Origin of the sequence: Pseudomonas sp. CFII68 (assembly GCF_000416195.1) — a bacterium.
GTDB lineage: Bacteria > Pseudomonadota > Gammaproteobacteria > Pseudomonadales > Pseudomonadaceae > Aquipseudomonas > Aquipseudomonas kilonensis.
The window spans coordinates 1-57,671 of the sequence record NZ_ATLN01000094.1 but is presented as its reverse complement, the minus strand read 5'-3'; the positions used below and the strand labels follow the sequence as shown (position 1 = coordinate 57,671).

Genomic DNA, 57,671 nt, shown 5'->3' with positions numbered 1-57,671 from the left:
GGACATGAAAATGAACGCCCTCAACGGTCATGAAAGTGTCGGCATTATGCCCCAAGCCGCAACGGCTGGGGCCGTGCCTGAGCCCTTCGGCTGCTATTTTTTACCGACGGTAGGTCGATACGCCCGATCAGTCGGGCAATCGCCGCACCAAACTGGTAAAGTGCCGGCCGTTATTACTTATGAGGATTGTTCCAATGGCGACTAACCGTTCCCAGCGTCTGCGCAAAAAACTGTGCGTGGATGAATTTCAAGAGCTGGGTTTCGAACTGAACCTGGATTTCAAAGAAGATCTGGCCGATGAGGCTATTGACGCTTTCCTCGACGCTTTCCTGAAAGAAGCCATGGAAGCCAATGGCCTGGGCTACGTCGGCGGCGACGACTACGGTCTGGTTTGCCTGCAGAAGCGTGGCTCGGTTTCCGAAGAGCAGCGCGCTGCCGTTGAAGCCTGGCTCAAGGCACGTCCTGAGCTGACCAGCGTTGAAGTCAGCCCGCTGATGGACGTCTGGTACCCGGAAAAGCCGATCAATCCGGTCGCTTGATGGTGTAAAAAAACCGGCGACCTCCCCAGGTGCCGGTTTTTTTGTGCCTGTCATTTATGTGGTGCTTGCCAGGCCGCCTTCGCGAGCAAGCCCGCTCCCACAGTGGATATGTGTCGCTCACATCACCTCTGTGGGAGCGGGCTTGCTCGCGAAGCTTTTAAGCTCTCAGGCGCTACGCCAGTTCAGGATCAGCAAGGTCAACACCCCCGCCACAATCCCCCAGAACGCCGAACCGATGGAGAACAGCGTCAGTCCCGACGCCGTGACCATGAAGGTGATCAGTGCCGCTTCCCGCTCCTTCACTTCGCTCATGGCGATGCTCAAGCCGTTGATGATCGACCCGAACAGCGCCAAGGCCGCGATGGACAGCACCAGCTCCTTGGGCAGCGCCGCGAACAACGCCGCCAGCGTCGCGCCGAACACCCCGGCAATCCCGTAGAAAATTCCGCACCAGACCGCCGCCGTGTAACGCTTGTTGCGATCTTCGTGGGCGTGGGGGCCGGTGCAGATCGCCGCGCTGATGGCCGCCAGGTTGATGCCGTGGGAACCGAACGGCGCCAGCAGCAGCGAGGCGATGCCGGTGCTGGTGATCAATGGTGAGGCAGGCACGTGGTAACCATCGGCCCGCAGCACGGCGATGCCGGGCATGTTCTGCGAGGTCATCGCCACCACGAACAACGGAATGCCGATGCTGATGGTGGCCGCCAGGGAAAAGTGTGGCGTGGTCCAGACCGGTGTCGCGACTTCCAGGGCAAAGCCGCTGAAGTCCAACAGCCCCATCAGGCCCGACAGCGCCGTACCGATCAACAGTGCCGCCAGTACCGCGTAGCGGGGCGACAGGCGCTTGACGATCAGATAGGTGAAAAACATCCCCAGCACCAGGCCGGTGCGATGCTGGGTGGCGATAAAAATCTCGCTGCCGATCTTGAACAGGATCCCCGCCAGCAGCGCCGCCGCCAGTGAGGCTGGAATACGCTTGACCAGGCGCTCGAAACTGCCGGTCAGGCCACAGATCGTCACCAATACTGCACAGGTGATATAGGCGCCGATGGCCTCGCCATAACTCACGCCGCCCAGGCTGGTGATCAGCAGCGCTGCGCCGGGTGTCGACCAGGCGATGGTGATCGGTGTGCGATAGCGCAGCGACAGGCCGATGGAACACACCGCCATGCCGATGGAGATCGCCCAGATCCACGAGGAAATCTGCCCGCTGGTCAGCCCGGCTGCCTGGCCGGCCTGGAACATCAGCACCAGGGAACTGGTGTAGCCGGTCATCATCGCGATGAACCCGGCGACGATGGCTGAAGGTGAGGTATCGGCCAATGGACGAAGTGGCGTGGTCGTGACTTCGGTCATGGTGGGCGGTGGTCCTTGTTGTAGATTGGCTGGGCTTGATCGCGCCACAGATTTTGGGTTTGCAGCCTAAACTCAACGCAGTAGCCGATTGCAATACAGCCATGCCCGCAAACAGCCGTACAGTCGTGTTGCCATCAGAGGTTGTGTACAATCGAGCTGTTTTTTACGCGATACTTGCCAGCGACCCGCTGTGCCGTATTACAGTCACGGTCAATTCGCCGCAGTTCTCCCGACTCGAGTGCCCATGAACGAACAGTTGCAACCCCTCAAGAAACAACCGCGAGCCGGTAAAGCCGGCCGCAGCGGAACCCAGGACGATATTGTCTATGCGCATATCTTCGAGGCCATCCTCGAACAACGCCTGGCGCCCGGTACCAAGTTGAGCGAAGAGGCACTGGGGGAGATTTTCGGGGTCAGCCGCACGATCATTCGCCGGGCGCTGTCACGCCTGGCCCACGAAGGCGTGGTGTTGCTGCGGCCCAACCGCGGTGCCGTGGTGGCGAGCCCGAGTGTCGAAGAGGCTCGCCAGGTGTTCATGGCCCGGCGCCTGGTGGAAAGGGCGATCACCGAATTGGCGGTGCAGCATGCCACGGCCGAACAATTGGCTGAGCTGCGGCAGATGGTCAGCGACGAGCGCGACAGTTTCTCCCGTGGCGACCGCGGCGCCGGCATCCGTTTGTCGGGCGAGTTTCACCTCAAGCTGGCCGAAGCGGCGAAGAATGCCCCGCTGATCAGTTTCCAGCGCAGCCTGGTGTCCCAGACGTCGCTGATCATCGCCCAGTACGAAAGCGGCAACCGTTCCCACTGTTCCTATGACGAACACACCCAGTTGATCGACGCCATCGAGGCGCGCGATGCCACGCTGGCAGTGGACCTGATGATGCATCACATGGACCACATCGACAGCAAGCTCAACCTCGACGAGGAAAGCGCGTCGGATGACTTGCATGCGGTGTTCTCGCACCTGCTGCAGAGCAAGAAGCCTGGGCGGTCGACGGCTAAGCTCTGATTGAGTTGAGTCAGCGGCACCGAGTCGCCCCCTTCGCGAGCAAGCCCGCTCCCACATTCGACCGTGTTGTCATGACATACGCGGATCAAATGTGGGAGCGGGCTTGCTCGCGAAAGCGGTGTGACAGGCGAATGAAATCTACCGCTGATGCACCAACTTACCGGCCGCATACGTCTGCGCCACCGTCCGGTCATCCCCCAGCGTCATCAACACGAACAACCGCTCGGCAATGTCCTTGGCCTGCTTGAGGCGATAGCCCAGCAGCGGCGTGGCGTTGTAGTCCAGCACCAGGAAGTCCGCATCGGAACCCGGTTGCAACGTCCCGATTTTGTCCTCCAGGCGCAGGGCTCGGGCGCCGCCCAGGGTGGCCAGGTACAGCGACTTGAACGGGCTCAGCCGCGCGCCCTGTAACTGCATCACTTTGTAGGCTTCGTTCAGGGTTTGCAGCAGCGAAAAACTGGTGCCGCCACCCACGTCGGTGCCTAATCCCACGTGCACTTTATGCCTCTCAGCCATCGGCAGGTTGAACAGGCCGCTGCCGAGGAAGAAGTTCGAGGTCGGGCAGAAGGCGATGGCCGAACCGGTCTCGGCCAGGCGTGCACATTCGTCGTCGCACAAATGCACGCCATGGGCGAACACTGAGCGCTCGCCGAGCAACTGGTAGTGATCGTAGACGTCCAGATAACCCTTGCGCTCCGGGAACAGCTCCTTGACCCACTGCACCTCCTGCAGGTTCTCGCTGATGTGGGTCTGCATGTACAAGTCTGGGTATTCCCCCAGCAACTGACCGGCCAGGGCCAGTTGTTCCGGGGTGCTGGTAGGGGCGAAGCGCGGGGTCACCGCGTAGTGCAGGCGGCCCTTGCCGTGCCAGCGCTCGATCAGCGCCTTGCTCTCGGTGTAGCTGGATTCGGCAGTGTCGATCAGGTAGTCCGGGGCATTGCGGTCCATCATCACTTTGCCGGCGATCATCCGCAGATCGAGCTTCTGGGCCACTTCAAAAAACGAATTCACCGATTGCGGGTGCACGCTGCCGAACACCAGCGCGGTGGTGGTGCCGTTGCGCAGCAATTCCTTGACGAAAATATCGGCCACGGTATCGGCGTGGGCCTTGTCGGCGAACTGGCTTTCGCAGGGGAAGGTGTAGGTGTTGAGCCAGTCCAGCAATTGCTCGCCATAGGCGCCGACCATGCCGGTCTGTGGCAGGTGGATGTGAGTGTCGATCAACCCGGGGGTGATCAGCGCGTCCGGGTAATGAGTGACTTCGATGTCCGCTGCGAGGGTTGGCAGCAGGTCATGGGCGTGGCCGATGGCGCTGATCTGGCCGTTTTCCACCACCAGCAAGCCGTCTTCGAAATATTCATAGGACGCCTCGATACCGACTTCGGCCGGGTCGGCGAGGCTGTGGAGCAGGGCGGCGCGGTAGGCTTTGCGTGTCAGGGGCATGGGCATTCTCAACGAGTGTTCAACGGTTTGCCTGGCTACGGCGCGAGGCCGGCAGCAGCTTGGCAATCGGTTCGGCGCGGGCGGTGTGCTGGCCGAAATCGGCGTTATAGGTGGCGATGATTTCGCCGGCGATGGAGATGGCGATTTCCACAGGCAACTTGCCTTTGACTTCGCCGATGCCCATCGGGCAACGCATGCGCTGCAAGGTGCTGCTGTCAACACCACGATCACGCAGGCGATGCTCGAACTTGACCCGTTTGGTCTTCGAACCGATCAGGCCGAAGTAGGCAAAGTCGTTGCGCTTGAGGATCGCGGCGCTCAGTTCCAGGTCGAGCTGATGGTTGTGGGTCATGACGATGCAGTAGCTGCCGACGGGTAATTCGTCGACTTCATCCAGTGGCTCTTCGGTGACGATCTTGCGCACGCCATGGGGCAGCTGTTCGGGGAATTCCGCCTCCCGCGAGTCGATCCAGCGCACCTTGCAGGGCAGGCTCGCCAGCAGCGGCACCAGGGCGCGGCCGACGTGGCCGGCGCCGAACACGGCGATCTGCGCCTGGACCTGGCCCATGGGTTCGAACAGCAGCACGGTGACGCCGCCGCAGCACTGGCCCAGGCTCGCACCGAGACTGAAACGCTCCAGATGGGTGTTCTGCTGGCCGCTGGCGAGCATGTTGCGGGCGATTTCCATGGCCTTGTATTCCAGGTGCCCGCCACCGATGGTGTCGAACGTCTGGCTGGCGCTGATGACCATCTTCGAACCGGCGTTGCGCGGGGTGGAGCCGAGCTCTTCGATGATCGTCACCAGCACGCAGGGTTCACCGCGGGTTTGCAGGTCGGCGAGGGCGCTGATCCAGTTGTACATATTTCACCTCAACTGCTCGTTCCCACGCTCTGCGTGGGAATGCATCTTTGGACGCTCTGCGTCCGCTCTTCAAACTTCGACGCAGAGCGTCGGGGGCTGCATTCCCACGCAGAGCGTGGGAACGATCATCAGACGATTTCGGCTTCAATTTTCTCAGCACTAACCGCCTTCAACCCACGCATCTGCTCACACCCCCACAACACCCGCTCCGGCGTTGCCGGCGCGTCGATGTTCGGCTGGTGCTGGTAATCCCCCAGGCTCGCCACGGCGTCCTTGATGGCGCACCACGCGGCGATGCCGAGCATGAACGGCGGCTCGCCCACGGCCTTGGAGTGAAACACCGTGTCTTCGGGGTTCTTGCGGTTTTCCACCAGCTTGACCCGCAGGTCCAGCGGCATGTCGGCCACGGCGGGGATCTTGTAGCTGGCCGGGCCGCAGGTCTCTAGCTTGCCCTTGTCGTTCCACACCAGTTCTTCCATGGTCAGCCAGCCCATGCCCTGGATGAAACCACCCTCGACCTGGCCGATGTCGATGGCCGGGTTCAGCGAGGCGCCGACGTCGTGGAGGATGTCAGTGCGCAGCATCTTGTACTCGCCGGTGAGGGTGTCGACGATCACCTCGGCACAGGCCGCGCCATAGGCGTAGTAGTAGAACGGCCGGCCACGGGCCTGGCTGCGGTCGTAGTAGATTTTCGGGGTCTTGTAGAAGCCGGTGCTCGACAGCGAGACCTGGGCGAAATAGGCCTGCTGCACCAGCGCCTCGAAGCTCAGGATGTGATCGCGCACCCGCACATGGCCGTTGTGGAACTCGACGTCTTCTTCGCTGACCTTGTACTGCCGCGCGGCGAACTCCACCAGGCGCCGCTTGATGGTTTCGGCGGCGTTCTGCGCGGCCTTGCCGTTCAGATCGGCACCGCTGGAGGCGGCGGTGGGCGAAGTGTTCGGCACCTTGTCGGTGTTGGTCGCAGTGATCTGCACGCGGTCCATTTCCACCTGGAACACCTCGGCCACCACTTGGGCGACCTTGGTGTTCAAGCCTTGGCCCATTTCGGTGCCGCCATGGTTCAGGTGGATGCTGCCGTCGGTGTAGACGTGGATCAAGGCGCCGGCCTGGTTGAGGAAACTGGCGGTAAAGGAAATGCCGAATTTCACCGGGGTCAGTGCCAGGCCTTTTTTCAGGATCGGGCTATTGGCGTTGTAGCGACGGATCGCTTCTCGGCGCTCGGCGTACTGGCTGCTGTCTTCAAGTTCGGCGGTCATTTCCTCGAGCATGTTGTGCTCGACGGTCTGGTAGTAGTGGGTGACGTTGCGTTCGGTCTTGCCGTAATAGTTGGCCTTGCGCACCGCCAGCGGATCGAGCCCCAGGTGCCGGGCGATGGCATCCATCACCTCTTCGATGGCGACCATGCCTTGGGGGCCGCCGAAACCACGGTAGGCGGTGTTCGACGCGGTGTTGGTCTTGCAGCGGTGGCCATTGATGGTCGCATCGCCCAGGTAGTAGGCGTTGTCGGCATGGAACATCGCCCGGTCGACGATCGAGGCCGACAGGTCCGGCGAGCAACCGCAGTTGCCGGCCAGTTCCAGGGCGATGCCGTGCAGGCGCCCGGTGCTGTCGAAGCCGACGTCGTATTCGATGTAGAAGGGGTGGCGCTTGCCGGTCATCAGCATGTCTTCGACACGGGGCAGGCGCATCTTGGTCGGCTGGCCGGTGAGGTGCGCGATGACGGCGCACAGGCACGCCGGGCTGGCGGCCTGGGTTTCCTTGCCGCCAAAGCCGCCGCCCATGCGGCGCATGTCCACCACGACTTTGTTCATCGACACGCCCAGCACTTCGGCCACCAGTTTCTGCACTTCGGTGGGGTTCTGGGTCGAGCAGTAGACGAGCATGCCGCCGTCTTCGGTAGGCATCACCGAGGAGATCTGGGTTTCCAGGTAAAAGTGTTCCTGGCCGCCGATGTGCAGCGAGCCCTGGATGCGATGCTCGGCGCTCGCCAGTGCCGCGGCCGAATCACCGCGCTGGTGGGTGTGGCTGTCGAGCACGAAGTGCCGCTTGCGCAGGGCCTCGACCACGTCCAGCACCGGTTCCAGGTCTTCGTATTCGACGATGGCCGCCATCGCCGCCTTGCGCGCGGTGTCCAGGTCCTTGGCGGCGACGGCCAGCACCGGTTGGCCGACGAACTGCACATCATCGATGGCCAGCAGCGGATCACCCGGCAGCAACGGGCCGATGTCCTTCAGGCCAGGAATGTCTGCATGGGTAATGGTGATGCGCACGCCTTCGAAGGCGTAGCAGGGCGTGGTATCGATGCGGATGATCCGGGCGTGGGCGCGGTCCGACAGCCGGGCATAGACGTGCAACTGGTTGGGGAATTCCAGGCGGTCATCGATGTACTGCGCCTCGCCGGACACATGCTTGGCGGCGCTGTCGTGCTTGACGCTGCGGCCCACGCCGGTGGTCAGGTCGCGGGCGAACAGCTCGGCGAGTTCGGCTTGGGTCTTCTCTACGGTGTGATGGTTAGACATAAGCGGTCACCCGAGTCTCGATGTGCGGCGTTTGCAGTTCGATGAAGTATTTGCGCAGCAAGTTGCGGGCGCTGAGCAGGCGGTATTCCTTGCTGGCGCGGAAGTCCGACAGCGGCGTGAAATCCTCGGCCAGGGCAGCGCAGGCGCGTTCAATGGTGCTGTCGGTCCACGGCGCACCGATCAATACCGCCTCACAATGCTTGGCGCGTTTTGGGGTCGCGGCCATGCCGCCGAAGGCGACGCGGGCGTCGCGGACCACGCCGTTGTCGATGCGCAGGTTGAACGCCGCGCATACGGCGGAAATGTCATCGTCCAGGCGCTTGGACACCTTGTAGGCGCGGAACGCCTGTTCGGCGCTGGCTCGCGGCACGATGATCTTTTCGATGAATTCGCTTTCCTGGCGGGCGGTGACCCGGTAGTCGATGAAATAGTCTTCCAGGGCCAGGGTACGGCGGGTCTGGCCCTTGCACAGCACGATCTGCGCGCCGAGGGCGATCAGCAGGGGCGGCGAGTCGCCAATCGGTGAGGCGTTGCCGATGTTGCCGCCGAGGGTGCCCTGGTTGCGGATCTGCAGCGAGGCGAAGCGCTGCAGCAATTCGCCAAAGTCCGGGTATTCGGCTTTCAGGGCCTCGTAGCAATCGGAGAGGGCGGTGGCAGCGCCGATCTCCAGGCGATCGTCGAAGCGTTCGATACGCTTGAGTTCGGCGACGTTGCCCACGTAGATCATCACCGGCAGGGTGCGATGAAACTGCGTGACTTCCAGGGCCAGGTCCGTGCCGCCGGCCAGCAGACGCGCCTGGGGATAAGCATCGTAAAGATCGGCCAGGTCCGCGACAGTCAGTGGCACCAGGCAGCGTTTGTCGCCACTGTTGAGCTCACCGGTCTCGGTCGGGGCGATGGCTTTGAGGCGGGCAATAGTCTCGGCCTCGCGGGCATCGAACTGGTCTGGCTGCTTGCCACAGCAGGCCTGCTCGGCGGCGGCCAGGATCGGCCGGTAACCGGTGCAACGGCAGAGGTTGCCGGCCAGGGCTTCGTGGGCTTTATGGGCGTCGGGTTGTTCGCTGTTCTTTTGCAGGGCGAACAGCGACATGACGAAGCCCGGTGTGCAGAAGCCGCATTGCGAGCCGTGGCAATCGACCATCGCCTGCTGGACGCTGTGCAATTGGCCCTGGTGCTTGAGGTCTTCGACGCTGATCAGTTGCTTGCCGTGCAGGGACGAGACGAAGGTCAGGCAGGCATTGAGGCTGCGATAGCGAATGCGTTCGTGGCCATCGGCGTCCGTTTCCAATTCGCCTACCACCACCGTGCACGCGCCACAGTCGCCACTGGCGCAGCCTTCTTTGGTGCCTGGTTTGCCAACGTGTTCGCGCAAATAGTTGAGCACGGTCAGGTTCGGGTCCAGGGCGTGCTCGCTACGGAGTTCCTGGTTGAGTAAAAACTGGATCACGGAAGGCCTCGCAGACTCATTATTGTTGTATCGACGTGGGCCTGAATTTATCAGGTCTGACTTTTCGGTCAACGATTTTCTGACTTAAAGGTCAAGAAAAGCTATTTGGTCGATGAACAACGATCGATGGACACTGTAGAACCCTGTGGGAGCCGAGCTTGCTCGCGATGACGGCGGTATATTCAGTATGGATGCAAGATGACAGACCGCTATCGCGAGCAAGCTCGCTCCCACAGGTTCTTCCACAGGTTCTGTTTCAGCAGGAAAGCTCAAACTTTTTTGCTTGAATCGTGCCAAAAACCCGGTACAGGCCCTGCGCCATGACGTATCGAGTGCGCTACACTGCGCCGCTTGTGCAAATCGAAGAGTTTGAAGGACAACCATGACGTTCAAGGCCCCGGACAGCCTCGCCGAGCAAATCGCCCATCACCTCGCCGAACGCATCATTCGCGGCGAAATGAAACCGGGAGAGCGCATCCAGGAGCAGAAGGTCACGCTGGCGCTCAACGTCAGCCGCGGTTCGGTCCGCGAGGCCTTGCTGATCCTGGAACGACGCCATTTGATCGCGATCCTGCCGCGCCGTGGCGCCCACGTCACCGAACTCACCGAACACAAGGTGCGCAGCCTCTGCACGCTGATGAGCGAGCTGTACATCCTGTTGGGCAACGCCGTGGCCCATGGCTGGAAAGAGCAGGCCGACATGGCGCCGTTCGTGGCGATCCAGCAGCGTCTAAACGAGGCCTACGCGCGCCAGGACATCCGCACCTTCGTCGATGAAAGCTTCAGTGTGATGCGCGCTGCCTATCCCTTTGCCGACAACCCGTACTTGCAGGAAACCGTCGAGAATCTGCAACCGGCCATGAGCCGTGCCTATTTCCTGGCCCTGGACCAGCGCAAGGCGGAAATGAGCGAGTTCCTCGACCTGTTCCAGCGCCTGCTCGCCGCCGTGCTGGCCCGTGATTTGCCGCAGATCCGCATCGTGCTCACGGCCTACGCCCAGCGCAGTTGCGATCTGGTGGTCTCTGCACTGACGAAGGCCTGAACGTGCGGCTCAAGTGCATCAAGCTGGCGGGGTTCAAATCCTTCGTCGACCCGACCACGGTGAACTTCCCCAGTAACATGGCGGCGGTGGTCGGGCCCAATGGTTGCGGCAAGTCGAACATCATCGACGCCGTGCGCTGGGTGATGGGCGAAAGTTCGGCCAAGAACTTGCGCGGCGAGTCGATGACCGACGTCATCTTCAACGGCTCCACCAGTCGCAAGCCGGTGAGCCAGGCCAGTATCGAGCTGGTGTTCGATAACTCCGACGGCACCCTGGTGGGTGAATACGCGGCCTATGCGGAAATCTCCATTCGTCGCAAAGTGACCCGCGACAGCCAGAACAGCTATTTCCTCAACGGCACCAAGTGCCGGCGTCGCGACATCACCGATATCTTCCTCGGCACCGGCCTGGGCCCGCGCAGCTACTCGATCATCGAGCAGGGCATGATCTCCAAGCTGATCGAGGCCAAGCCCGAAGACCTGCGTAATTTCATCGAAGAAGCCGCCGGTATTTCCAAATACAAGGAACGGCGGCGCGAGACCGAAAACCGCATTCGTCGCACCCACGAGAACCTCGCGCGCCTGACCGACCTGCGCGAAGAACTCGAACGCCAACTCGAGCGTTTGCACCGTCAGGCCGAGGCCGCGAAGAAGTACCAGGAATACAAGGGCGAGGAGCGCCAGCTCAAGGCCCAGCTTTCGGCCCTGCGTTGGCAGGCGTTGAACGAGCAGGTCGGCCAGCGTGAGGCGATCATCGGTAACCAGGAAGTCAGCTTCGAAGCCCTGGTGGCCGAGCAACGCAACGCCGACGCTGCTATCGAACGCCTGCGTGATGGGCACCATGACCTGTCCGAGCGCTTCAATCTGGTGCAGGGGCGCTTCTATTCCGTGGGGGGCGACATCGCCCGGGTCGAGCAGAGCATCCAGCATGGTCAGCAACGGCTGCGGCAGTTGCAGGATGACTTGAAGGAAGCTGAGCGGGCGCGCCTGGAAACCGAGTCGCACCTGGGCCACGACCGCACGTTGCTGCTGACCCTTGGCGAAGAACTGGACAGGCTCACGCCAGAGCAGGAAATCACCAGTGCCGCCGCCGAAGAGGCCGCCGCGGCCCTGGAAGAAGCCGAGCTGACCATGCACGGCTGGCAAGAGCAGTGGGACAGTTTCAACCTGACCTCGGCCGAGCCGCGGCGCCAGGCAGAAGTCCAGCAGTCGCGCATCCAGCAGTTGGAAACCAGCATGGAGCGACTGGCCGAACGTCAGCGCCGTCTGTCCGAAGAGCGCACCTTGCTCGCGGCGGATCCGGAAGACGCGGCGATTCTGGACCTGAGCGAGCAATTGGCGGCCAGCGAAGCCACCCTCGAAGACTTGCAGGCCAGCGAAGACGCCCAGGTCGAACGGCTTGAGCAACTGCGCCAGGCTTTGCAACTGGCCTTGCAGAACCAGCAGCAGGGCCAGGGCGAATTGCAGCGGCTCAATGGGCGCCTGGCCTCGCTGGAAGCCTTGCAGCAAGCCGCGTTGGATCCCGGCACCGGCACCGCCGAATGGCTGCGCGACCAGCATCTGGCCGAGCGTCCGCGACTGGCCGAGGGCCTGAAGGTCGATGCCGGTTGGGAGCTGGCGGTGGAAACCGTGCTGGGTGCCGACCTGCAAGCAGTACTGGTGGATGACTTCGGCGGCTTCGACCTGTCGGGTTTCACCCAGGGCGATCTGCGCCTGCTCAGCCCGGCTGGCGACGGCGTACGAATCCCCGGCAGCTTGCTGGACAAGGTCGAGGCCCAGGTCGACCTGTCGCCCTGGCTGGGGCAGGTCAAACCGGTGGACAGCCTTGAACAGGCCTTGGCCCTGCGTGGGCAATTGGCGATCGGCGAAAGCCTGATCAGTCGAGACGGGTATTGGGTCGGCCGGCATTTCCTGCGGGTGCGCCGGGCCAGCGAAGCCGAGAGCGGCATGCTTGCCCGAGGCCAGGAAATCCAGCGCTTGGGCGCCGAGCGCGAAGAGCGCGAGGCCAGCGTCGAAGCCCTGGAAACCGAATTGCAAAACCTGCGGGCGCAACAGCGTCAACAGGAAAACGGCCGCGAACACCTGCGGCGGCTGTTGCAGGATGAAGCGCGCCAGCAAGGCGAACTCAAGGCGCAGTTGTCCGCCGGCAAGGCCAAGGTTGAACAACTGGCGCTGCGCCGCACCCGCCTGGAAGAAGAAATCGCCGAGCTGGGCGAGCAGCGGGCGCTGGAGCACGAACAGATCGGCGAGGCGCGCTTGCAGCTGCAAGACGCCCTCGATGCCATGGCGCTGGACACCGAGCAGCGCGAACTGCTGCTGGCCCAGCGTGACAGTCTGCGCGAGCGCCTGGACCGGGTGCGTCAGGAAGCACGCCAGCACAAGGACCATGCCCATCAATTGGCGGTGCGCCTGGGTTCGCTCAAGGCTCAGCACGATTCCACGCGCCAGGCCTTGGAACGGCTGGAAATGCAGTCCGAGCGCCTGACCGAAAAACGCGAGCAGTTGTGCCTCAATCTGGAGGAGGGCGAAGCGCCGCTGGAAGAGCTGCGCCTCAAGCTCGAAGAATTGCTCGACAAGCGTATGAGCGTCGACGAGGAGCTCAAGACGGCGCAGATCGCCCTGGAGGACGCCGACCGCGAACTGCGCGATGCCGAGAAGCGCCGCAGCCAGGCCGAGCAGCAATCGCAACTGATCCGCGGCCAGATGGAACAGCAGCGCATGGAGTGGCAGGCCCTGACGGTGCGGCGCAAAGCCTTGCAGGACCAATTGCTGGAAGACGGCTACGACCTCGATGGCGTGCTCGCCACCCTGGTGGCCGGGGCGAACGAGAAGGACGCCGAGGAGGAACTGGAACGCATTGCCCAGCGTATCCAGCGCCTGGGGGCAATCAACCTGGCGGCCATCGACGAGTACCAGCAGCAGTCCGAGCGCAAGCGTTACCTGGACGCCCAGAACGACGATCTGGTGGAAGCGCTGGAGACCCTGGAAAACGTCATCCGCAAGATCGACAAGGAAACCCGCAACCGCTTCAAGGATACCTTTGATCAGATCAACGGCGGTTTGCAGGCACTTTTCCCAAAAGTTTTCGGTGGCGGCAGCGCTTACTTGGAACTGACGGGCGAAGATTTACTCGATACAGGGGTGACAATCATGGCGCGTCCTCCTGGCAAGAAGAACAGCACCATCCATTTGCTCTCCGGTGGCGAAAAGGCGCTGACCGCGCTGGCCCTGGTCTTTGCCATCTTCAAATTGAACCCGGCGCCGTTCTGCATGCTCGACGAAGTCGATGCACCACTGGACGACGCCAACGTAGGCCGTTACGCACGGCTGGTGAAGGAGATGTCTGAAACGGTGCAGTTCATCTACATCACCCACAACAAGATCGCCATGGAAATGGCCGATCAGTTGATGGGCGTGACCATGCATGAGCCGGGCTGTTCGCGGCTGGTGGCGGTGGATGTGGAGGAGGCCATGGCCATGGTGGATGCCTGAACAACGGCTTGTAGGGCTTCTACTTGGAACGCTGTAGGTATTTTTTACCCTTAGGCCTGTTGTTCAAATCACAGATTGGGCACAAGCCTGTGCGACAGACGGTGTAAAGTTATCTTTGGTCGTGCTAGTTTAATGTCAATTTTTCGTATGCGTGGGCAAAATGCCATTCAGAACATAGAGTTGGCACCACGTTTTAAAGCGGTTTGCAAATAGCTAAGCCCCTTATTTTTCAGCATTTTTATAGAGGCACGGGATTACATGGAAATCGGTCTGCGCGAGTGGCTGATCGTCATCGGCATCATAGTCATTGCCGGTATTCTTTTCGACGGCTGGCGTCGCATGCGCGGCGGCAAGGGGAAACTGAAGTTTCGCCTGGATCGCAGCCTGTCGAACCTGCCCGATGAGGATGACAGCGCCGAACTGCTGGGCCCGCCGCGGGTGCTGGACACCCACAAGGAGCCGCAGCTGGACGAACACGACTTGCCGTCGATGAGCGCATCTGCCCGTGAACCACGGGAATCGGGTTCCAAGCGCGGCAAGCGCAACAGCGAGCCGTCCCAGGGTGATTTGAACCTGAACCTCGACCTGGATGGTGGGCCGAGCTTCAGCAGCCGCGACAACGATTTCCCGGACGAGAACAAAACGTCGGGCGCCGACAAAGACCAGGCCCAGGCTGAAGAAGTGCTGGTGATCAGCGTGATCTGCCGCGACCCGGCTGGCTTCAAGGGCCCGGCGTTGCTGCAGAACATCCTCGAAAGCGGCCTGCGTTTCGGCGAGATGGATATTTTCCATCGTCACGAGAGCATGGCCGGCAACGGCGAGGTGCTGTTCTCCATGGCCAACGCCGTCAAGCCTGGCGTGTTCGACCTCGACGACATCGATCATTTCAGCACGCCGGCGGTGAGTTTCTTCCTCGGTCTGCCTGGCCCGCGTCATCCCAAGCAGGCCTTCGACGTGATGGTGGCCGCGGCGCGCAAGCTGTCCCAGGAACTCAATGGCGAACTCAAGGATGACCAGCGCAGCGTGCTGACCGCCCAGACCATCGAGCACTACCGCCAGCGCATCGTCGAATTCGAGCGCCGGGCACTGACCCAGAAGCGCTGAAGTCGCCAGAGTCTTTATGGCTGGGGCTTTTTGTGGCGAGGGAGCTTGCTCCCGCTGGAGGGCGAAGCCCTCCCAAAAAGTCTTGAAAAAAATGAGCAGCCCAGGCTGCTCTTTTGCTTTATGAGAGAACACCCATGAACGCCGTTGAAACCCGCATCCAAAAGCTGCGCACCGAGCTGGATCAGCACAACTACCGCTACCACGTCCTCGACGAGCCGAGCATCCCGGACGCCGAGTACGATCGCTTGTTCCACGAGCTCAAGGCCCTGGAAGAGCAACACCCGGAACTGGTAACCAGTGATTCTCCAACCCAGCGGGTCGGCAGCGTGGCGCTGTCGGCGTTCAGCCAGGTGCGTCACGAGATCCCGATGCTCAGCCTGGGCAACGCCTTCGACGAAACCACTATGCGTGAATTCGACCGCCGGGTGACGGAAGGTCTCGACCTGCCCATGGGCGATTTGCTGGGCGGTGGCGCGGCGGTGGAATACAGCTGCGAGCCGAAGCTCGATGGCTTGGCGGTCAGCCTGTTGTATCAGGACGGCATGCTGGTGCGCGGAGCCACGCGCGGTGACGGCACCACGGGCGAGGACATCAGCGTCAACGTGCGTACCGTGCGCAATATCCCCCTCAAGTTGCAGGGCAGCGGCTGGCCGCCAGTGTTGGAAGTGCGCGGTGAGGTGTACATGTCCAAGGCTGGCTTCGAGCGCCTCAACGCTACGCAACTGGAAGCGGGTGGCAAGACCTTCGCCAACCCGCGCAACGCGGCGGCGGGGAGCCTGCGCCAGCTGGATTCCAAGATCACCGCCAACCGCCCGCTGGAATTCTGCTGCTACGGTATCGGTCAGGTGACCGCGGACATTGCCGATACCCACATCGGCAACCTCAAACAGCTCAAGGCCTGGGGCTTGCCTATCAGTCGTGAACTGAAGCTGGCCCACGGCATTGACGAATGCCTGGATTACTACCGCGACATCGGCGAGCGGCGCAACGCGTTGCCTTATGAAATCGACGGGGTGGTGTTCAAGGTCAACAGCATCGCCTCCCAACGCGAGCTCGGTTTCCGCGCCCGGGAGCCACGCTGGGCCATCGCTCATAAATTTCCGGCCTCTGAAGAACTCACCGAGTTGCTCGACGTCGAGTTCCAGGTCGGCCGCACTGGCGCTGTCACGCCTGTGGCGCGGCTCAAGCCGGTCAAGGTCGCGGGCGTGACCGTGGCCAACGCCACCTTGCACAACATGGACGAAGTGGCGCGCCTGGGTCTGATGATCGGCGACACCGTGATCATCCGCCGTGCCGGCGACGTGATCCCGCAAGTGGTGCAAGTGATCACCGAGCGCCGCCCGGACGATGCCCGCCCCGTGGAGATCCCCCAGCAGTGCCCGGTGTGTGGTTCCCATGTCGAGCGCACGCAACTGATCAAGCGCAGCAAGGGCCGTGAAACCATCAGCGAAGGCGCGGTGTACCGCTGCGTCGGTCGCCTGGCCTGTGGTGCGCAGCTCAAGCAGGCGATCATTCACTTCGTCTCGCGTCGGGCCATGGACATCGAGGGCCTGGGCGAGAAGAGTGTCGAGCAACTGGTGGACGAGGGCCTGGTGGGTTCGCCCGCCGATCTGTATGCCCTGACCTTCGAGCAGGTGGTCGACCTGGAAGGCTTCGCCGAACTGTCGAGCAAGAACCTGCTGGCGGCCATTGTCGACAGCAAGAAGCCGAGCCTGGCGCGTTTCATCTACGCCCTCGGTATCCCGGACGTGGGTGAGGAAACCGCCAAGGTCCTGGCTCGCTCTCTTGGTTCGCTGGAGCGTGTGCAGGCGGCTTTGCCCCAGGTGCTCACCTACTTGCCTGACGTCGGCCTGGAAGTGGCCCACGAGATCCACAGCTTCTCTGAGGACCCACACAACCGCCAGGTGATCAAGGACCTGCTGCGCCACGGTCTCGAGATCCAGGACCAAGGCGAGTTGGGCGCCGAGTTCTCCGCCAGCACGACCCTGGGCGGCTTTCTCGACAAGCTGAACATCCCCTCGGTCGGGCCGGGCGGGGCGCAGAAACTGGCAGACAAGTTCGGCTCACTCGAAGCGGTGATGAACGCCGACTGGCTGGACATGCGCCAGGCGTTGCCGGAAAAACAGGCCAACGCCGTGCGCGAGTTCTTCGCCGTTGCTGCCAACCGTCAGCAGGCCGAAGCAGCGGAGCAACAGCTGCGCGACTTCGGTATGCATTGGCAAAGCGAGAAGAAAGTCGTCGAAGGCTTGCCCGAAGCAGGGCACACCTGGGTGCTGACCGGTTCGCTGGAGTTGATGAGCCGCGACGTCGCCAAGGACAAGCTGGAGAGCCTGGGGGCGAAGGTCGCCGGTTCCGTGTCGGCGAAAACCCACTGCGTGGTGGCGGGGCCGGGCGCCGGTTCGAAACTGACCAAGGCCAATGAGCTGGGGCTCAAGGTGCTCGATGAACAAGCCTTTGTCGATTTCTTGACTGGGCATGGCATCGCGCTCTGAGGGCGCTCGGCTTTTGTGGGGAGGGAGCAAGCTCCCTCCCCACGGTCTATGACGCAACGCGTTGGAACGATCATGAACGTAAGGTGATCTAGTCTTGCAGGCTCCAGGGAGAGATCGCCATGTACCGCTTCTTCGAACAACTGAGCTCACGCATCGCCGCGCCGTTCCTGGGCGATCGGTCACGTAACAGCAAGGTCTGGCCGTGCCGCTGTGGCCAGTCGTTGTTTTTTCGCAATAGCCAGTGCTTGGCCTGCCTGGCGGCGCTGGGTTATCAACCTGAGCAGAGTCGCCTGACGTCCTTGCAACCCGGCGAGCAAGCCGGGACCTGGACGCTGGACGCCGATCCCCAGGCCGGGCTGTTCCGCCGTTGCGCCAACCTCGACACCGCGGCGGCCTGCAATTGGCTGCTGCCGGCCAATGGGCACGACACCCTGTGCGTCGCCTGTAGCCTGAACCGTACTATTCCTGACCTGTCGATTCCGGAAAATCCCGAACGCTGGCGCAAGGTCGAGACCGCCAAGCGTCGATTGGTCGCGCAGCTGATTACTTTCGGCTTGCCGGTCATCCCGAAAACTGTCGATGAAAACATCGGCTTGGCGTTTGATTTCATCGGCGTCGATCCCGACGGCACGCCGCCAACCACCGGTCACGCCAGTGGATTGGTGACCCTCGACATCAAGGAGGCGGACGATGCCCATCGCGAATACGTGCGCCAGCAGATGCGCGAGCCGTATCGCACCTTGCTCGGGCATTTTCGTCATGAGGTGGGGCACTATTACTGGGACCGGCTGATCGCCAACAGCCAGTGGCTCGAAGCCTTTCGCGAGCTGTTCGGTGATGAGCGCGCCAGCTACACCGAAGCCCTGGAGCGGCACTACCAGCAAGGCGCGCCGCTGGACTGGCAAACCCGCTACGTCAGCGCCTATGCCACCATGCACCCGTGGGAAGACTGGGCGGAAACCTGGGCCCATTACCTGCACATGATGGATGCGGTGGACACCGCCCTGGGCTTCGGTATGAGCGCTCGGGAAATGGATTTCGACTACCAGCCGTTTCCGCCCGAAACCCTATACGATTCCGAGCACGCTGGCGGTGCGGCCTTCCTCTCGTTCGTCAACGCCTGGATCGAACTGGCCGGCATGCTCAACGAACTGTCCCGCAGCATGGGCCAGCCGGATTTCTACCCGTTCGTCGTACCGGCTGCGGTGATCACCAAACTGCATTTCATCCATCTGGTGATTCAGGAAGAGGGTGGTCGTGCGGATGAAGTGCTGTTGTAGGTTCCTGTAAAAGCAGTCGGCATCCATGTTGGATGTGCCGACGCCTTCGCGAGCAAGCCCGCTCCCACACGGGTTCTCGGAGTGTTCACAGTCCGGTGTTCACCGCCGTTCTCCTGTGGGAGCGGGCTTGCTCGCGAAAGCGGTGGGGCAGTTTGCATCCATGTTCGATGCGCCGATGTCATCGCGAGCACGCTTTGCTCCCATAGCAAGTGCTTGAACACCTTCAGTTTTTTAATCCGGCACGAACGGTTGTAACTTCTTGCCAGATAGGTACAATGGCGCGGCTCGCCGTCAGGCGGGCGTCGTTATGGTGACCCCATCGGTCCCCCCGCAACGATTACCCGTGAACCTGGTCAGAGCCGGAAGGCAGCAGCCACAGCGGGAACATTGTGTGCCGGGGTGTGGCTGGTGGGGTTGCCTCCATAACGCCCAGGCCTTCGTTCGCAAGGTTTGCCACATTCAAAATTACTTTTCGTTTTGCTGATCGATATCGATCGGTGTTTTCTGCTGTTCAGGCTTTGGTTGGACAGGGCAGGCGAATGCCAAAGAGAATCCCAGCCGTCTCGCATCGATAGACCTGATTTTTCTTTTACTGCATCAAGGCTTGGACAAGGCCTGGTCGACCGCTGCGATCAGCTTTCCCAGGTCCTTGGAGGTGGCTTTGTGTATGACACCGAATAGATACGCCCGCTGTTCTTCCTCATCGCCCATGTCGGCAAAAAAGGCTTTGAGTTGTACGTCCAGCACATTGGCAAGCAGGAACAAGGCTTCGACGCTGGGGGTGTAGGTGCCGGTTTCGAAGCGGCTGATGGTTTTGGGGTCAAAACCGGTTTTTTCGCCAAGTTCAGCCTGAGTAAGCCCTGCTACTTTGCGGTAGCGTCTGATGGCTGGACCCAAGCTTGAAATTCGCATCGCTTAATTCCTATTTAGAATCAAGAACTTAACGATAGATTTTCGCATTAGGCAACCGCGTGATCCATCACCTTACTTTGCAAAGTGTGATGTGTTTCGTAGAATCGGCCTTTGGCACGGGTATTTGGTGACCTGCTTCAGAAGCCGGGGTGTGTACAGAGACCAGGCCTTGCGTTTCTTGCCGCGATACAAGGCAAGGGCTGAAGCCCTCCCTTGGCACCACCAGGGCCCGCGCTCCAGCTGTTCTCAAAGTGTTTGAGCCTAGTTGATTTTCGCCTGTCTTGGAGGCGGTGCAACCGCGCGCGACAAATGAGCCTGACTCATGGATGACTGCTTCGATGGATAAGAAGTACCGCAGAGCCGTTGACGCCGCCGCGATTTTTTCCGAAACCGATCTGAGCGGGCGCATCACCTACGTCAACGATCAATTTTGCAGCCTTTTTGGTTACCGGCGCGATGAGTTGCTGGGCGTGAACCATCGCCTGCTCAATTCCGGCCAGCACCCTGAAGAGTTCTTCAGCGACATGTGGCGCACCATTGCCGTGGGCCAGGTCTGGAAAGGGGAAATCTGCAACCGGGCCAAGGACGGTACGCTGCACTGGGTCGACACCACCCTGGTGCCGGTGATCGATGACGAAACAGGGCATATCGAACGCTACCTGGCGATTCGCTTCGACGTCAGCGAAAAGCGTCGCCTGCTGCATTCGCTGCAATGGCGGGTCGGTCACGATGTGCTGACCGGGCTGCCCAACCGCACTTATCTCTCCGATCTGCTGGACCAGGCCCTGGAGTTTTCCCGTGCGGAAAACTTGCCCCTGGCAGTGTGCATGCTCGACCTCGATGGCTTCAAGGCCGTCAACGACGGTTATGGCCATGCCAGCGGTGATCGGCTGTTGGTGGAGGTCGCCAGGCGCCTGCGCAGCATTGTGCGTGGCGAGGACGTGGTGGCGCGACTGGGCGGGGACGAGTTCGTGCTGGTGCTGCGCCATGTGCGTGGGATGGATGAGTTGCATGCCGCGTTGAACCGGGTGTTGATCGCTGTTTCCATGCCGTATGGCATTGACGGCAAGGACATCAAGGTCTTCGCCAGCATTGGCGTCACATTGTTTCCGTGGGACAACGAAGACGCCGAGACCTTGTTGCGCCACGCCGACCAGGCGATGTACGTGGCCAAGCAAAGCGGGCGCAATCGTTTCCATTTGTTCGATGTGTCCCGGGACAAGGAAGTGCGAGCCACTTACCAGACCGTCGAGCGGGTCCGCCAGGCGCTTGCCGGCAATGAGTTGCGGCTGCATTTCCAGCCCAAGGTCAACATGCGTCATGGCGCCGTGGTTGGCCTGGAGGCGCTGCTGCGCTGGAAGCATCCGCAACGTGGCCTGGTGCCGCCTCGGGAGTTCCTGCCGCTGGTGGAAGAGACCGACCTGATCGTCGAGATCGGCGAGTGGGTCATGGAAAAGGTATTGACCCAGTTGCAGCAATGGCAGCAAGCGGGGCAGGGCTGGCCGGTGAGTATCAATATCTCGGCGCGGCATTTTCAGCGGGCGGATTTTGTCGAGCGGCTGCGACAGGTGTTGGAAAGGCATCCGGCGGTACCGCCACGCCTGTTGGATCTGCAGATTGTCGAATCCGTCGCGGTGGAAAACCTTGCCCACGTCAGCGCCTGCCTCCAGGCCTGCCAGGCCTTGGGCGTGGGGTTTTCGCTGGGTGGTTTCGGCACGGGCTACTGCTCGCTCAACGACCTCAAGCACCTGCGCACGCAAACCATCAAGATCGACAAGGCCTTTGTCCGCGACATTCTCCATGATCGCGACGACCTGGCACTGACCGAAGCGGTGATCGGCCTGGCCCGGGCGTTTGGCCGCGAGGTGGTCGCCGAGGGGTTGGACAGCCTGGAGCACGGCCAACTGCTGCTGCGCCTGGGCTGTGAGGTGGCACAAGGTTATTTCATCGCCCGGCCCATGCCGCCCGAACAGATACCCGGCTGGGTGCAGGGGTTCATCCCGCCGTTGCAATGGCAGCAGCGGCCGGGCGATCAGGGGGAGGGTGCCTCGCTCCTGGCCTGGGATGCGTCACTGCGGCCAGTGTAAAGCTGGATGATCGCGTCGATCTCCCCTGACGTTTTCATGTTCAGCAAGGTCCTCAGGATGCGTTGTGCTGGAATGTTCGGATCGTTGCGCACATAACAGCTCAACTGCTGTTCCTGAAGCACTGCCACTGCATGGAGTTGTCGATCCGCAGTGTGGCGTTGATTGAACCAGTCCAGTGCCCATTGGTTGCTGACCGCATAGCTATAGCGGCCTGCGAGCAGTTTCGCCAGCACTTGCTCCTGGCTGCGAGCATCGTCTCGGTGCAGTTGGCCGCTGTTGAACAAGGGTTGCAAGGTGGGGTAGGTATAGCTGAGCACCGTACCTATGGCCTGGTGCGCCAGCGTTGCCGGTGTTACTGCCGCAGGTGTGCTTGCCGTGGCGACGAGCAGGTCGCGCTGGAAAAACAACGGGATGCTCCACAGGTAATCGCCACTGTCCTTTACCCAGTCGGGGCTGACATAGCAGCGTACGTCGATCTCGCCGTGTTTCATGGCGCCGTCCAGCCGGGCGCGGGACAGGACATGGAATTGCGCCGGCAGTCCCATCTGGGTCGCCAGGCTGGTCATTACATCGGGAAGGATGCCCTGGGTCGGGCGACCTCGTTCGATCTGCACCATGGGCATCGCCCAGCCGTCGGTAACGGCAAAACGCAAGGGTGCTTCCTCGGCAAAGCAACTGGTACCCAACAACAGCAAAGCCCCCATGGCTGAGCGCATAAACTCTCCTGACTGTACAAAACCGTGTCGACAACCGAGCTCGATTCCCAAGCTTAGTCAGATTAGACGAGCACACCGGATGCAATTTCGCCCCTGCTCCGCTAGCATTAGCCGCTTATGTTCCTTCGTTGCGACGGTTTTCGATGAGTTATCAGGTTCTTGCACGTAAATGGCGTCCGCGCTCGTTCCGCGAAATGGTCGGCCAGACCCATGTGCTCAAGGCTCTGATCAATGCCTTGGACAGCCAGCGGCTGCACCATGCCTATCTGTTCACTGGTACTCGTGGCGTGGGCAAGACCACCATCGCGCGGATCATCGCCAAGTGCCTGAACTGTGAAACCGGCATCACTTCGACGCCTTGCGGCGAGTGTTCGGTCTGCCGGGAGATCGACGAGGGCCGCTTCGTCGACCTGATCGAGATCGACGCTGCCAGTCGCACCAAGGTCGAAGACACCCGCGAATTGCTCGACAACGTGCAGTACGCGCCGAGCCGTGGGCGCTTCAAGGTCTACCTGATCGACGAAGTGCACATGCTCTCCAGCCATTCGTTCAATGCGCTGCTCAAGACCCTCGAGGAACCACCGCCCTACGTCAAGTTCATCCTGGCGACCACCGACCCGCAGAAACTTCCTGCAACGATTTTGTCGCGGTGCCTGCAGTTCTCCCTCAAGAACATGACGCCGGAACGGGTCGTCGAGCACCTGACGCATGTACTGGGCGTCGAGAACGTGCCCTTCGAGGACGATGCGCTGTGGCTGCTGGGCCGCGCCGCCGATGGTTCGATGCGCGACGCCATGAGCCTGACCGACCAGGCCATCGCGTTCGGTGAAGGCAAGGTCATGGCCGCCGACGTCCGGGCCATGCTTGGCACCCTCGATCATGGCCAGGTCTATGACGTCTTGCATGCGCTGATCGAAGGCGACGCGAAGGCGCTGCTCGAAGCGGTGCGTCACCTGGCCGAGCAGGGCCCTGACTGGAATGGCGTGCTCTCGGAAATTCTCAACGTGCTGCACCGGGTCGCCATCGCCCAGGCCTTGCCTGATGGCGTCGACAACGGTCATGGCGACCGTGATCGCGTATTGGCGCTGGCCCAGGCGCTGCCGGCCGAAGACGTGCAGTTTTATTACCAGATGGGCCTGATCGGCCGTCGCGACCTGCCCCTGGCACCGGATCCGCGCGGCGGCTTCGAAATGGTCCTGCTGCGAATGCTGGCGTTCCGGCCAGCCGATACGACGGACGTCCCGAGGCAAGCGCTAAAGCCAGTGGGGATCAGCCAGGCCACAGCTGATTCCGCCAAGCCAGTGGCTGCCGCGCCCGTCGTTGCGCCGGCAGTGGCTTCGGCTCCGGTAGCGCCGGCACCTGTGGCGGCACCGGCCCCGACACCTGTTGTCGCGGCCCCTGAGCCAGAACCTGAACCGGTCGTCGAGGCGCTGCCCGAACCGGTCGTCGAAGCCGTTGTCGATCTGCCCTGGAACGATCCGATCGAGCCCGAGGTTGTCCAGCAACCGGCCGTGGAGCCGGTCCTGGAGACCATCGCCGAGCAGCCCGAGTTGCCGCCGATGCCTTTGCCGACGCCTGACAGCGTGGTACTCGATGCACCGGAGTGGGTTGCCGCGCCGGTGCCCGAACCGACAGTGGCCGACGTCGATGTCGCCACGCCAGGCCTCGACCAGGACGACGAACCGCCGCTGGACGAGGATTACATCGAGCCAGACATGGATTCGGCCTACAGCTACCTGGACGACCTGGCCAGCGAGCACGCCGCTGAGCCGGCCCCGGAGCCCGAGCCGGAACCTGCGGCGATGCCAGCCACCGGCCTGGCCCTGCAATGGCTGGAACTGTTTCCTAAACTGCCGATCAGCGGCATGACCGGCAGCATCGCCGCCAACTGCACGCTGATTTCCGTGGAAGGCGACCACTGGCTGCTGCACCTGGACCCGGCCCACAGCGCACTGTTCAACGCGACCCAGCAACGTCGCCTCAACGATGCGCTGAACCAGTACCACCAGCGCCCCCTGACGCTGACCATGGAGCTGATCAAGCCCGAGCAGGAGACCCCGGCCCAAGCCGGGTCCCGCCGCCGTGCCGACCGTCAGCGCGAAGCCGAGGAGTCGATCCACAGTGATCCATTCATCCAGCAGATGATGCAACAGTTCGGCGCTGTGGTCCGTCACGATACTATCGAACCTGTCGAGGCCCCGGTCACCCAGGGCTCATAACTGAAGGCGCCGGGCCGAATGGGCCGGGCGCGTTGTTTATCCAAGTACTTTCGAGGTGATTCCCATGATGAAAGGTGGCATGGCCGGCCTGATGAAGCAGGCGCAGCAGATGCAGGAAAAAATGGCCAAGATGCAGGAAGAACTGGCCAACGCCGAAGTCACCGGCAAGTCCGGCGGCGACATGGTGACCGTGGTCATGACCGGTCGCCACGACATCAAGCGCGTCAGCATCGACCCAAGCGTGGTCGAAGGCCTGAGCGAAGACGACAAGGAAATGCTCGAAGCCCTGTTCGCCGCCGCCGTCAATGACGCGGTGCGCAAGATCGAAGCCAACAGCCAGGACAAGATGTCCGGCATGACGGCCGGCATGCAACTGCCGCCCGGCATGAAACTGCCGTTCTGATTCGCCATCCCGGTCGGGATGGGCTACACACAATGCCAGGCATCGCGCCTGGCATTGTTGTTTCTGTCGTAGGGGCGAGCGGTGACAGAAACCTTACCTGTGGGAGCAAGGCTCTGTGGGAGCAAGGCTTGCCCGCGATGCAGGCGCCTCGGTTTGTCGGAACTGCGCGCCATCGTTCATCGCGGGCAAGCCTTGCTCCCACAAGTGCCGGCTGAACAAACATCGAACGCCGCCCCTTCGGCAATGGTCTGCTTCCTATACGTGTCCGCTCAACGAACAAGGAGACGCATCCATGTCATCGATTTCCAGCCAGCGCATCCTCCTGGCCTCCCGCCCCCAAGGGGCGCCCACGCCGGAAAATTTTCGTCTTGAACACGTGACACTGCCGGATCTGGCGGAGGGACAAATTCTGCTCAAGACACTATTCCTGTCCCTGGACCCCTACATGCGCGGGCGAATGAGTGACGCGCCTTCCTACGCTGCTCCGGTAAAAATCGACGAGGTGATGACCGGCGGCGCCGTCAGCCGCGTGGAACGCTCGACGCACCCGAAATTCCAGGAGGGTGATCTGGTGGTGGGGGCCACCGGTTGGCAGAGCCACAGCATCAGCGACGGGCGCAACGTGATGCCCATCCCCTCGGGGCTGCCCAGCCCGTCGATGGCCCTGGGTGTGCTGGGCATGCCAGGCATGACCGCTTACATGGGGCTGATGGACATTGGCCAGCCCAAGGCCGGGGAGACCCTGGTGGTCGCAGCGGCCTCGGGTGCGGTGGGCTCGGTGGTCGGCCAGGTGGCGAAAATCAAGGGCCTGCGTGTCGTCGGCGTCGCGGGAGGCAGCGAGAAATGCAAGTACGTGGTCGACGAGCTGGGGTTTGACGCCTGTGTCGATCACAAGAGCGCACGTTTTGCCGAGGAGCTGGCGCAGGCTTGCGACAAGGGCATCGATATCTATTACGAAAACGTCGGTGGCAAGGTTTTCGATGCCGTCGTGCCGCTGCTCAACGCCAAGGCGCGGATCCCGCTCTGTGGCCTGATCGCTTCCTACAACGATCATCAAGCACCGAGCGGCCCGGATCGCTTGCCGCAGTTGCAGCGCACGTTGCTTAACAAGCGCGTGCGTATCCAGGGTTTTATCGTGTTTGATGACTACGGTGACCGTCAGCCGGAGTTCATCAGCGCCATGGCCCCTTGGGTGCGTGATGGCAAGGTCAAGTTCCGTGAGGACGTGGTCGATGGCCTTGAGAATGCGCCGCAGGCGTTTATCGGGTTGTTGGAAGGGCGCAACTTCGGCAAGTTGGTGGTGCGGGTCGCGCAGGATTGAGTATTTGACGCTAATCGGAGGCGCGGGTATAAACCGCGTCTCGTTGTTATGTCGGACATTTCCTCCATGAGCTTCAGCCCTTTGATTCGCCAACTGATCGATGCCCTGCGAACGTTGCCGGGTGTAGGTCAGAAAACTGCCCAGCGCATGGCGTTGCAATTGCTCGAGCGTGATCGCAGCGGCGGTTCACGCCTGGCCCAGGCCCTGAGCCAGGCCATGGAAGGCGTAGGGCATTGCCGTTTGTGCCGCACCCTCACTGAAGACGATCTCTGCCCACAATGTGCCGACCCGCGTCGGGACGACAGCCTGCTTTGCGTGGTGGAGGGGCCGATGGATGTGTACGCGGTGGAGCAGACCGGTTTTCGTGGCCGCTATTTCGTGCTCAAGGGCCACTTGTCACCGCTTGATGGCTTGGGGCCTGAAGCCATCGGCATTCCACAGTTGATCGCGCGGATCGAAGAAGCGGGTACTTTCACGGAAGTCATCCTTGCTACGAACCCGACGGTCGAAGGCGAAGCCACCGCCCATTACATCGCCCAACTGCTCAACAACAAAGGCCTGATCGCCTCACGCATCGCCCACGGCGTGCCGCTGGGTGGGGAGCTTGAGTTGGTGGATGGCGGGACACTGGCGCATTCGTTTGCGGGGCGCAAGCCGATCGCCTTGTAGCCGCCACCCAAAAACTGATGTGGGAGCGGGCTTGCTCGCGAAAGCGGTGTGCCAGTCAACATCATCGTTTACTGATACACCGCTTTCGCGAGCAAGCCCGCTCCCACAGGTTCGATTGCAGTTTCCCGATTATTTTTCGCTGAGCGAGAACTGCGTCAGGCAGAACGTCGGTATCCCCATGTCTTCCAGACGCTGGGAGCCGAGCAGCTCCGGCAAGTCGATGATCGCTGCGGCTTCGTGGACCTTGGCGCCCATGCGGCGGATCAGGTTGGCAGCGGCGATCAGCGTGCCGCCAGTGGCGATCAGGTCATCGAACATCACCACCGAATCACCCTCGCACAAGCTATCGGCGTGCACTTCAAGGAAGGCTTCGCCGTATTCGGTCTGGTAACCCTCGGCCAGCACATCGGCCGGCAGCTTGCCTTGCTTGCGGAACAGGATCAGCGGTTTGTTCAACTGATAGGCCAGGATCGAGCCGATCAGGAAACCCCGCGCATCCATCGCGCCGATATGCGTGAACTCGGCCTCGACATACCGGTGGGCGAAACTGTCCATGACCAGTCGCAGGGCAGTCGGGGATTGGAAGAGTGGGGTAATGTCGCGAAAGATCACGCCGGGCTTGGGGAAATCGATCACGGGGCGAATCAGGGATTTGATGTCGAAGGAGTCAAAGACCATCGTGGAAGTGTCCTGGCAGGGCTGCAAACGCGGCAGTATAGCGCGGCTGGGAACATCCCTCAGCCGCGCGCGGCCATCAGCCTTCGATCGAGCCGCCGGCCAGGGCGCAGAGCTGGATCGGGTCGAGAATGTGAATTTCCTTGCCTTCGGCGGCAATCAGCTCGTTCTGCTGGAAGCGGGTGAATACCCTGGACACGGTTTCCACCGCGAGGCCCAGGTAGTTGCCGATTTCGTTGCGCGACATGCTCAAGCGGAACTGGTTGGCCGAGAACCCGCGGGCGCGAAAGCGTGCCGAGAGGTTGACCAGGAACGTGGCGATACGCTCGTCGGCGGTTTTTTTCGAAAGCAGCAGCATCATTTGCTGATCGTCACGAATTTCCCGGCTCATGACCCGCATCAACTGGCGGCGCAGTTGCGGCAGCTGTATGGACAACTCGTCCAGGCGATCAAAGGGAATTTCGCACACCGAGGTGGTTTCCAGCGCCTGGGCCGAGACTGGATGGGACTCGGTGTCCATGCCGGACAGGCCCACCAGTTCGCTGGGCAGGTGGAAGCCGGTGAGCTGTTCTTCGCCGCCGTCGCTCAGGTTGAAGGTCTTCAAGGCGCCCGAGCGCACCGCATAGACCGAATCGAAGGTGTCGCCCTGGCGAAACAGGAATTCACCTTTTTTCAACGGACGGCCCCGTTTAACGATGTCGTCCAGCGCGTCCATGTCCTCCAGGTTCAGCGAAAGTGGCAGGCAGAGGGGGGCCAGGCTGCAATCCTTGCAATGGGCCTGGTTGTGGGCGCGCAGTTTGACTGGCTCGGACATTTCTTAAATCCTTGTGGGAAATCACGCATAAGGCGTAAGGGTACCCCAGAGCAGACAGTCCGGCCAGCGTGGTTTCGTCGTCAAATTGTCGCGCTCAGATGACTCGGGAGAAGCGTTGGCGATTGTGCAGGTCCAGATAGGCATCGAACACCATGCACACCGATCGCACCAGCAGGCGCCCGGCGGGCAATACCCGGATGTGGGTGTTATCCAACTCGATCAGCCCATCCGCGGCCATGGCCTGCAATTGCGGCCACTGCGGCGCGAAGTAACCGCGAAAATCGATGTTGAAGGTTTGCTCGATCTCGGCGAAGGGCAGGTGGAAATGACAGATCAACTGCTGGATCACCGCGCGCCGCAGCCGGTCGTCAGCGTTGCAGATCAGCCCGCGACTGGTCGCCAGTTGCCCGTCGGCGAGGGTGTTCTGGTAATGGTTCAGGTCACTGCTGTTCTGGCAGTACAAATCGCCGATCTGGCTGATGGCTGACACGCCAAGGCCGATCAGGTCGCAATGGCCATGGGTGGTGTAGCCCTGGAAGTTGCGCTGCAACGTAGCCTCTTCCTGGGCGATTGCCAGTTCGTCGTCGGGCAGGGCGAAGTGGTCCATGCCGACATAGCGGTAACCGGCGGCGGTCAGTTGTTCGATGGTGCCTTGCAGCATCGCCAGTTTCTGCTCCGGGTTCGGCAAGTCCTGGCTATTGATGCGCCGCTGGGGCATGAAGCGTTCCGGCAGGTGGGCGTAGTTGAACACCGAGAGCCGGTCCGGTTGCAGATGGATGACTTCCTGGACGGTGCGGGCGAAGTTTTCCGGGGTCTGCTTGGGCAGCCCGTAGATCAGGTCGATGTTGATCGAACGGAATTGCAAGGTCCGGGCGGCTTCGACCACGGCACGGGTTTCTTCCAGGCTTTGCAGGCGATTGACGGCTCGCTGCACCGCCGGGTCAAGGTCTTGCAGGCCGATACTGACCCGGTTGAAGCCCAGTTCGCGCAACAGGCCCATGGTCGACCAGTCGGCTTCCCTGGGGTCGATTTCGATGCCGTAGTCACCGGAATCGTCGTCCAGCAGGTTCAGGTGCTTGCGCAGCTTGGCCATCAGTTGGCGCAGTTCGTCGTGGCTGAGGAACGTCGGGGTGCCGCCGCCAAAGTGCAACTGTTCTACGCGCTGGGTGGGGTCCAGGTGGCAGCCGATCAACTGGATTTCCTGTTCCAGGCGCTGCAGATAGGCGTGGGCACGGCCGCGGTCCTTGGTGATGACCTTGTTGCAGGCGCAGTAGTAGCAGATGTTCGCGCAGAACGGTATGTGCACGTACAGCGACAACGGTCGCAGGGCCTTGCGGCTGTCGCGCAGGGCGTGGAGCAGGTCGAAGGTGCCCACCTGGCTGGCGAACTGCGCCGCAGTGGGATACGAGGTGTAGCGTGGTCCCGCCAGGTCGTAACGGCGGATGAGATCTGAGTCCCAACAAATGGTGTCGAGCATGCGGGCATTCCCCGGATAGACTGGCATGGGGCGAGTCTAGGGGCGCGTGGGCGTGGCCGTTTTGATTTGCGTCAACGGGCTCGCTGCGAAGGAAGGTGTGCATGGTTTTTGAGGACGACGCATGACCTGTGGGAGCCGAGCTTGCTCGCGATGACGGCGGCACATCCAACAGGGATGCCAGCTGAGCCACCGCTATCGCGAGCAAGCTTGGCTCCCACACTTGATCTAGGGCGCTCACAAATGTGGTGTTCACCACAAGTCTTCTGTGGGAGCGAGCTTGCTCGCGATGGGGGCGACTCGGTCAATGCCCCATGAGCCAATGCTGATGCGGCCCCGGCAGTGTCCATACCCCGAAAATAATCACCAACAAGCCACCGGCCATGCGCACGCTGCGTTTGCGCAGCAGGGCGGTGACGCGTTCGGCGGCCAGGCCGGTGGCGAGCAGTACCGGCCAGGTGCCCAGGCCGAAGGCGAGCATCAGCAACGCACTGTCCAGCGCATTGCCCTGGCTGGCGGACCAGAGCAGGGTGCTGTAGACCAGGCCGCACGGCAGCCAGCCCCATAGCGCGCCGAGCAGCAAGGCCCGGGGCAGGCTCGACACCGGCAGCAAACGGTTGGCGACGGGTTGGATGTGCCGCCACAAACCACGCCCCACGCTTTCGATGCGCGTCAGGCCGCTCCACCAGCCCGCCAGGTACAAGCCCATGGCAATCAACAGCAAGCCGGCCAGCACCCGCATGATCATCGCTGCCGGACTGTTGGACACGGCCCAGCCGGCCAGGCCGATCAGCAACCCGGCGGTGGCGTAGCTCAGGATCCGCCCCAGGTTGTACGCCAGCAGCAACCGAAAGCGCCGGCTGCGTTGTTCCTTTGGGATCGCCAGGGTCAGGGCGCCCATCAGGCCGCCGCACATGCCCAGGCAGTGGCCGCCACCGAGCAGGCCAAGGATAACCGCCGAAACCAGCAGTGGCGCCAGATCAAGCATGGGGCGGAGCCTTGTCGTCCGGCTTGTGGGCCTCGCCACTGGCTTCGTCCACCGCCGCCTTGTGGTTCGGGTCCTGGTCGTCGAACAGAATGCTGTGGGCCGGACCGTCGAGGTCGTCGTACTGGCCGCTGTCCACGGCCCAGAAGAAAATGTACACGGCGATGGCCACGATCAGTAGCGCGGCCGGGATCATCACGTAGAGAGCTGGCATGTCGGAACTCCATGCCCGCGCGGCTCAGGCCGGCAGCGGGCGGGTATCGGGCGTGGCGTCGAAAACCTGCGCCTTGGGCTGACGTGTCAGCCTCAGCGCATTCAACACCACGGTCAACGAACTGATGGACATGCCGACCGCCGCCCACACCGGCGTAATCCAGCCGAGGGCGGCGAACGGCAACATGAGGCCATTGTACAGCCCTGCCCACACCAGGTTCTCAATGATCACCCGGCGGGTGCGTCGGGCCAGGCTGAAGGCGTGGATCAGGGCGTCGAGGCGGTTGGACAGCAGCACGGCGTCGGCGCTGGTCTTGGCCAGGTCGGTGGCCGAGCCCATGGCGACACTGATGTCCGCCGCCGCCAGCACGGGCACGTCGTTCACCCCATCGCCGAGCATCAACACCTTGCGGCCCTGTTGGTGCAACTGCTGCAACACGGCCAGTTTGTCGTCCGGGCGCAGGCCGCCGCGAGCCTCATCGATGCCCAGCTCGGCGGCGACGCTGGCAACCATGGGTGAACTGTCCCCCGACAACAGCAGCGTCCGCCAGCCCCGTGCCTTGCAGGCCGCCAGCAGCGCCGGGGCATCGACGCGCAAGCGGTCATCGAGGACGAACCAGGCCAGCGGCCCGATCTCATCGCCCAGCAACAGCCATTGCCCGGCCTCATCCGGCATCACCGGCACCGTCGCGCCACTGAGTTCGCAGACAAAACCGGGTTGGCCGATGCGCAGGCGCTGTTCCGCCACGAGGCCTTCCAGCCCCAGCCCCGGGGTGCTGTGTACCTGCTCGGCGGCCAGTGGAGCGCGGCCGAAGGCGCGGGCGATAGGGTGTTCCGAGCGGTTTTCCAGGGCGGCGGCCAAGCCCAGGCATTGATCGCTGTCGAGGGCTGCCAATGGCCGAATGGCGCGCAACGCCAGGCGACCTTCGGTGAGGGTGCCGGTTTTGTCGAAAATCACCGTGTCGATCTGGTTCAGGCCTTCCAGCACATGGCCGCGCGTCAGCAGCAGGCCGAGCTTGTGCAAGGTGCCGGTAGCGGCGGTGAGGGCAGTTGGCGTGGCGAGGGACAGCGCGCAAGGGCAGGTGGCGACCAACATCGCCAGGACGATCCAGAAGGCCCGCGAGGCATCCAGTTGCCACCACAACAGGCCGATGGCCGCCGCCGCGACCAAGGAGAACAACAGGAACCATTGGGCAGCGCGATCGGCGATTTCCGCCAGTCGCGGCTTCTCGGCCTGGGCCCGTTCCAGCAGCCGGACGATGGCCGACAGCCGGGTGTCTTGCCCGAGCGCCAGCACCTCGACCGTCAAGGCGCCTTCGACGTTCAGCGTGCCGGCGGTGACCGCGTCGCCCACTTGCCGAGGTTGTGGCAGGTATTCGCCGGTCAGCAGCGATTCGTCGATGCTGGACTGGCCATCGAGAATCTTGCCATCGGCCGGCAGGACTGCCCCGGGGTGCACCAGCACCCGGTCACCGGTGCGCAATTCGCTGAGCAGGATGCGTTCACTCTGGCCGTTCTCCTCCAGGCGCAGGCACGAGGCCGGCAACAGATTGACCAGTTGGGCGGTGGCAGCAGCCGTGCGCTCCCGAGCCCGGCGTTCCAGGTAACGGCCGGCCAGCAGGAACAGGGCGAACATGCCTACGGCATCGAAGTACAACTCGCCAACGCCGGTAATCGACGTCCAGATCCCGGCGACGTAAGCGCCGCCGATGGCCAGGGAGACTGAAACGTCCATGGTCAGGTGACGAGTGCGCAGGTCGCGCATGGCGCCTTTGAAGAACGGCGCGCAGCTATAGAACACGATGGGCGTGGTGAGGAACAGGGCAACCCAACGCAGGATGGTGTGCATCTCCGGGCTCAGGTCGATGTTGAATTCCGGCCAGGTGGCCATGGTCGCCATCATCGCCTGGAACCACAACAGACCGGCCACACCCAATTGGCGCAGGGCCAGGCGGTTTTGTGCGGCGAGTTGTTCACAGGCCTGGTCGGCCTGGTACGGGTGCGCTACGTAGCCGATCTGGCGCAATTCGGCGAGCAGCGTGCTCAGCGGCAGTTGAGCGTCGGCCCAGCGTACATGCAGGCGATGATTGGACAGGTTCAATCGCGCTTCGGCCACGGCGGGCAGGCTGCGCAGCTGTTTTTCGATCAACCAGCCGCAGGCGGCGCAACTGATGCCTTCCATCAACAGGGTGGTTTCGGCCAGTTCACCTTCATGGCGGACGAATGATTGCTGCACGTCAGGGCGATCGTACAGCGCCAGTTCATCGGTCAACTGGACGGGCAGGGATTCGGGGTTGGCCGACGCTTCGCTGCGATGCTGGTAATAACTTTCCAGGCCGCCGGCGACAATGGCCTCGGCCACCGCCTGGCAGCCCGGGCAGCACAGCTCGCGGGTTTCACCGAGGACAACGGCGGTGAAGCGACTGCCGGGGGGGACGGGCAGGGCGCAGTGGTAGCAGGGCTGTGGAGTGGTCATGGGTATCGCATGAAGGCCTGGCATAGTGGGCTTGCAAGGAGGTACACGAACTGTAGGAGCTGCCGAAGGCTGCGATCTTTTGATCTTTTGATCTTTCGCTTGGGACTCAAGCAGCAAGGGAAAGATCGCAGCCTCGCTTCGCTCGGCAGCTCCTACAGGGGCTGTCGTCTGGTTTATTTTTTCAGGTCTTCAGCGCCTTGCAGCGGCTCATCGCCGAGCAGGATGTCCTGGTCGTGGTTGATCTGTTCTTCTTCGAACAGGCGCCAGGTCTTGTCGTTCTCCACTCCCAGCAATTCGACAAAGCGCCGGCCTTCGATCTTGTCTGTCATCTGTCCGACGTAGCGCCCCGGTTCGCTGTCGTTGCGGGTCAGGACGATCTTGCGGTCCTTCTCCGGCTGGGTCGGCGAGATCAGGCTCAGTTCCAGGGTCTGGGGGCGGCTGTTGCCGTTCAGGCGCAGGTTCACTTCGCCGGTCACGTCATCCAGTTGCACGTTGGCATGCAGTTGCAGGGTCTGGGCGAGCAATTCGCGCTCCAGCGAGCGGTTGATGCCCTTGCCGGCTTCGTAATAGTTGTCGTTGACCAGGTTATCCGGGTTCTTCACCGCAATGGTCACCATCGTCAGGCTCAGTGTCACCGAACAGGTCAGGATCGCGATGATGATCCACGGCCAGAGGTGTTTGTACCAAGGGCTGGTGGCGGTTGCTGCAGGCATGTTCAGTTCTCTCAACGAGTTTGTGGGCCGATGAACCGGCTCTTGGCTTCGACATGTACGCTTTCGTCATCGGCGTCCTTGAGGATGAAGGTCACCTCGTTGGTGCTCGATGGCAGTTGCTCCGGTGCGCTGGACAGCTCGACCGGCTGGCTGTAGATCTCGCCGGCCGCGACCTTGATTTCCCGCCGGCCTTGCAGCTTGAGGTCGGGCAGGCCGGCGGCTTCCAGGACGTACGTATGGTCGCGCTGGTCTTTGTTCATGATCTTCAGGCTGTAGACGTTCTCGATCCGGCCTTCGGCGTTTTCGCGGTAGAGCACGCGGTCCTTGCTGACGTCGAAACCCACCAGCGAGCGCATGAAGAACGCCGTCGCCAACAGGCTCATCATGGTCAGCAGCACCAAGGCATAACCGATCAGGCGCGGGCGCAGTTTATGGGTTTTCTGCCCCGAAAGGTTGTGTTCGGTGGTGTAGCTGATCAGGCCGCGTGGGTAATCCATCTTGTCCATGATGTTGTCGCAGGCATCGATGCAGGCCGCGCAGCCGATGCACTCGATCTGCAGGCCGTCACGGATGTCGATGCCGGTAGGGCAGACCTGGACGCACATGGTGCAGTCGATGCAATCCCCCAGGCCCAGGGCTTTGTAGTCGACGCCCTTCTTGCGTGGGCCACGGCTTTCGCCGCGACGCGGGTCGTAGGAAACGATCAAGGTGTCCTTGTCGAACATCACGCTCTGGAAGCGTGCGTAAGGGCACATGTAGATACACACTTGCTCACGCAGCCAGCCAGCGTTGCCGTAGGTGGCGAGGGTGAAGAAACCCACCCAGAAATACGACCAGCCATCGGCCTGGCCGGTAAAGAACTCGAACACCAGTTCGCGGATGGGCGTGAAGTAACCGACAAAGGTCATGCCGGTGACGAAGCCGATCAGCAGCCACAGGCTGTGCTTGGCGAACTTGCGCAGGAATTTGTTGGCACCCATGGGGGCCTTGTCGAGCTTGATGCGCTGGTTGCGGTCGCCTTCGGTGACTTTTTCGCACCACATGAAGATCCAGGTCCATACGCTCTGTGGGCAGGTGTAGCCACACCACACTCGTCCGGCATAGACCGTGATGAAAAACAGGCCAAAGGCGGCAATGATCAACATCCCGGACAGCAGGATGAAGTCCTGGGGCCAGAAGGTGGCGCCGAAAATAAAGAATTTGCGCTCCGGCAGGTTCCACCAGACGGCCTGATGGCCACCCCAGTTCAGCCAGACCGTACCGAAATACAGCAGGAACAAGAGCGCGCCGCCAGCCATTCGCAGGTTGCGGAACAGGCCAGTGAAGGCGCGGGTGTAGATTTTTTCCCGAGAGGCATACAGGTCGACGCTTTTGTTCGCGTCCTTGGCAGGCGGGGTAACGTCATGTACCGGAATCTGGTTACTCATCAAATGCATCCCACGGCAGTGGAAAAGTGCCGTGGCCAGTACGTGCCGACCACGGTCAGAAAGGGTGTTGCGGTGGCGCAATGATACGCCTGTCGCTCTAGCCCAAGGGTGCGACCTTTGGTCGCGTTGGGGGTCTGCCTAGAATGGTGTAGCGGATGTAACAAGTCATGACTCAGATCAATTGACTATAGACATTCCGTGGCGTTGGCGAAAAAACGAAAGGGAGTCGGACAGGCAAATTGGCAGGTTGGAGAAATCGCCCTCAGTGCAAGCAAATACTTCAAGTAGGCATAAGCCTGCTCTTTGTGGCGAGGGGATTTATCCCCGCTGGGTTGAAGCAGCCCCATGATTCATCAGCCACTGTGTTGTGTCAGGCAGGACGCAGGGGGTTGCTGCGCAACCCAGCGGGGATAAATCCCCTCGCCACAGGACCGCATGAAGTCTCAGGATGGATCTGACCACGGGTTGAGCACCGCCACGCCGCTGCTTTGAAAATCACTCACGTTGCGGGTCACCACGGTCAACCCATGGACGAGGGCGGTGGCGGCGATCAACGCATCGCATTCATTACTGCGGTCAGGCACATGCAGGCGAGCGCAACGCAGTGCGACGGCACGGTCCACGGCCAGGATCCGGCCGGCAAAGGCAGGCATCACGTGATTATCCAGCCAGGCCCGGAGGCGACTGCCCTGCGTCGGGTCCTTGCGTTCGAAGCGCAGCACGCCGGTTTCCAGTTCCAGTACGGTGATCGCCGAGACGTACAGGCTGGGAGCAGGAACGCTGCGTGCCCAGGCTTGGACGTTTCTGTCTGCCTGGGGTTTGCGCAGTTCCGAGATGACATTGGTATCGAGTAGAAACATTCAGGACAGGTCCACCGAGCGGGGGGCGATGACGGCGCGCTCGGTATCGAAGTCGATGTCCGGCGCATTGGGCATGACCAGCAACTCGACAATGCTGGTGCCAATGCCGGTCAGTTTCTGGTACTCCTCAATGCTTAGCAGTACATGGGCTGGCTTGCCACGGTCGGTGATGATCACCGGCCCTTCACGGGTGGCTTTTTTGGCACCACTTGTGTCGTGGTTGAATTCGCGGCTGGAGATGGTGGTGATGGACATGGAAGCGTCCTCGTTTGAACTTGAATGTAGGCACGTTACTACCAGGGTGGTTGGCCGGCAAGCGAAACAGATTTACCCAGGTTTTTCGGCCGGTAACAAAAAGGCCCCGCCAATCAGATTGGCGGGGCCTTTGGTGCATCAGCTACTTGTCTTACTGGGCGTCAGCGGCCGGAGCCTTTTCGCCGTGAGACAGGCTGTAGACATAGGCCGCCAGCAGGTGGACCTTGTCGTTGCCTTGCAAGTCGGCCTGGGCCGGCATTTGGCCCTGGCGCCCGTAGCGGATGGTCTGCTGCAGTTGAGCGAAGCTCGAACCGTAGATGAAGCCGGCCGGATGCGTCAGGTCAGGTGCGCCCATGGCAGGCGTGCCCTTGCCAGCTGGACCGTGGCAGGCCACGCAGTTGGCGGCGAACAGTTTCTGGCCGTTGGCCGGATCGGCCTTGGCGCCTTCCGGCAGCTTGCGACCGTGCAGGCTGGTCACCAGGTAGGAAGCCACGTCAGCGACGCCTTGCTCGCCAACCACGGCAGCCCAGCCCGGCATCACGGCGTGACGACCGCCCATGATGGTGGTCTTGATGGTTTCCGGCTCACCGCCCCAGCGCCAATCGGCATCGGTCAGGTTAGGGAAGCCATAGGCACCCTTGGCGTCGGAACCGTGGCAGACCGAGCAGTTGGAGGCGAACAGGCGGCCACCCATCTTCAAGGCTTGCGGGTCCTTGGCGACTTCTTCAATCGGCATCGACGCGAACTTGGCGAAGATCGGACCAAACTTGGCGTCCGAACGAGCCATTTCCTTTTCCCACTCGTGAACGCCGGTCCAGCCGGTCTGGCCATTGGCGAAAGGGGTCTGCTTTTCGGTGTCCAGGTAGTTATACCCTGGCAGCAGGCCTTTCCAGTTGCCCAGGCCCGGGTAGAGCACCAGGTAACCGAGGGCGAAGACAATGGTGCCCACGAACAACATGAACCACCATTTCGGCAGTGGGTTGTCGTACTCTTCGATGCCATCGAACGAGTGACCAACAGTCTCGTCCGTTTGTTCGGCGCGCTGGCCCTTACGGGTCGACAGCAGCAGCCAGGTCAGGGCGAAGATCGTACCCAGGCTGAGGACTGTGACGTACAGACTCCAGAACGTAGTCATTCTTTGTTACTCCTAGAAGCTTGCTCGACGTGCTTGATGGCTTCGGGATCATCCGCGAACGGCAGCAAGGTCGCGTCTTCGAACTCCGACTTGCGCTTGGGGCTGAACACCCACAGGGCCAGACCGATAAAGGCCACCATCACGACGACAGTGCCCAGGCCGCGAATCATCCCGATATCCATAAAGAATCACCGTTTGCTTTTGATGATGGTGCCCAGGCCTTGCAGATAGGCCACCAGCGCGTCCATTTCAGTCTTGCCCTTGACGGCATCCTTGGCACCGGCGATGTCTTCGTCGGTGTAAGGCACGCCCAGGGTGCGCAGGACTTCCATTTTCTTGGCGGTGTCTTTGCCGTCGAGCTTGTTTTCTACGAGGAACGGGTAAGCCGGCATTTTCGACTCAGGCACTACGTTGCGCGGGTTGTACAGGTGCGCACGCTGCCAGTCGTCGGAGTAGCGGCCGCCAACGCGGGCCAGGTCCGGACCGGTACGCTTGGAACCCCACAGGAACGGGTGGTCCCAGACGCTTTCACCGGCGACCGAGTAGTGGCCGTAGCGTTCGGTTTCTGCGCGAAACGGACGGATCATCTGCGAGTGGCAGCCGACACAGCCGTTGGCGATGTAGACGTCGCGACCTTCCAGCTCAAGGGCGGTGCGCGGCTTCATGCCTTCGACCGGCTTGTTGGTCACGTCCTGGAAAAACAGCGGAACGATCTGGGTCAGGCCGCCGATGCTCACGGCGATGACCATGAAGAAGGCCAGCAGGCCGATATTCTTCTCTACTGTTTCGTGCTTCATCAGTGAGCTCCAACTACGGCGATCTTGGCGGCGGCTTCAGCTTCAGCCGGGTCAGAGGCACGAACGGTGCGGTACACGTTGTAGGCCATGAACAGCATGCCGCTGGCGAAGAACGCGCCGCCCAGGGCACGAACGATGAAACCAGGATGGCTGGCTTGCAGCGCTTCGACGAACGAGTAGGTCAGGGTGCCGTCGTCGTTGATTGCACGCCACATCAGGCCCTGGGTGATGCCGTTGACCCACATCGAGGCGATGTAGAGCACAGTGCCGATGGTCGCGAGCCAGAAGTGCGCGTTGATCAGGCCGGTGCTGTGCATCTGCGCACGACCGAACAGTTTCGGGATCATGTGGTAGATGGCGCCGATGGAGATCATTGCCACCCAGCCGAGCGCACCGGCGTGTACGTGGCCGATGGTCCAGTCGGTGTAGTGGCTCAGGGAGTTGACGGTCTTGATGGCCATCATCGGGCCTTCGAAGGTCGACATGCCGTAGAACGCCAGCGATACCACCAGAAAGCGCAGGATCGGGTCGGTGCGCAGCTTATGCCAGGCCCCCGACAGGGTCATCATGCCGTTGATCATGCCGCCCCAGCTTGGCGCCAGCAGGATGATCGACATCGCCATGCCCAGGGACTGCGCCCAATCCGGCAGTGCGGTGTAGTGCAGGTGGTGCGGACCGGCCCAGATGTACAGGGTGATCAGCGCCCAGAAGTGGACGATGGACAGGCGATAGGAATAGATCGGACGCTCGGCCTGTTTCGGCACGAAGTAGTACATCATCCCCAGGAAGCCCGTGGTCAGGAAGAAGCCCACGGCGTTGTGGCCGTACCACCACTGGATCATCGCATCGGTCGCGCCCGAGTAGGCCGAGTACGACTTGAAGAAGCTGACCGGCAGGGAAGCGTGGTTGACGATGTGCAGCATGGCGGTCACGACGATGAATGCACCGTAGAACCAGTTACCGACGTAGATGTGCTTGGTCTTGCGCTTGACGATGGTGCCGAAGAACACCAGGCCGTAGGTCACCCAGACGATGGCCAGCAGGATAGCCAGGGGCCATTCCAGTTCCGCGTATTCCTTGGTGGTGGTGAAACCCATTGGCAAGGTCACGATCGCACCCACGATGACCGCTTGCCAGCCCCAGAAGGTAAAGGCGGCGAGGCCGTCGGAGATCAGTCGCGTTTGGCAGGTTCGCTGCACGACGTAGTAAGAAGTGGCAAACAATGCACAACCACCGAAGGCGAAGATCACCAGGTTGGTGTGCAGCGGGCGCAGGCGTCCAAATGTCGTCCATGGCAGATCGAAGTTCAACTCCGGCCAGACCAGTTGCGAGGCGATGAAGACACCGAGCCCCATGCCAAGGATCCCCCAGACCACCGTCATGATGGCGAACTGGCGGACTACCTTATAGTTATAAGCAGTCGGACTGATTGCTGTGCTCATTCTAAGGTTCCACGGTTTGGGTGTTTTATTAGGATAAAAATCGGTCGCAAGTATGGAGAAAGCGGGGGGTCATTGCAACGCGCCATGACCTGCGTCAATGCTTTCCAAAGCTGATTCTGCGGCCTTTCCATGTTCCGTGTAGGGACAAAAATGGCCCACGGCAAAATGTCGCAACGAAGGAACGAGGCGAGGGGGTCAGGTCGGTTGTAACGGGGTGTGTTCAAACACAGCGTTCGGGTGATGCCAGGCAACTGTCGCAACAGCCGGTATTCACCAGCCTTTGCGGCCTTTTTGACGAACGATTGTCGAACGCATCGGGTCGGGTCGACCTGAAACCGGCAGTCGCCAGTGCACGCAAAGGCAAGCTTAGACCCGATTCAGGGGAACCGAAAGAAAGACTATGGGAGGGTGCGACAATGCGTCGCGCAGGGACACGGAGCAGCCGCATCCAGACGGATGCGGCTGTTCACGCGGTCAAGATTTATTCGCTTTTGTGTTCGGCTTGCAGGCGCTCGGCACCGGCAGTGTGGGACAGGCTGTAGACGTAGGCAGCAAGCAGTTGCACCTTGTCGTTGCCCAGCAACTCATTCTGCGCCGGCATGTGGCCCTGGCGACCATGGCGAATGGTCTGCTGCAACTGTGCCAGGCTGGTGCCGTAGATGAAGCCGGCCGGTTGCGTCAGGTTCGGCGCGCCCATGGCTTCGGTCCCCTGGCCGGTGGCGCCGTGGCAGGCGACGCAGGTGGTGTTGAAGGCCTGCTGGCCGGCTTGCAGGTCGGCACCGCTGTCCGCCGGCAGAGGCAGGCCGGCCAAGTCGTGGCGTACATACGCGGCCACGTTCTTGACCCCGGCCTCGCCCAGCACTTCACCCCAGGCCGGCATCGCCGCCATGCGGCCACCCAGGATGGTGGCCTTGATGGTGTCGGCAGCGCCGCCCCAGCGCCAGTTGCTGTCGGCCAGGTTCGGGAAGCCGAAGGCACCCTTGGCATCCGAGCCGTGGCAGACCGAGCAGTTGGAGGCGAACAGGCGGCCACCCATCTTCAAGGCTTGTGGGTCCTTGGCCACTTCCTCCACGGGCATGGCGGCGAATTTGGCGAAGATCGGCCCGAACTTGGCGTCGGCCTTGGCCATTTCCTTTTCCCACTCATGGGCGCCGGTCCAGCCGTTGTCGTAACCTGGCAGGATGCCTTTCCAGTTGCCCAGGCCCGGATAGAGGACCAGGTAGCCGACGGAAAACACCAGGGTGCCGGCGAACAACAGGAACCACCACTGCGGCAGCGGATTGTCGTACTCCTCGATGCCGTCGAAGCTGTGGCCCATGGTCTGGTCGACGCTGCCCTTGGTCTCGCCCTTGCGGGTGCCGATCAGCAGCCACGTCAGGCCGATGAGGCTGCCGATGGTCAGTACGCAGATCCACGTACTCCAGAAGGTGGTCATGGCCGGGTACTCCTTGTTGCAGGGTCTTGGGGGGTGGCGGTGTCAGCGGGTGGCTCGTCGGCGAACGGCAGCAGGCGCGCTTCGGCGAACTCTGGACGACGTTTGCTGCTGAATACCCACAGGGTCAGGCCGATGAAGGCGATGAACACCACGACCGTGCCCAGGCCGCGGATCATTCCAGTACTCATTTCAAGAACCATGGCTCACCTCTTGCTCTTGATGGCAGTGCCGAGCACTTGCAGGTAGGCCACCAGCGCGTCCATTTCGGTTTTGCCCTTGAGCGAGGCCACGCTGTTGGTGATGTCGTCGTCGCTGTACGGCACGCCCAGGGTGCGCATGGCGCGCAGCTTGCCTTCGGTATGGCTGCTGTCCACCGCTTGGGTCACCAGCCACGGGTAGGCGGGCATTTTCGACTCGGGCACGACGTTGCGCGGGTTGTACAAGTGGGCGCGGTGCCAATCATCGGAGTAGCGCGCGCCGACCCGTGCCAGGTCCGGCCCGGTACGCTTGGAGCCCCACAGGAATGGGTGGTCCCAGACGCTTTCGCCGGCGACGGAGTAGTGGCCGTAGCGCTCGGTCTCGGCGCGGAACGGACGAATCATCTGCGAATGGCAGCCGACGCAGCCTTCACGGATGTAGATGTCGCGGCCTTCCAGTTGCAGGGCGGTGTAGGGCTTCATGCCGTCCACGGGCTTGTTGGTCACGTCCTGGAAGAACAGCGGCACGATCTGGGTCAGGCCGCCAATGCTCACGGCAAGGACCATCAGCAGCATCAGCAGGCCGACGTTTTTTTCGATTGTTTCGTGTTTCATGGTGGACTCCTCAGGCCATCTGCGCGGCAGCGGCGGCTTCGGCAGGCTGGTAGGCCCGCACGGTGCGCCAGGTGTTGTAGGCCATCAACAGCATGCCGAGGAGGAAGATCGCCCCGCCCGCCAGCCGCACGACGAAGCCTGGGTGGCTGGCCACCAGGGTTTCGACGAAGGAGTAGGTGAGCGTGCCGTCCTCGTTCACCGCACGCCACATCAGGCCCTGGGCGATGCCGTTGACCCACATCGAGGCGATGTACAGCACGGTGCCGATGGTCGCGAGCCAGAAGTGCGCGTTGATCAGGCCGATGCTGTGCATCTGTGGCCGGCCGAAGACCTTCGGGATCATGTGGTACAGCGCACCGATGGAAATCATCGCCACCCAGCCGAGCGCGCCGGCATGGACGTGGCCGATGGTCCAGTCGGTGTAGTGGGAGAGGGCGTTGACGGTCTTGATCGCCATCATCGGACCTTCGAAGGTCGACATGCCGTAGAACGCCAGGGACACCACCAGGAACCGCAGGATCGGGTCGCTGCGCAACTTATGCCAGGCACCCGACAGGGTCATCATGCCGTTGATCATGCCGCCCCAGCTTGGCGCCAGCAGGATCAGCGACATCACCATGCCCAGGGACTGTGCCCAGTCCGGCAGCGCGGTGTAGTGCAAGTGGTGAGGGCCGGCCCAGATGTACAGGGTGATCAGCGCCCAGAAGTGCACGATGGACAAGCGATAGGAATACACCGGGCGCTCGGCCTGCTTCGGCACGAAGTAGTACATCATCCCCAGGAAGCCTGCGGTGAGGAAGAAGCCCACGGCGTTGTGGCCGTACCACCATTGCACCATCGCATCCGTGGCCCCGGCGTACACCGAGTAGGATTTGGTGAAGCTCACCGGCAGTTCCAGGTTGTTGACGATGTGCAGGATCGCCACGGTCAGGATGAACCCGCCGAAGAACCAGTTACCGACGTAGATGTGCTTGGTGTTGCGCTTGGCCACGGTGCCGAAGAACACGATGGCGTAGGCAACCCAGACGATGGTGATCAGGATGTCGATCGGCCATTCCAGTTCGGCGTATTCCTTGGAGCTGGTGTAGCCCAGTGGCAGGCTGATGGCCGCCAGCAGGATCACCAGTTGCCAGCCCCAGAAGCAGAACGCGGCGATTTTCGGCGCGAACAGCTGGGTCTGGCAGGTGCGTTGCACCGAATAGAACGAACTGGCGAACAGGGCGCAGCCGCCGAAGGCAAAGATCACTGCGTTGGTGTGCAGTGGGCGCAGGCGGCCGAAGCTGGTCCATGGCAAATCGAAGTTGAGTTGTGGCCAGACCAATTGGGCGGCGAGAAAAACCCCGAGCCCCATGCCGACGATGCCCCACACCACCGTCATAATGGCGAATTGGCGGACCACCTTGTAGTTGTAGGCGGTACTGATAGAAGTGTTCATGGTTCCCCATCCACGGTTCAGCCGAAGTAGCGCCTGCGCAAGGCAGTGCGGCGTTCTTCGCCTGGAGTTATAGGCAGACTAAAAGCGAGGTCAGCATGGACAAACAGCACAAGGCCAGTATTGACGGGGATCAATGGGCGCGATGTGTAGCCGAACACGGCTGGTTATGGACAGCCGGGCAATCGGTCGCCAGCGCCAAGGCGCCAACCCTGATCCTGGCCCATGGTGCCGGAGCGCCAATGGACAGTGGCTTTATGGAGCAAATGGCCGCGCGCCTTGCCGCACAGGGCGTCAACGTGTTGCGCTTCGAGTTTCCCTACATGGCCCAGCGGCGCCTGGATGGGGGCAAGCGTCCACCCAACCCTGCGCCTAAGTTGCTGGAATGCTGGCGTGAGGTGTACGCCACGGTGCGGCCTTATGTCGCTGGGCGGCTGGCCGTGGGGGGCAAATCCATGGGCGGGCGCATGGCGAGCCTGCTGGCCGATGAGCTGGGCGCCGATGCGCTGGTATGCCTGGGCTATCCCTTCTATGCAGTGGGCAAGCCGGAGAAACCGCGGGTCGAGCATCTGGCGGCGTTGAAAACCCGGACCTTGATCGTCCAGGGCGAGCGCGATGCGTTGGGCAATCGGGAAGCGGTGCAGGGGTATGCCTTGTCACCGAGCATCGAGGTGATGTGGCTGGCGGCGGGGGATCATGATTTGAAGCCGTTGAAGGTTTCGGGATTTAGTCATGAGCAGCACCTGGAGGCTGCTGCGGGAAAGGTGGCGGCGTTTCTTCAGGATTGATAGCGTCTGTCCTGGCCTCTTCGCGAGCAAGCTCGCTCCCACACTGGATTTGCGGCGTTCACAAGCCCCTGTGGGAGCGAGCCTGCTCGCGATAGCGGTCTGACAGTTGGCCAGGATGTTGTTGGCTGAGTACATATCCGTTGCTGCGGTCACGGCTGCCTATGGTTCCGCTCTTACAGCGGCTCACTTTTGAGAAGCCCGGAAGCCGGCCCAGTCAAAAGTAAGCAAAACGCTCTTGCCCCACCACTCGGTGCCTCGCCTAGGCTCGGCATGCCCGAACGAAGGCATTGCTCCGTGGGCCCGCCGCGAAGGGCCATCCATGGCCCAGCGCGGCTACCTCGGCATCCATGCCGAGGTGCCCACTACGCAATGCCTGCGTTCGGCCATCGTGGTTAACGGGGCGCCCGAGATCAACGTCCATCCCGAGGCGGTCTGATAGCCGACCTGGTTCTTGGTGGGACCGCGTTTCCTCTGTGGGAGCGAGCCTGCTCGCGAAGGCGGGTTACGCGACGCTTTTTTTAAAATGGTAATAAAAAACCCGGAAGCTTTCGCTGTCCGGGTTTTTTTCAAGCCGACATCTATCAGCGGTTAAACCGCTCCACCAACGAGTACTGCGTGTTGGCCGTGCGGGTCAGCTCTTCGCTCAGCAGTGCCGAGCTGTGAGCCTGGCCAGAGGTCTGGTCGGCCAGCTGCGAGATATTGCTGATGTTGCGGCTGATCTCCTCGGCCACTGAGCTTTGCTCCTCGGTGGCGGCGGCGATCTGGGTGGTCATGTCGGTAATGTGGGCCACCGCTGCACTGATCCCCACCAGCGCCTCGTCTGCTTCCATGACCCGGGCCACGCCTTCTTCGGCCTGGCGATGGCCGGCGTCCATGGTCTGCACGGCGTTGGTGGCGGTCTGCTGGAGCTTGGCGATCAGGGCGTGGATCTGCCCGGTGGATTCGCTGGTGCGTTGTGCCAGTTGCCGCACTTCGTCAGCCACCACGGCAAAGCCGCGGCCCATCTCCCCGGCGCGGGCCGCTTCGATAGCGGCGTTGAGGGCCAGCAGGTTGGTCTGGTCGGCGATGCCTTTGATCACATCTACCACGCCACCGATCTCGTCGCTGTCCTTGGCCAACTGGGTCACGGTGTGGCCGGTTTCACCGACTACCACCGACAGGCGCTCGATGGCTTCGCGGGTTTCGCCGGCGATGTCGCGCCCGCGGCTGGTCAGGCGATTGGCTTCCTGGGTGGCGTCGGCGGTGCGCTGCACGTGGCTGGCAACTTCCTGGGTCGTTGCCGCCATCTGGTTGACGGCCGTGGCGACCTGTTCGGTTTCCACCCGCTGGCGCTCCAGGCCGCTGGAGCTGTCATGGGCCAGGGTGTTGGACTGTCGAGCCTGATCGTTAAGGTGTTCGGCGGTGTCCTGCAGGCGGGTCAGGCAGGTTTTCAGGCGCGCTTCCTGGCTGAGGATCGACATCTCCAGGCGTGCCTGGGCGCCGCGGCTGTCGGTATACATCCGGGCGATCAGCGGGTCGGACGTGGTTTGCTCGGCCAGGCGCAGCAGGCGCTTGATCCCGCGTTGCTGCCATTGCAGGCCTAATAGCCCCAGCGGCACCGACAGCAGGGCGGCCAGGGCAAAGCCCCAGGAGGAATCCAGGAAAGCGCCGACGATGAAACTCAACTGGCTGACCAGGATAAACGGTAGCCAGTCCTGCAGTATGGGTACCCATTTGTCGCTACCCGGAACTGCGGATTTGCCTTGGTTGATGCGTTGATAAAGCGCCTCGGCGCGGGCGATCTGTTCGGCGGAGGGCTTGACCCGCACCGACTCGTAGCCGATCACCTGATTGCCCTCGAACACGGGCGTGACATAGGCATTGACCCAGTAATGGTCGCCGTTCTTGCTGCGATTCTTGACGATGCCCATCCATGGCAAGCCTTGTTTCAGCGTGCCCCACATATGCGCGAACACAGCGGAAGGGACGTCGGGATGGCGCACGAGATTGTGCGGCGAACGAATCAGTTCTTCCTTCGAATACCCGCTGATCTCAACGAACGCGTCGTTGCAGTAGGTGATCACGCCCTTGGCGTCGGTGGTCGAAATCAATCGTTGCTGGGCCGGGAAGGTCCTTTCGCGTTGTGTGACGGGCTGGTTGTTACGCATGGTGTGTAGATCCGCAAGGCTTTGAAAGGTTGTCGGCGGTGTCAGGTTTTAATTGAAGTTATTTTTGCCTGTCGCTATCACGCCAGCATCGGGTAGGTAAATAGGGCGAAATGAAGCAGATTGAGGAGAAAATGCGTGGCAATCGCTGCGCCCAGGCCGCCAAAACGATAGGCCAGGCCGTAACCGACCCCCGCCAGGCCCGACAGCAGCACCCATTGCCAACCTGCGCCGGCATGTACCAGGCCGAACAGCAGCGAGGACAGGAGCAGCGCCAGGTTGTCGCCGTAACTCAGGTGTTTGAAGCGCCGGCTCAAGCCCCCCTGAATGTAGCCACGAAACAGCGCTTCCTCCACCAGCGTCACCAATAAAAGATTGTTGAACACCCACAACCAGGCGTGATCCGGCCATTTCGGCGCCCAGTGGATCATGCCCAGCAGCATGGCTCCGCCGAGGGCCAGCACCGCGCTCAACGCCAGGCCCAGTGCCGTGGCCCCTGCCGCCAGGCGCAACGGGCGTCGGCCGACGATCCAGGGGCAGGCCAGCAACAGCCAGAAGCCGATCAGCGGCTTGTCCTGGTTCAGGTACATGGCAAACGGCGCGGCGTCGTCGGTCAAGCGTTGCGCCGGGATCACCCTCCCGTTGAAGAAGCCAGGCATCCAGTGCAGGGCCAATGCCAGGGCCATGATCAGGAACAGGGCGTGCCCGAGAAACTGGCCTACCGGCGTTTGCTGTTGGCGAACCGCATACCCGGCAAACAGCAATAGCGCGACCGAGATGGCAGCTGTCCAGGTCAAATGGCCGTAGACCAGCGCCAGACCGTAGCCTGTGGAGAGGAGGGCCAGGTGAAGCCAGGGTAAAGCGGGCATACAACATCCTTTTAGCGGAAGAGCTCGGGGCGAGAGCGGCCGTTGGGGCTTCGACGCCACCGTGTCGCGCAGAGGGCACATTTGTGTCCATGCAGGTTCATGCGCAGGAGGGGCAAGCCGTTGGCGGACTCTGTTCCGTGAGTGCCGGCGGGATTATAGGCGGGCCGATACAAAACATCGCCCGTTAAGATGTGAATAAAAGTCAGCGAGCCGCAGAACCTGTGGGAGCGGGCTTGCTCGCGAAAGCGGTGTGCCTGGCAGCATCAATGTTGACTGTTTCACCGCCTTCGCGAGCAAGCCCGCTCCCACAATTTCAAGCGGCAATCAATTGCCGCAGTACATAGTGAAGGATCCCGCCGGCCTTGAAATATTCCACTTCATTCAAGGTATCGATCCGGCACAACACTTCGATTCGCTCCTGGCTGCCGTCCTCTCGGGTGATGACCAGGGGCAGGTTCATGCGCGGCGTCAGTTCGACGTCATTGAGGCCCAGGATGTCCAGGGTTTCCTTGCCCGTAAGGTTCAGGCGCTTGCGGTTCTGGTCGAGCTTGAACTGCAATGGCAGCACGCCCATGCCCACCAGGTTGGAGCGGTGGATGCGCTCGAAGCTTTCGGCGATCACCGCCTTGACCCCCAGCAGGTTCGTGCCCTTGGCGGCCCAGTCCCGGCTCGACCCGGTGCCATATTCCTGCCCGGCAATCACCACCAGCGGCGTGCCCGCGGCCTGGTACCGCATGGCGGCGTCGTAGATCGGCATGCGTTCGCCACTGGGGATGTAGATCGTGTTGCCGCCTTCTTCGCCGTCGAGCATTTCGTTGCGAATGCGGATATTGGCGAAGGTGCCGCGCATCATCACCTGGTGGTTGCCGCGCCTGGAGCCATAGGAGTTGAAGTCTCGCGGCTCCACGCCCTGTTCGCGCAGGTAGCGACCGGCCGGGCTGTCGGTCTTGATATTGCCGGCAGGGGAGATGTGGTCGGTGGTCACCGAGTCTCCCAACAGGGCCAGGACCCGGGCACCCTCGACGTTCCTGACGGCCGGCGGCGGTCCGCCGATGTCGTCGAAGAACGGCGGGTGCTGGATGTAGGTCGAGTCGTCCTGCCAGACGTAAGTCGCCGCTTGCGGCACTTCGATGGCCTGCCATTGTTCGTCACCGGCAAACACGGCGGCGTATTCCTTGTGGAACATGCTGGTGTTGACCTGGGCCACGGCGGCGGCCACTTCCTGGCTGCTGGGCCAGATGTCCCGCAGGTACACCGGTTTGCCGTCCCGGTCGTTGCCCAGCGGTTCGCTGCTGATGTCGATGCACACGGTGCCGGCCAGGGCATAGGCGACCACCAGCGGCGGCGAGGCCAGCCAGTTGGTCTTCACCAGTGGGTGCACCCGGCCTTCGAAGTTGCGGTTGCCCGACAATACCGAAGCCACCGTCAGGTCGGCTTTCTGGATGGCTTTTTCGATGGGCTCCGGCAACGGTCCGGAGTTGCCGATGCAGGTGGTGCAACCATAGCCGACCAAGTCGAAACCAAGTTTATCCAGGTACTCGGTCAGGCCGGCCGCCTTGTAGTAGTCGGTGACCACCTTGGAACCCGGGGCCAGGGAACTCTTGACCCACGGCTTGCGGGTCAGGCCCTTTTCCACGGCTTTTTTGGCCAGCAGCCCGGCGGCCATCATCACGCTGGGGTTGGAGGTGTTGGTGCACGAGGTGATAGCAGCGATCACCACCGCGCCGTTTTTCAGGCGATGGGTGTGGCCTTCGTATTCGTATTCGGCTTCGCCCACCTGATCGGCATTGCCCACCGCGACGCCACCGCCACCTTCACTTTCCAGGCGACCTTCTTCTTTACTGGTGGGTTTGACCTGCAATCCCAGGAAGTCGCTGAAAGCCTGGCCGACATTCGGCAGCGAGACCCGGTCCTGCGGGCGTTTGGGCCCAGCGAGGCTGGCCTCGACGCTGCTCATGTCCAGCTCCAGGGTGTCGGTGAACACCGGTTCCTGGCCGGGCAAGCGCCACAGGCCCTGGGCCTTGCAATAGGCCTCGACCAATTTCACCGTTTCCGCTGGGCGTCCCGACAGGCGCAAGTAGTCCAGGGTCACATCGTCGACTGGGAAGAAACCGCAGGTGGCGCCGTATTCCGGCGCCATGTTGGCGATGGTGGCGCGGTCGGCCAGGGGCAGGTCGGCAAGACCGTCGCCATAGAACTCGACGAACTTGCCCACCACGCCTTTCTTGCGCAGCATCTGCGTGACGGTCAGCACCAGGTCGGTGGCGGTGATGCCTTCACGCAGTTTGCCGACGAGTTTGAAGCCGATGACCTCGGGAATCAGCATCGACACCGGCTGGCCGAGCATGGCCGCTTCCGCCTCGATCCCGCCGACGCCCCAGCCCAGTACGCCGAGGCCGTTGATCATGGTGGTGTGGGAGTCAGTGCCCACCAACGTGTCGGGGAACGCGTAGGTGCGGCCGTCTTCTTCTTTAGTCCACACGGTGCGGCCCAGGTATTCGAGGTTGACCTGATGGCAGATGCCGGTGCCCGGCGGCACCACGCTGAAGTTGTCGAAAGCGCTTTGGCCCCAACGGAGGAAGGCGTAGCGTTCGCCGTTGCGTTGCATTTCGATGTCGACGTTCTGCTCGAACGCCTGGCTGCTGGCGAATTTGTCCACCATCACCGAGTGGTCGATCACCAGGTCCACCGGCGACAGCGGGTTGATCCGCTGGGGATCGCCGCCGGCCTTTTCCATGGCGGCGCGCATGGCGGCCAGGTCGACCACGGCGGGGACGCCGGTGAAGTCTTGCATCAACACCCGGGCGGGGCGGTATTGAATCTCGCGGTCGGAGCGGCGCTCCTTGAGCCACCCGGCCAGGGCCTTGAGGTCGGTGCCGGTGACGGTTTTTTCATCTTCCCAGCGCAGCAGGTTTTCCAGCAGTACCTTCAACGACATGGGCAGTTTGTCCAGGTCGCCCAGGCTTCGGGCGGCATCCGGCAGGCTGAAGTAGTGGTAGGTCCTGGCGTCGACTTGCAGTGTTCTAAGGGTTTTCAGGCTATCGAGGGACGGCATTGAAATCACTCCTTTGAGTCCGCACGGCTACGGACTGACGGAACGGGTAGAGGCTTTAACCTAGCCCTGTTTTGAGCGAATGACTAATCACTGGACTCTATAGCAAGGTTCGCGGTTCCGAACTCCGCTATCATGCGGCGGTTTTCGTGACAGGCTTTGCTACGGAGTTTCAATGAACACGCTTTTCATGCACTGCCGGCCGGGCTTCGAAGGCGAGGTCTGTTCCGAGATCGCCGAGCACGCGGCCCGACTCAACGTGGCCGGCTACGCCAAGGCCAAACCGGCCAGTGCCTGTGCTGAATTTGTCTGCACCGAAGACGACGGCGCCGAGCGGTTGATGGGCGGCCAGCGTTTCGCCGAATTGATTTTCCCGCGCCAGTGGGCGCGCGGTACGTTCATCGATTTGCCGGAAACCGATCGCATCAGCGTCATCCTGGCCCACATGGCCGCTTTCCCGACCTGTGGCAGCCTGTGGCTGGAAGTGGTGGACACCAACGACGGCAAGGAACTGTCGAACTTCTGCAAAAAATTCGAAGGCCCCTTGCGCAAGGCGCTGATTGGCGCCGGCAAGCTGGTGGACGACCCGCGCAAGCCGCGCCTGCTGTTGACCTTCAAGAGTGGCCGCGAAGTGTTCCTGGGCCTGGCCGAATCCGATAACTCGGCGATGTGGCCCATGGGCATTCCCCGCCTGAAGTTTCCTCGGGAAGCGCCGAGCCGTTCCACCCTCAAGCTTGAAGAGGCCTGGCACCATTTCATTCCCCGGGACCAGTGGGACGAGCGCCTGCACAGCGACATGACCGGCGTGGACCTCGGTGCCGCGCCGGGCGGCTGGACCTGGCAACTGGTCAACCGGGGCATGCTGGTGACCGCCATCGACAATGGCCCGATGGCCGAAAGCCTGATGGACACCGGCCTGGTGCAGCATCTGATGGCGGACGGCTTCACGTTCAAGCCCAAGCAGCCGGTGGACTGGATGGTCTGCGATATCGTCGAGAAGCCGGCACGCAACGCGGCGATGCTGGAAGAGTGGATTGGCGAAGGACATTGCCGCGAGGCCGTGGTCAACCTCAAGCTGCCGATGAAACAGCGTTATGCCGAGGTCAAGCGCCTGCTCGAACGTATCGCCGAGGGGTTCAAGGCCAGGGGCATCAAGGTCGAGATCGGTTGCAAGCAGCTGTACCACGACCGCGAGGAAGTGACGTGCCATCTGCGGCGGCTGGACACCAAAAAGCCCCGTGGGAGCAAAGCTGTGGGAGCAAAGCTTGCTCGCGATGAACGGTGACACGGTCTGGAGACCGAGGTGCCTGCATCGCGGGCAAGCCTTGCTCCCACAGGCTTGCTCTTACATGTCTGCTATCCCACAGTTTGCTTTCACATGTTTGCGATTCCACAGGCTTTGCTCAGGACCGACATTGCGCGACAATGCCGGCCAGTTTCAGGAGTAGAACATGAGTGAAATGAACGATATGCCGGTCGACGGCACGCTGGATGCCACGGGCCTCAATTGCCCGGAACCGGTGATGATGCTGCACCAGCACATTCGCGACCTGGTTCCCGGTGGGCTGCTGAAAGTGATCGCCACCGACCCCTCGACTCGCCGCGACATCCCCAAGTTTTGCGTGTTCCTGGACCACGAACTGGTGGCCCAGCAGGAGGAAGCGGGCACGTACCTCTACTGGATCCGCAAGAAACTCGCTTAATCCGTCGAACGACTGAGCCTGATCTGCTTGCGCGCGCTGCGTGCCAGGCGGATCGACAGCATCAGCGCCGCGCAGCTCAAGCCCACGATCAGGCCTTGCCACAACCCGCTCGGGCCGCTGGCCGCGCCGAGCCAGTCGGTCAGGCCCAGGGCGTAACCCACCGGCAGGCCGATGCCCCAATAGGCGAACAGGGTCAGGATCATCGTCACCCGGGTGTCCTGGAAGCCGCGCAACGCGCCTGCCGCCGTGACCTGGATCGCATCGGAAAACTGGAACAGCGCCGCGTAGACGATCAGCATCGAGGCCACGTTGATCACCACCGGATCGGCGGTATAGATCGCCGCGATGGGCCCGCGTAGCGCGAACATCAGGCTCGCCGACAGGCAGGCGTACGCCAGGGCCGTGCCCATGCCCACCCCAGCAGCGAAGCGCGCTTCGCGCGGCTGACGACGGCCCAGGGCCTGGCCGACCCGCACCGTGACGGCCATGCCCAGGGAGTAGGGGATCATGAACACCAATGAACTGAAGTTCAGCGCGATCTGATGCCCGGCCACCACCGTGGCGCCGAGGCTGCCGATCAGCAGGGCGATCACTGCGAAAATACTCGACTCGGCGAACACCGCGATGCCAATCGGCAGGCCGATGCCCAGCAGGCGCTTGATGACCGCCCATTGCGGCCAGTCGAAACGGCTGAACAACCGGCTCGTCTGATAGGCCGGCGCCCAGCGGGCCCAACCGGCCATGCCCAGGGCCATGACCCACATCACGATGGCCGTGGCCCAGCCGCAACCGACGCCGCCCATGGCGGGCACACCCAGGTGTCCGTAGATGAAGATGTAATTGAGCGGAATGTTCAGCGCCAGCCCGCACAGCCCCAGCACCATCGCCGGCCGCGTGCGTCCCAGGCCATCGCTGAAGCAGCGCAGTACGTGATACAGCGCCACGGCCGGCAGGCCTGTACCGATGCCCCGCAGGTATTCCATGCACGGACCGATCAGTTCAGGATCGACGTTCATGATGTGCAGGATTGGTTCGGCGCTGAACAGCGCCAGCGTCGCGATCAACCCCACCACCAATGCCAACCACAACGCCTGGCGCACCAGCGGCCCGATCTCGTCGAACGTACCGGCACCGAAGCGCTGGGCAACTTTCGGCGTGGTCGCCAGCAATGTGCCGGTCATCAACAGGAACACCGGCACCCAGATCGAGTTGCCCAGGGCGACGGCCGCCAGATCCCGCGGGCCAACCCGACCGGCCATCACCGCATCGACAAACCCCATGGCGGTAGTTGCCAGTTGCGCCACCATGATCGGCAAGGCCAAGGCCAGCAAGGTCCTGAGTTCCAGGCGAACCCGGGCCGGGCGGGAGAGGGTGGTGGGGGTGTCGATGACAGGATTCACAGGGAAAGCGTCCGAAAAGGTTAAGCGCAAGGCGGCGAATTCTACGCCTTGACGCAGTGGTCAGGAAAAAACCTGTGTTGTGGATTTGTAATCGCTTTTTCAATTTTCAAGCACCTGTGGGAGCAAGGCTTGCCCGCGAGGAAGATGATGCGGTCTCCCTAGGAACCGAGGCGCCTGCATCGCGAGCAAGCTTTGCTCCCACATAAATCCCCTTGCCACAACATCATTCGCTCCGGGTAATGCACAGGCCCAACGGAACGCCTACACTGCCCCTCCCGCCAAAGGAGCTCTGCCATGCTGATCGTCGCCGACGAAAACATCCCCCTGCTCGATGCATTTTTCCAAGGATTCGGCGAAATCCGCCGGGTACCGGGGCGGGGGATCGACCGGACGATGGTCGAGCACGCCGATGTGTTGCTGGTGCGTTCGGTCAGCCAGGTCAATCGGGCCCTGCTGGAAGGCAGCAAGGTGCGCTTCGTCGGCACCTGCACCATCGGCACCGATCACCTGGACCTGGATTATCTCGCCGAGGCCGGTATCCGCTGGGCCAGCGCGCCGGGCTGCAATGCCCGTGGTGTGGTGGACTATGTGCTGGGCAGCCTGATGACCCTGGCAGAAATCGAAGGCGCACAACTCGAGCAACGAACCTTCGGCGTGGTCGGCGCAGGCCAGGTGGGCGGGCGGTTGATCGAGGTGCTCAAGGGGCTGGGCTGGACCGTAAAGGTCTGCGATCCGCCGCGTCAGGCCGCCGAGGGGGGCGACTATGTGAGCCTGGAGCAGATCATCGAGCAGTGCGATGTGATCAGCCTGCACACACCGTTGACCCGCGACGGTGAGCAACCGACCTGGCACCTGTTCGACGAGGCGCGCCTGAACCAGCTCAAGCCCGGGACCTGGCTGATCAACGCGGCCCGCGGCCCGGTGATCGACAACGCCGCGCTACGCGAAGTGTTGCTGGAACGCGAAGACCTGCAAGCGGTGCTGGATGTCTGGGAGCAGGAACCCACCGTGGATGTGGACCTGGCCGATTTGTGCGTGATCGCCACCCCGCACATTGCCGGTTACAGCCTCGATGGCCGTCAGCGCGGCACCGCCCAGATCTACCAGGCCTTGTGCGCTTTCCTGGAACAGCCGGTTGAAGTCAGCCTCAGCGACCTGTTGCCTCGGCCTTGGCTCGGTGGCATCACCCTGGATGCCGCAACCGACCCGGCCTGGGCCTTGGCGGCGTTGTGCCGGAGCGTGTACGACCCCCGTGGCGACGACGCAAACTTTCGCCGCAGCCTGGTGGGCACGGTCAGCGAGCAACGCAGCGCGTTCGACGCCTTGCGCAAGCATTATCCGCCACGGCGGGAAATCGACAGTTTGAAGGTTCGTATTGAAGGGCAGTCGGCGGCTTTGCAACAGATCGTGACGGCGCTGGGTTGTGGGAGCAAAGCTTGCTCGCGATGAACGATGACGCGGTCAGGGGACCGAGGTGCCTGCATCGCGGGCAAGCCTTGCTCCCACAACCTTTCTCGCAGGCATAAAAAACCCGACATCAAGGTCGGGTCCAATTGAAGACGGGCTGTATCACTTTTGTTCGGCAGGCTTGACCAGTCGTTTTTCCAGCTCGCTGCAGGCTTTCTGGATCATGTCTTCGGTGATCGGTACTTCGCGCCCTTCCTCATCGATGATCGAGCAGCCCAGAGACTGGTCCGGTTGCGTGCGGATTACTTGAATCTTGTCGTCGCTGCTGTGTTGCAAGGACATGGCCTGTCTCCTCATCAGGTTGTGTGCCTACTTTAATGTCGCCAGGTGACCGAGCCATGACACTCCTTGTAGGTTCATGGCGACACCTCCACTCAATCAGAAACACAGTTGCGTTTCCAGCCAGACTTTAGACCGATAACATCTAGCTGCTAGTCGTAGTGGTCATATTTAACCTGACTCATTCTGATTCAACTTGGTTCCGCTGCGTTTCGACGGCGCGGGCCGACCTTTTTCCTGCTGCATTATCGGACGCCTTTGATGCTTTCTTCCCGACATCGCCGTGCCATACGCCTGGCCAGCGGCTTCATTGCCCCTTATCGCAAACAAGTCGCTGGCGCTCTGCTGGCGTTGATTGTCACCGCGGGTATTACCTTGTCCATGGGCCAAGGCATCCGGTTGCTGGTGGACCAGGGCTTCATGACCCGCTCGCCGCACCTGCTCAACCAATCCATCGGCCTGTTCATGGTGCTGGTGGTGGGGTTGGCGATCGGTACGTTTGCCCGTTTTTACCTGGTGTCCTGGATCGGCGAGCGGGTGGTGGCCGATATCCGGCGGCAGGTCTTCAACCATCTGGTGTACTTGCACCCCGGTTTCTACGAAAACAACCGCAGTTCGGAAATCCAGTCGCGGCTGACCGCCGATACGACCTTGCTGCAATCGGTGATCGGTTCGTCGCTGTCGTTGTTTTTGCGCAACGCCTTGATGGTGGTGGGCGGCATCGTGCTGCTGTTCATCACCAATCCCAAGTTGACCAGTATCGTGGTGATTGCCCTGCCGCTGGTATTGGCGCCGATCCTGGTCTTTGGTCGTCGGGTGCGCAGTTTGTCGCGCCAGAGCCAGGACCGCATTGCCGACGTCGGCAGCTACGTTTCCGAAACCCTTGGCCAGATCAAGACCGTGCAGGCTTACAACCACCAGGTCCAGGACGAACAACGATTCTCCGTGACGGTGGAGCAGGCTTTCGACACTGCCCGCAAGCGCATCGCCCAGCGGGCCTGGCTGATCACCCTGGTGATCGTGCTGGTACTGGGCGCGGTGGGGGTGATGCTCTGGGTCGGCGGCATGGATGTGATCGCCGGGCGGATTTCCGGCGGTGAGCTGGCGGCATTCGTGTTCTACAGCCTGATCGTCGGCAGCGCCTTCGGTACCCTGAGCGAAGTGATCGGCGAGCTGCAACGGGCCGCGGGCGCGGCAGAGCGCATTGCCGAGTTGCTGCGTTCGGAGAACATCATCCAGCCGCCGGCTTCAGGCCTTGTCATCTTGCCGGAGCGGGTCCGGGGCGATCTGCGCCTCGAAGGCGTGCGTTTTTCCTATCCCTCCCGGCCGGACAGTTATGCGGTCGACGGTCTCGACCTGACTATCAACGCCGGTGAGACCCTGGCCCTGGTTGGGCCTTCCGGTGCGGGCAAGTCAACGGTGTATGACCTGCTGCTGCGTTTCTACGATCCGGTGCAAGGGCAGATCCTGATCGACGATGTGCCGTTGACTCAACTCGATCCGCTGGACCTGCGCCGCCACTTCGCCCTGGTTTCACAAAACCCGGCGCTGTTTTTCGGCACGGTCGAAGAGAACATCCGCTACGGCAACCCTGGCGCAACGTCCGAGCAGGTGCGTGAGGCTGCGCAGATTGCCCACGCCCACGACTTCATCGAAAAAATGCCCGACGGCTACCAGACCCACCTGGGCGACGGTGGCCTGGGCCTGTCCGGCGGCCAGCGCCAACGCCTGGCCATCGCCCGGGCGTTGCTGGTGGACGCGCCGATCCTGCTGCTGGACGAAGCCACCAGCGCCCTCGATGCGCAAAGCGAACACCTGATCCAGCAGGCCCTGCCCAACCTGATGAAAAACCGCACGACCCTGGTCATCGCCCACCGCCTGGCCACGGTGAAAAACGCTGATCGGATCGCGGTGATGGACCAGGGCAAGGTGGTTGCGGTGGGCACTCACCAGGAGCTGGTTGCCAGCAATGCGTTGTACGCGCGGCTGGCGGCGTTGCAGTTCAATGTGGGGTTGGAGGCGGCAACCGACTAAGAACAGCGGGCTCTTGAGTGTTCGCAGATTCAATGTTCACCATAGGTCTCCTGTGGGAGCGGGCTTGCTCGCGAAA

The 57,671-nt window shown here is 61.9% G+C and carries 48 protein-coding genes and 1 other RNA gene; 19 read left to right on the top strand and 30 right to left on the bottom strand.

Annotated elements, in window-relative coordinates:
• Positions 1-194 precede the first annotated feature (194 nt).
• On the top strand, positions 195-539 hold the full coding sequence (locus tag CFII68_RS11560) for a YggL family protein (RefSeq protein WP_003199553.1): 345 nt from the start codon (positions 195-197) through the stop codon (positions 537-539).
• A 165-nt stretch (positions 540-704) separates the two neighbouring features.
• On the opposite strand, the gene CFII68_RS11565 is transcribed toward CFII68_RS11560, so the two are convergent.
• Complete coding sequence (locus CFII68_RS11565; RefSeq protein WP_018608652.1) at positions 705-1,895, bottom strand: benzoate/H(+) symporter BenE family transporter; 1,191 nt, start codon at positions 1,893-1,895, stop codon at positions 705-707.
• A gap of 244 nt (positions 1,896-2,139) precedes the next feature.
• Between CFII68_RS11565 and CFII68_RS11570 the strand changes: the two genes are divergently transcribed.
• Positions 2,140-2,904 (top strand): GntR family transcriptional regulator, encoded by a 765-nt coding sequence (locus CFII68_RS11570; protein ID WP_003183531.1) that lies wholly within the window; start codon positions 2,140-2,142, stop codon positions 2,902-2,904.
• A gap of 138 nt (positions 2,905-3,042) precedes the next feature.
• Here the strand turns inward: CFII68_RS11570 and guaD are convergent, their stop codons facing one another.
• The 4 genes from guaD to xdhA form a co-directional block, all read right to left on the bottom strand.
• A complete protein-coding gene (guaD, locus tag CFII68_RS11575) occupies positions 3,043-4,347 on the bottom strand; it encodes a guanine deaminase (protein ID WP_018608651.1) in 1,305 nt (434 codons plus the stop codon).
• A gap of 19 nt (positions 4,348-4,366) precedes the next feature.
• A complete protein-coding gene (gene xdhC, locus CFII68_RS11580; RefSeq protein WP_018608650.1) occupies positions 4,367-5,209 on the bottom strand; it encodes a xanthine dehydrogenase accessory protein XdhC in 843 nt (280 codons plus the stop codon).
• Positions 5,210-5,337: 128 nt separating this feature from the next.
• On the bottom strand, positions 5,338-7,731 hold the full coding sequence (gene xdhB / locus CFII68_RS11585; RefSeq protein WP_018608649.1) for a xanthine dehydrogenase molybdopterin binding subunit: 2,394 nt from the start codon (positions 7,729-7,731) through the stop codon (positions 5,338-5,340).
• Positions 7,724-9,178: a xanthine dehydrogenase small subunit gene (xdhA, locus tag CFII68_RS11590; RefSeq protein WP_018608648.1), complete on the bottom strand. Its 1,455-nt coding sequence runs from the start codon at positions 9,176-9,178 to the stop codon at positions 7,724-7,726. Before xdhA ends, xdhB begins: the two co-directional genes overlap by 8 nt.
• Before the next feature lie 382 nt (positions 9,179-9,560).
• Between xdhA and CFII68_RS11595 the strand changes: the two genes are divergently transcribed.
• The 6 genes from CFII68_RS11595 (at position 9,561) to ffs (ending at position 19,001) form a co-directional block, all read left to right on the top strand.
• The gene (locus CFII68_RS11595; RefSeq protein ID WP_018608647.1) at positions 9,561-10,220 is read left to right on the top strand and encodes a GntR family transcriptional regulator; all 660 of its coding nucleotides are present in this window, start codon (positions 9,561-9,563) and stop codon (positions 10,218-10,220) included.
• A 2-nt stretch (positions 10,221-10,222) separates the two neighbouring features.
• Positions 10,223-13,711, top strand: a complete 3,489-nt coding sequence (gene smc, locus CFII68_RS11600; protein ID WP_018608646.1) for a chromosome segregation protein SMC — start codon at positions 10,223-10,225, stop codon at positions 13,709-13,711.
• Between the two features lie 258 nt (positions 13,712-13,969).
• On the top strand, positions 13,970-14,815 hold the full coding sequence (gene zipA / locus CFII68_RS11605) for a cell division protein ZipA (RefSeq protein ID WP_018608644.1): 846 nt from the start codon (positions 13,970-13,972) through the stop codon (positions 14,813-14,815).
• A 134-nt stretch (positions 14,816-14,949) separates the two neighbouring features.
• Positions 14,950-17,307: an NAD-dependent DNA ligase LigA gene (ligA, locus tag CFII68_RS11610; protein WP_018608642.1), complete on the top strand. Its 2,358-nt coding sequence runs from the start codon at positions 14,950-14,952 to the stop codon at positions 17,305-17,307.
• A 119-nt stretch (positions 17,308-17,426) separates the two neighbouring features.
• Positions 17,427-18,587 carry a putative zinc-binding metallopeptidase gene (locus CFII68_RS11615; protein WP_018608640.1) on the top strand — a complete coding sequence of 387 codons (1,161 nt, stop codon included), beginning with the start codon at positions 17,427-17,429 and terminating at the stop codon, positions 18,585-18,587.
• A 317-nt stretch (positions 18,588-18,904) separates the two neighbouring features.
• Positions 18,905-19,001: signal recognition particle sRNA small type (gene ffs, locus CFII68_RS26880), an RNA gene on the top strand.
• A 183-nt stretch (positions 19,002-19,184) separates the two neighbouring features.
• Here the strand turns inward: ffs and CFII68_RS11620 are convergent.
• Positions 19,185-19,499 carry a helix-turn-helix domain-containing protein gene (locus CFII68_RS11620; RefSeq protein ID WP_018608638.1) on the bottom strand — a complete coding sequence of 105 codons (315 nt, stop codon included), beginning with the start codon at positions 19,497-19,499 and terminating at the stop codon, positions 19,185-19,187.
• Positions 19,500-19,837: 338 nt separating this feature from the next.
• Between CFII68_RS11620 and CFII68_RS11625 the strand changes: the two genes are divergently transcribed.
• Positions 19,838-21,586 (top strand): bifunctional diguanylate cyclase/phosphodiesterase, encoded by a 1,749-nt coding sequence (locus CFII68_RS11625; protein ID WP_018608636.1) that lies wholly within the window; start codon positions 19,838-19,840, stop codon positions 21,584-21,586.
• On the opposite strand, the gene CFII68_RS11630 is transcribed toward CFII68_RS11625, so the two are convergent.
• Positions 21,532-22,302: an ABC transporter substrate-binding protein gene (locus CFII68_RS11630; RefSeq protein WP_033062699.1), complete on the bottom strand. Its 771-nt coding sequence runs from the start codon at positions 22,300-22,302 to the stop codon at positions 21,532-21,534. The genes CFII68_RS11625 and CFII68_RS11630 overlap by 55 nt on opposite strands.
• A gap of 143 nt (positions 22,303-22,445) precedes the next feature.
• On the opposite strand from CFII68_RS11630, the gene dnaX reads away from it, so the two are divergent.
• From dnaX to recR, 4 genes are all read left to right on the top strand, one after another.
• On the top strand, positions 22,446-24,521 hold the full coding sequence (gene dnaX / locus CFII68_RS11635) for a DNA polymerase III subunit gamma/tau (RefSeq protein WP_033062697.1): 2,076 nt from the start codon (positions 22,446-22,448) through the stop codon (positions 24,519-24,521).
• A gap of 64 nt (positions 24,522-24,585) precedes the next feature.
• Entirely contained in the window at positions 24,586-24,924 is a 339-nt protein-coding gene (locus tag CFII68_RS11640) for a YbaB/EbfC family nucleoid-associated protein (protein ID WP_003183512.1), read from the top strand.
• 292 nt (positions 24,925-25,216) lie between these two features.
• Positions 25,217-26,245, top strand: coding sequence for an NADP-dependent oxidoreductase (locus tag CFII68_RS11645; protein WP_018608628.1), 1,029 nt, complete (start codon positions 25,217-25,219; stop codon positions 26,243-26,245).
• 66 nt (positions 26,246-26,311) lie between these two features.
• Positions 26,312-26,914, top strand: coding sequence for a recombination mediator RecR (recR, locus tag CFII68_RS11650; protein WP_003199585.1), 603 nt, complete (start codon positions 26,312-26,314; stop codon positions 26,912-26,914).
• 129 nt (positions 26,915-27,043) lie between these two features.
• Here recR and CFII68_RS11655 read toward each other — a convergent pair whose 3' ends face one another.
• The 18 genes from CFII68_RS11655 to ccoN (CFII68_RS11740) all read right to left on the bottom strand — a co-directional run bounded on the left by CFII68_RS11655 (position 27,044) and on the right by ccoN (CFII68_RS11740) (position 43,862).
• On the bottom strand, positions 27,044-27,592 hold the full coding sequence (locus CFII68_RS11655) for an adenine phosphoribosyltransferase (protein WP_003199587.1): 549 nt from the start codon (positions 27,590-27,592) through the stop codon (positions 27,044-27,046).
• 76 nt (positions 27,593-27,668) lie between these two features.
• The gene (gene fnr / locus CFII68_RS11660; RefSeq protein ID WP_018608622.1) at positions 27,669-28,403 is read right to left on the bottom strand and encodes a fumarate/nitrate reduction transcriptional regulator Fnr; all 735 of its coding nucleotides are present in this window, start codon (positions 28,401-28,403) and stop codon (positions 27,669-27,671) included.
• Between the two features lie 94 nt (positions 28,404-28,497).
• Positions 28,498-29,880 (bottom strand): oxygen-independent coproporphyrinogen III oxidase, encoded by a 1,383-nt coding sequence (gene hemN / locus CFII68_RS11665; RefSeq protein WP_018608620.1) that lies wholly within the window; start codon positions 29,878-29,880, stop codon positions 28,498-28,500.
• Positions 29,881-30,181: 301 nt separating this feature from the next.
• On the bottom strand, positions 30,182-30,865 hold the full coding sequence (locus CFII68_RS11670; RefSeq protein WP_018608618.1) for a sulfite exporter TauE/SafE family protein: 684 nt from the start codon (positions 30,863-30,865) through the stop codon (positions 30,182-30,184).
• Entirely contained in the window at positions 30,858-31,076 is a 219-nt protein-coding gene (gene ccoS, locus CFII68_RS11675) for a cbb3-type cytochrome oxidase assembly protein CcoS (RefSeq protein WP_018608616.1), read from the bottom strand. Before ccoS ends, CFII68_RS11670 begins: the two co-directional genes overlap by 8 nt.
• A 24-nt stretch (positions 31,077-31,100) precedes the next feature.
• Positions 31,101-33,551 (bottom strand): heavy metal translocating P-type ATPase, encoded by a 2,451-nt coding sequence (locus CFII68_RS11680; protein ID WP_018608614.1) that lies wholly within the window; start codon positions 33,549-33,551, stop codon positions 31,101-31,103.
• 173 nt (positions 33,552-33,724) lie between these two features.
• Positions 33,725-34,264 carry a FixH family protein gene (locus CFII68_RS11685; protein WP_018608613.1) on the bottom strand — a complete coding sequence of 180 codons (540 nt, stop codon included), beginning with the start codon at positions 34,262-34,264 and terminating at the stop codon, positions 33,725-33,727.
• Between the two features lie 11 nt (positions 34,265-34,275).
• The gene (ccoG, locus tag CFII68_RS11690; protein WP_018608611.1) at positions 34,276-35,691 is read right to left on the bottom strand and encodes a cytochrome c oxidase accessory protein CcoG; all 1,416 of its coding nucleotides are present in this window, start codon (positions 35,689-35,691) and stop codon (positions 34,276-34,278) included.
• Positions 35,692-36,134: 443 nt separating this feature from the next.
• Complete coding sequence (locus CFII68_RS11695) at positions 36,135-36,551, bottom strand: type II toxin-antitoxin system VapC family toxin (protein WP_018608609.1); 417 nt, start codon at positions 36,549-36,551, stop codon at positions 36,135-36,137.
• Complete coding sequence (locus CFII68_RS11700) at positions 36,552-36,806, bottom strand: type II toxin-antitoxin system Phd/YefM family antitoxin (protein ID WP_018608607.1); 255 nt, start codon at positions 36,804-36,806, stop codon at positions 36,552-36,554.
• Between the two features lie 151 nt (positions 36,807-36,957).
• A complete protein-coding gene (ccoP, locus tag CFII68_RS11705; protein ID WP_018608605.1) occupies positions 36,958-37,941 on the bottom strand; it encodes a cytochrome-c oxidase, cbb3-type subunit III in 984 nt (327 codons plus the stop codon).
• Positions 37,938-38,123 (bottom strand): CcoQ/FixQ family Cbb3-type cytochrome c oxidase assembly chaperone, encoded by a 186-nt coding sequence (locus CFII68_RS11710; protein WP_003175465.1) that lies wholly within the window; start codon positions 38,121-38,123, stop codon positions 37,938-37,940. The genes ccoP (CFII68_RS11705) and CFII68_RS11710 overlap by 4 nt, the downstream gene beginning before the upstream one ends.
• Positions 38,124-38,129: 6 nt before the next feature.
• Positions 38,130-38,738: a cytochrome-c oxidase, cbb3-type subunit II gene (ccoO, locus tag CFII68_RS11715; RefSeq protein WP_014339380.1), complete on the bottom strand. Its 609-nt coding sequence runs from the start codon at positions 38,736-38,738 to the stop codon at positions 38,130-38,132.
• Entirely contained in the window at positions 38,738-40,180 is a 1,443-nt protein-coding gene (gene ccoN / locus CFII68_RS11720) for a cytochrome-c oxidase, cbb3-type subunit I (RefSeq protein ID WP_014339379.1), read from the bottom strand. Before ccoN (CFII68_RS11720) ends, ccoO (CFII68_RS11715) begins: the two co-directional genes overlap by 1 nt.
• Positions 40,181-40,661: 481 nt before the next feature.
• Positions 40,662-41,615 carry a cytochrome-c oxidase, cbb3-type subunit III gene (gene ccoP / locus CFII68_RS11725; RefSeq protein ID WP_018608587.1) on the bottom strand — a complete coding sequence of 318 codons (954 nt, stop codon included), beginning with the start codon at positions 41,613-41,615 and terminating at the stop codon, positions 40,662-40,664.
• Positions 41,612-41,815 carry a cbb3-type cytochrome c oxidase subunit 3 gene (locus tag CFII68_RS11730; protein WP_024618408.1) on the bottom strand — a complete coding sequence of 68 codons (204 nt, stop codon included), beginning with the start codon at positions 41,813-41,815 and terminating at the stop codon, positions 41,612-41,614. The genes ccoP (CFII68_RS11725) and CFII68_RS11730 overlap by 4 nt, the downstream gene beginning before the upstream one ends.
• Before the next feature lie 3 nt (positions 41,816-41,818).
• On the bottom strand, positions 41,819-42,427 hold the full coding sequence (ccoO, locus tag CFII68_RS11735) for a cytochrome-c oxidase, cbb3-type subunit II (protein ID WP_018608583.1): 609 nt from the start codon (positions 42,425-42,427) through the stop codon (positions 41,819-41,821).
• 10 nt (positions 42,428-42,437) lie between these two features.
• The gene (ccoN, locus tag CFII68_RS11740; protein ID WP_014339375.1) at positions 42,438-43,862 is read right to left on the bottom strand and encodes a cytochrome-c oxidase, cbb3-type subunit I; all 1,425 of its coding nucleotides are present in this window, start codon (positions 43,860-43,862) and stop codon (positions 42,438-42,440) included.
• A gap of 95 nt (positions 43,863-43,957) precedes the next feature.
• On the opposite strand from ccoN (CFII68_RS11740), the gene CFII68_RS11745 reads away from it, so the two are divergent.
• A complete protein-coding gene (locus CFII68_RS11745; RefSeq protein WP_018608581.1) occupies positions 43,958-44,647 on the top strand; it encodes an alpha/beta family hydrolase in 690 nt (229 codons plus the stop codon).
• A 235-nt stretch (positions 44,648-44,882) separates the two neighbouring features.
• Positions 44,883-45,083 carry a nucleoid-structuring protein H-NS gene (locus tag CFII68_RS27505; protein WP_156886100.1) on the top strand — a complete coding sequence of 67 codons (201 nt, stop codon included), beginning with the start codon at positions 44,883-44,885 and terminating at the stop codon, positions 45,081-45,083.
• Positions 45,084-45,228: 145 nt separating this feature from the next.
• Here the strand turns inward: CFII68_RS27505 and CFII68_RS11755 are convergent, their stop codons facing one another.
• From CFII68_RS11755 to acnA, 3 genes are all read right to left on the bottom strand, one after another.
• Positions 45,229-46,794, bottom strand: a complete 1,566-nt coding sequence (locus tag CFII68_RS11755; RefSeq protein ID WP_018608577.1) for a PAS domain-containing methyl-accepting chemotaxis protein — start codon at positions 46,792-46,794, stop codon at positions 45,229-45,231.
• Positions 46,795-46,871: 77 nt separating this feature from the next.
• The gene (locus CFII68_RS11760; RefSeq protein ID WP_018608575.1) at positions 46,872-47,660 is read right to left on the bottom strand and encodes a CPBP family intramembrane glutamic endopeptidase; all 789 of its coding nucleotides are present in this window, start codon (positions 47,658-47,660) and stop codon (positions 46,872-46,874) included.
• 313 nt (positions 47,661-47,973) lie between these two features.
• On the bottom strand, positions 47,974-50,715 hold the full coding sequence (acnA, locus tag CFII68_RS11765; protein WP_018608573.1) for an aconitate hydratase AcnA: 2,742 nt from the start codon (positions 50,713-50,715) through the stop codon (positions 47,974-47,976).
• A 172-nt stretch (positions 50,716-50,887) separates the two neighbouring features.
• Between acnA and rlmM the strand changes: the two genes are divergently transcribed.
• Together rlmM and tusA are read left to right on the top strand one after the other, a co-directional pair.
• Positions 50,888-51,997, top strand: coding sequence for a 23S rRNA (cytidine(2498)-2'-O)-methyltransferase RlmM (gene rlmM / locus CFII68_RS11770; RefSeq protein WP_018608570.1), 1,110 nt, complete (start codon positions 50,888-50,890; stop codon positions 51,995-51,997).
• 166 nt (positions 51,998-52,163) lie between these two features.
• On the top strand, positions 52,164-52,415 hold the full coding sequence (gene tusA, locus CFII68_RS11775) for a sulfurtransferase TusA (RefSeq protein ID WP_018608568.1): 252 nt from the start codon (positions 52,164-52,166) through the stop codon (positions 52,413-52,415).
• Here the strand turns inward: tusA and CFII68_RS11780 are convergent.
• On the bottom strand, positions 52,412-53,815 hold the full coding sequence (locus CFII68_RS11780) for an MATE family efflux transporter (RefSeq protein WP_018608566.1): 1,404 nt from the start codon (positions 53,813-53,815) through the stop codon (positions 52,412-52,414). The two genes, tusA and CFII68_RS11780, sit on opposite strands and share 4 nt — an antisense overlap.
• 294 nt (positions 53,816-54,109) lie before the next feature.
• Here CFII68_RS11780 and pdxB point away from each other — a divergent pair, with 294 nt between their 5' ends.
• Complete coding sequence (pdxB, locus tag CFII68_RS11785) at positions 54,110-55,264, top strand: 4-phosphoerythronate dehydrogenase PdxB (RefSeq protein ID WP_018608564.1); 1,155 nt, start codon at positions 54,110-54,112, stop codon at positions 55,262-55,264.
• Between the two features lie 120 nt (positions 55,265-55,384).
• Here pdxB and CFII68_RS11790 read toward each other — a convergent pair whose 3' ends face one another.
• A complete protein-coding gene (locus tag CFII68_RS11790) occupies positions 55,385-55,564 on the bottom strand; it encodes a PA1571 family protein (RefSeq protein WP_018608562.1) in 180 nt (59 codons plus the stop codon).
• 258 nt (positions 55,565-55,822) lie between these two features.
• Between CFII68_RS11790 and CFII68_RS11795 the strand changes: the two genes are divergently transcribed.
• On the top strand, positions 55,823-57,595 hold the full coding sequence (locus CFII68_RS11795; protein WP_018608559.1) for an ABC transporter transmembrane domain-containing protein: 1,773 nt from the start codon (positions 55,823-55,825) through the stop codon (positions 57,593-57,595).
• Positions 57,596-57,671: the final 76 nt, after the last annotated feature.

Coding starts and splice junctions, on each gene's coding strand:
- CFII68_RS11795 (WP_018608559.1), top strand. CDS start 55,823: ATGCTTTCTTCCCGACATCGCCGTGCCATACGCCTGGCCAGCGGCTTC.
- tusA (WP_018608568.1), top strand. CDS start 52,164: ATGAGTGAAATGAACGATATGCCGGTCGACGGCACGCTGGATGCCACG.
- CFII68_RS11625 (WP_018608636.1), top strand. CDS start 19,838: ATGGATAAGAAGTACCGCAGAGCCGTTGACGCCGCCGCGATTTTTTCC.
- CFII68_RS11570 (WP_003183531.1), top strand. CDS start 2,140: ATGAACGAACAGTTGCAACCCCTCAAGAAACAACCGCGAGCCGGTAAA.
- CFII68_RS11680 (WP_018608614.1), bottom strand. CDS start 33,551: ATGACCACTCCACAGCCCTGCTACCACTGCGCCCTGCCCGTCCCCCCC.
- recR (WP_003199585.1), top strand. CDS start 26,312: ATGAGCTTCAGCCCTTTGATTCGCCAACTGATCGATGCCCTGCGAACG.
- zipA (WP_018608644.1), top strand. CDS start 13,970: ATGGAAATCGGTCTGCGCGAGTGGCTGATCGTCATCGGCATCATAGTC.
- CFII68_RS11630 (WP_033062699.1), bottom strand. CDS start 22,302: ATGCGCTCAGCCATGGGGGCTTTGCTGTTGTTGGGTACCAGTTGCTTT.
- CFII68_RS11615 (WP_018608640.1), top strand. CDS start 17,427: ATGTACCGCTTCTTCGAACAACTGAGCTCACGCATCGCCGCGCCGTTC.
- CFII68_RS11710 (WP_003175465.1), bottom strand. CDS start 38,123: ATGGATATCGGGATGATTCGCGGCCTGGGCACTGTCGTCGTGATGGTG.
- CFII68_RS11595 (WP_018608647.1), top strand. CDS start 9,561: ATGACGTTCAAGGCCCCGGACAGCCTCGCCGAGCAAATCGCCCATCAC.
- ligA (WP_018608642.1), top strand. CDS start 14,950: ATGAACGCCGTTGAAACCCGCATCCAAAAGCTGCGCACCGAGCTGGAT.
- rlmM (WP_018608570.1), top strand. CDS start 50,888: ATGAACACGCTTTTCATGCACTGCCGGCCGGGCTTCGAAGGCGAGGTC.
- CFII68_RS11620 (WP_018608638.1), bottom strand. CDS start 19,499: ATGCGAATTTCAAGCTTGGGTCCAGCCATCAGACGCTACCGCAAAGTA.
- CFII68_RS11755 (WP_018608577.1), bottom strand. CDS start 46,794: ATGCGTAACAACCAGCCCGTCACACAACGCGAAAGGACCTTCCCGGCC.
- ccoO (WP_014339380.1), bottom strand. CDS start 38,738: ATGAAGCACGAAACAGTAGAGAAGAATATCGGCCTGCTGGCCTTCTTC.
- CFII68_RS11655 (WP_003199587.1), bottom strand. CDS start 27,592: ATGGTCTTTGACTCCTTCGACATCAAATCCCTGATTCGCCCCGTGATC.
- CFII68_RS11640 (WP_003183512.1), top strand. CDS start 24,586: ATGATGAAAGGTGGCATGGCCGGCCTGATGAAGCAGGCGCAGCAGATG.
- ccoO (WP_018608583.1), bottom strand. CDS start 42,427: ATGAAACACGAAACAATCGAAAAAAACGTCGGCCTGCTGATGCTGCTG.
- dnaX (WP_033062697.1), top strand. CDS start 22,446: ATGAGTTATCAGGTTCTTGCACGTAAATGGCGTCCGCGCTCGTTCCGC.
- CFII68_RS11730 (WP_024618408.1), bottom strand. CDS start 41,815: ATGGTTCTTGAAATGAGTACTGGAATGATCCGCGGCCTGGGCACGGTC.
- ccoS (WP_018608616.1), bottom strand. CDS start 31,076: ATGCCAGCTCTCTACGTGATGATCCCGGCCGCGCTACTGATCGTGGCC.
- ccoP (WP_018608587.1), bottom strand. CDS start 41,615: ATGACCACCTTCTGGAGTACGTGGATCTGCGTACTGACCATCGGCAGC.
- acnA (WP_018608573.1), bottom strand. CDS start 50,715: ATGCCGTCCCTCGATAGCCTGAAAACCCTTAGAACACTGCAAGTCGAC.
- CFII68_RS11695 (WP_018608609.1), bottom strand. CDS start 36,551: ATGTTTCTACTCGATACCAATGTCATCTCGGAACTGCGCAAACCCCAG.
- CFII68_RS11670 (WP_018608618.1), bottom strand. CDS start 30,865: ATGCTTGATCTGGCGCCACTGCTGGTTTCGGCGGTTATCCTTGGCCTG.
- CFII68_RS11790 (WP_018608562.1), bottom strand. CDS start 55,564: ATGTCCTTGCAACACAGCAGCGACGACAAGATTCAAGTAATCCGCACG.
- CFII68_RS11745 (WP_018608581.1), top strand. CDS start 43,958: ATGGACAAACAGCACAAGGCCAGTATTGACGGGGATCAATGGGCGCGA.
- CFII68_RS11760 (WP_018608575.1), bottom strand. CDS start 47,660: ATGCCCGCTTTACCCTGGCTTCACCTGGCCCTCCTCTCCACAGGCTAC.
- CFII68_RS11685 (WP_018608613.1), bottom strand. CDS start 34,264: ATGCCTGCAGCAACCGCCACCAGCCCTTGGTACAAACACCTCTGGCCG.
- ccoN (WP_014339379.1), bottom strand. CDS start 40,180: ATGAGCACAGCAATCAGTCCGACTGCTTATAACTATAAGGTAGTCCGC.
- ccoP (WP_018608605.1), bottom strand. CDS start 37,941: ATGACTACGTTCTGGAGTCTGTACGTCACAGTCCTCAGCCTGGGTACG.
- ccoG (WP_018608611.1), bottom strand. CDS start 35,691: ATGAGTAACCAGATTCCGGTACATGACGTTACCCCGCCTGCCAAGGAC.
- fnr (WP_018608622.1), bottom strand. CDS start 28,403: ATGTCCGAGCCAGTCAAACTGCGCGCCCACAACCAGGCCCATTGCAAG.
- pdxB (WP_018608564.1), top strand. CDS start 54,110: ATGCTGATCGTCGCCGACGAAAACATCCCCCTGCTCGATGCATTTTTC.
- CFII68_RS11700 (WP_018608607.1), bottom strand. CDS start 36,806: ATGTCCATCACCACCATCTCCAGCCGCGAATTCAACCACGACACAAGT.
- CFII68_RS11565 (WP_018608652.1), bottom strand. CDS start 1,895: ATGACCGAAGTCACGACCACGCCACTTCGTCCATTGGCCGATACCTCA.
- ccoN (WP_014339375.1), bottom strand. CDS start 43,862: ATGAACACTTCTATCAGTACCGCCTACAACTACAAGGTGGTCCGCCAA.
- xdhC (WP_018608650.1), bottom strand. CDS start 5,209: ATGTACAACTGGATCAGCGCCCTCGCCGACCTGCAAACCCGCGGTGAA.
- xdhB (WP_018608649.1), bottom strand. CDS start 7,731: ATGTCTAACCATCACACCGTAGAGAAGACCCAAGCCGAACTCGCCGAG.
- guaD (WP_018608651.1), bottom strand. CDS start 4,347: ATGCCCCTGACACGCAAAGCCTACCGCGCCGCCCTGCTCCACAGCCTC.
- hemN (WP_018608620.1), bottom strand. CDS start 29,880: ATGCTCGACACCATTTGTTGGGACTCAGATCTCATCCGCCGTTACGAC.
- CFII68_RS11645 (WP_018608628.1), top strand. CDS start 25,217: ATGTCATCGATTTCCAGCCAGCGCATCCTCCTGGCCTCCCGCCCCCAA.
- CFII68_RS11560 (WP_003199553.1), top strand. CDS start 195: ATGGCGACTAACCGTTCCCAGCGTCTGCGCAAAAAACTGTGCGTGGAT.